At 68.2% G+C, this 48,368-nt stretch carries 37 protein-coding genes; 21 read left to right on the top strand and 16 right to left on the bottom strand.

Translation table 11 applies throughout. The features are described from left to right. Positions 1–102 precede the first annotated feature (102 nt). A complete protein-coding gene (locus MT490_RS14235; RefSeq protein ID WP_297388963.1) occupies positions 103–2,361 on the bottom strand; it encodes an NADP-dependent malic enzyme in 2,259 nt (752 codons plus the stop codon). 128 nt (positions 2,362–2,489) lie between these two features. Here MT490_RS14235 and mutS point away from each other — a divergent pair, with 128 nt between their 5' ends. Further along, positions 2,490–5,072 carry a DNA mismatch repair protein MutS gene (gene mutS, locus MT490_RS14230; RefSeq protein WP_297388968.1) on the top strand — a complete coding sequence of 861 codons (2,583 nt, stop codon included), beginning with the start codon at positions 2,490–2,492 and terminating at the stop codon, positions 5,070–5,072. Positions 5,073–5,224: 152 nt separating this feature from the next. Continuing rightward, positions 5,225–6,034 carry an ATP-binding protein gene (locus MT490_RS14225; protein WP_297388959.1) on the top strand — a complete coding sequence of 270 codons (810 nt, stop codon included), beginning with the start codon at positions 5,225–5,227 and terminating at the stop codon, positions 6,032–6,034. A 252-nt stretch (positions 6,035–6,286) separates the two neighbouring features. Here MT490_RS14225 and MT490_RS14220 read toward each other — a convergent pair whose 3' ends face one another. Further along, positions 6,287–8,065, bottom strand: a complete 1,779-nt coding sequence (locus MT490_RS14220; protein ID WP_297388958.1) for an ATP-binding cassette domain-containing protein — start codon at positions 8,063–8,065, stop codon at positions 6,287–6,289. Between the two features lie 74 nt (positions 8,066–8,139). Between MT490_RS14220 and MT490_RS14215 the strand changes: the two genes are divergently transcribed. The 3 genes from MT490_RS14215 (at position 8,140) to MT490_RS14205 (ending at position 10,645) form a co-directional block, all read left to right on the top strand. Further along, the gene (locus tag MT490_RS14215; protein WP_297388955.1) at positions 8,140–8,484 is read left to right on the top strand and encodes a hypothetical protein; all 345 of its coding nucleotides are present in this window, start codon (positions 8,140–8,142) and stop codon (positions 8,482–8,484) included. A 36-nt stretch (positions 8,485–8,520) separates the two neighbouring features. Continuing rightward, positions 8,521–9,189 carry a response regulator transcription factor gene (locus MT490_RS14210; protein WP_029937243.1) on the top strand — a complete coding sequence of 223 codons (669 nt, stop codon included), beginning with the start codon at positions 8,521–8,523 and terminating at the stop codon, positions 9,187–9,189. A gap of 106 nt (positions 9,190–9,295) precedes the next feature. Then, on the top strand, positions 9,296–10,645 hold the full coding sequence (locus MT490_RS14205) for a HAMP domain-containing sensor histidine kinase (RefSeq protein WP_297388965.1): 1,350 nt from the start codon (positions 9,296–9,298) through the stop codon (positions 10,643–10,645). Positions 10,646–10,831: 186 nt separating this feature from the next. Here the strand turns inward: MT490_RS14205 and MT490_RS14200 are convergent, their stop codons facing one another. Then, positions 10,832–11,341 carry a TetR/AcrR family transcriptional regulator gene (locus MT490_RS14200; protein WP_297388952.1) on the bottom strand — a complete coding sequence of 170 codons (510 nt, stop codon included), beginning with the start codon at positions 11,339–11,341 and terminating at the stop codon, positions 10,832–10,834. A gap of 58 nt (positions 11,342–11,399) precedes the next feature. On the opposite strand from MT490_RS14200, the gene MT490_RS14195 reads away from it, so the two are divergent. Beyond that, a complete protein-coding gene (locus MT490_RS14195) occupies positions 11,400–11,873 on the top strand; it encodes a DUF4188 domain-containing protein (RefSeq protein ID WP_297388949.1) in 474 nt (157 codons plus the stop codon). Position 11,874: 1 nt separating this feature from the next. On the opposite strand, the gene MT490_RS14190 is transcribed toward MT490_RS14195, so the two are convergent. Then, positions 11,875–12,864, bottom strand: a complete 990-nt coding sequence (locus tag MT490_RS14190) for an LLM class flavin-dependent oxidoreductase (protein ID WP_297388947.1) — start codon at positions 12,862–12,864, stop codon at positions 11,875–11,877. A gap of 297 nt (positions 12,865–13,161) precedes the next feature. Beyond that, positions 13,162–15,510, bottom strand: a complete 2,349-nt coding sequence (locus MT490_RS14185) for a S8 family peptidase (protein ID WP_297388944.1) — start codon at positions 15,508–15,510, stop codon at positions 13,162–13,164. Positions 15,511–15,662: 152 nt separating this feature from the next. Here MT490_RS14185 and MT490_RS14180 point away from each other — a divergent pair, with 152 nt between their 5' ends. The 5 genes from MT490_RS14180 to MT490_RS14160 all read left to right on the top strand — a co-directional run bounded on the left by MT490_RS14180 (position 15,663) and on the right by MT490_RS14160 (position 21,056). Next, a complete protein-coding gene (locus MT490_RS14180; RefSeq protein WP_297388941.1) occupies positions 15,663–16,331 on the top strand; it encodes a pyrimidine 5'-nucleotidase in 669 nt (222 codons plus the stop codon). Continuing rightward, positions 16,328–17,149 carry a 2,3,4,5-tetrahydropyridine-2,6-dicarboxylate N-succinyltransferase gene (dapD, locus tag MT490_RS14175; protein WP_297388939.1) on the top strand — a complete coding sequence of 274 codons (822 nt, stop codon included), beginning with the start codon at positions 16,328–16,330 and terminating at the stop codon, positions 17,147–17,149. The genes MT490_RS14180 and dapD overlap by 4 nt, the downstream gene beginning before the upstream one ends. Positions 17,150–17,386: 237 nt before the next feature. Continuing rightward, positions 17,387–19,090, top strand: a complete 1,704-nt coding sequence (locus MT490_RS14170; protein ID WP_297388936.1) for a hypothetical protein — start codon at positions 17,387–17,389, stop codon at positions 19,088–19,090. Between the two features lie 92 nt (positions 19,091–19,182). Further along, positions 19,183–19,950, top strand: a complete 768-nt coding sequence (locus MT490_RS14165) for a tryptophan 2,3-dioxygenase family protein (protein ID WP_297388934.1) — start codon at positions 19,183–19,185, stop codon at positions 19,948–19,950. Continuing rightward, positions 19,947–21,056 carry an aminotransferase class V-fold PLP-dependent enzyme gene (locus tag MT490_RS14160; RefSeq protein ID WP_297388932.1) on the top strand — a complete coding sequence of 370 codons (1,110 nt, stop codon included), beginning with the start codon at positions 19,947–19,949 and terminating at the stop codon, positions 21,054–21,056. The genes MT490_RS14165 and MT490_RS14160 overlap by 4 nt, the downstream gene beginning before the upstream one ends. 260 nt (positions 21,057–21,316) lie before the next feature. Here MT490_RS14160 and MT490_RS14155 read toward each other — a convergent pair whose 3' ends face one another. Further along, positions 21,317–21,754 (bottom strand): CoA-binding protein, encoded by a 438-nt coding sequence (locus MT490_RS14155; RefSeq protein ID WP_297388929.1) that lies wholly within the window; start codon positions 21,752–21,754, stop codon positions 21,317–21,319. Between the two features lie 5 nt (positions 21,755–21,759). Beyond that, a complete protein-coding gene (locus MT490_RS14150) occupies positions 21,760–22,725 on the bottom strand; it encodes an Mrp/NBP35 family ATP-binding protein (protein WP_297388926.1) in 966 nt (321 codons plus the stop codon). Between the two features lie 71 nt (positions 22,726–22,796). Here MT490_RS14150 and MT490_RS14145 point away from each other — a divergent pair, with 71 nt between their 5' ends. From MT490_RS14145 to MT490_RS14125, 5 genes are all read left to right on the top strand, one after another. Beyond that, positions 22,797–23,927 carry a protease modulator HflK gene (locus tag MT490_RS14145; RefSeq protein ID WP_297388924.1) on the top strand — a complete coding sequence of 377 codons (1,131 nt, stop codon included), beginning with the start codon at positions 22,797–22,799 and terminating at the stop codon, positions 23,925–23,927. After that, the gene (locus MT490_RS14140) at positions 23,924–24,781 is read left to right on the top strand and encodes a protease modulator HflC (protein WP_297388922.1); all 858 of its coding nucleotides are present in this window, start codon (positions 23,924–23,926) and stop codon (positions 24,779–24,781) included. Before MT490_RS14145 ends, MT490_RS14140 begins: the two co-directional genes overlap by 4 nt. Positions 24,782–24,875: 94 nt before the next feature. Continuing rightward, a complete protein-coding gene (locus tag MT490_RS14135; protein WP_297388919.1) occupies positions 24,876–26,381 on the top strand; it encodes a Do family serine endopeptidase in 1,506 nt (501 codons plus the stop codon). Between the two features lie 70 nt (positions 26,382–26,451). Further along, positions 26,452–28,068, top strand: a complete 1,617-nt coding sequence (locus MT490_RS14130) for a helicase HerA-like domain-containing protein (RefSeq protein ID WP_297388916.1) — start codon at positions 26,452–26,454, stop codon at positions 28,066–28,068. 62 nt (positions 28,069–28,130) lie between these two features. Then, complete coding sequence (locus MT490_RS14125) at positions 28,131–30,161, top strand: oligopeptide transporter, OPT family (RefSeq protein WP_297388912.1); 2,031 nt, start codon at positions 28,131–28,133, stop codon at positions 30,159–30,161. A gap of 168 nt (positions 30,162–30,329) precedes the next feature. On the opposite strand, the gene MT490_RS14120 is transcribed toward MT490_RS14125, so the two are convergent. The 3 genes from MT490_RS14120 to queF form a co-directional block, all read right to left on the bottom strand. Next, positions 30,330–31,616: a glycoside hydrolase family 130 protein gene (locus MT490_RS14120; RefSeq protein ID WP_297388910.1), complete on the bottom strand. Its 1,287-nt coding sequence runs from the start codon at positions 31,614–31,616 to the stop codon at positions 30,330–30,332. Positions 31,617–31,654: 38 nt separating this feature from the next. Continuing rightward, on the bottom strand, positions 31,655–33,928 hold the full coding sequence (locus tag MT490_RS14115) for a glycosyltransferase family 4 protein (RefSeq protein ID WP_297388906.1): 2,274 nt from the start codon (positions 33,926–33,928) through the stop codon (positions 31,655–31,657). Between the two features lie 138 nt (positions 33,929–34,066). Further along, positions 34,067–34,513, bottom strand: a complete 447-nt coding sequence (queF, locus tag MT490_RS14110) for a preQ(1) synthase (RefSeq protein ID WP_297388903.1) — start codon at positions 34,511–34,513, stop codon at positions 34,067–34,069. 52 nt (positions 34,514–34,565) lie between these two features. On the opposite strand from queF, the gene MT490_RS14105 reads away from it, so the two are divergent. From MT490_RS14105 to MT490_RS14095, 3 genes are read left to right on the top strand one after another with little or no spacing between them, the layout of a single operon-like run. Next, the gene (locus tag MT490_RS14105) at positions 34,566–35,399 is read left to right on the top strand and encodes a sulfurtransferase (RefSeq protein ID WP_297388900.1); all 834 of its coding nucleotides are present in this window, start codon (positions 34,566–34,568) and stop codon (positions 35,397–35,399) included. Beyond that, positions 35,396–36,580: a cystathionine beta-lyase gene (metC, locus tag MT490_RS14100; protein ID WP_297388897.1), complete on the top strand. Its 1,185-nt coding sequence runs from the start codon at positions 35,396–35,398 to the stop codon at positions 36,578–36,580. Before MT490_RS14105 ends, metC begins: the two co-directional genes overlap by 4 nt. Next, positions 36,580–37,851 carry a mechanosensitive ion channel domain-containing protein gene (locus tag MT490_RS14095; protein ID WP_297388895.1) on the top strand — a complete coding sequence of 424 codons (1,272 nt, stop codon included), beginning with the start codon at positions 36,580–36,582 and terminating at the stop codon, positions 37,849–37,851. Before metC ends, MT490_RS14095 begins: the two co-directional genes overlap by 1 nt. Positions 37,852–37,869: 18 nt before the next feature. On the opposite strand, the gene MT490_RS14090 is transcribed toward MT490_RS14095, so the two are convergent. After that, positions 37,870–38,361 (bottom strand): DUF3617 family protein, encoded by a 492-nt coding sequence (locus MT490_RS14090; protein ID WP_297388894.1) that lies wholly within the window; start codon positions 38,359–38,361, stop codon positions 37,870–37,872. 182 nt (positions 38,362–38,543) lie between these two features. Between MT490_RS14090 and MT490_RS14085 the strand changes: the two genes are divergently transcribed. Further along, positions 38,544–39,683 carry a GNAT family N-acetyltransferase gene (locus MT490_RS14085; RefSeq protein WP_297388891.1) on the top strand — a complete coding sequence of 380 codons (1,140 nt, stop codon included), beginning with the start codon at positions 38,544–38,546 and terminating at the stop codon, positions 39,681–39,683. Positions 39,684–39,900: 217 nt separating this feature from the next. On the opposite strand, the gene MT490_RS14080 is transcribed toward MT490_RS14085, so the two are convergent. From MT490_RS14080 to MT490_RS14065, 4 genes are all read right to left on the bottom strand, one after another. Further along, positions 39,901–41,592 (bottom strand): hypothetical protein, encoded by a 1,692-nt coding sequence (locus MT490_RS14080; protein ID WP_297388888.1) that lies wholly within the window; start codon positions 41,590–41,592, stop codon positions 39,901–39,903. Positions 41,593–41,636: 44 nt separating this feature from the next. Next, positions 41,637–43,382 (bottom strand): hypothetical protein, encoded by a 1,746-nt coding sequence (locus MT490_RS14075; protein WP_297388885.1) that lies wholly within the window; start codon positions 43,380–43,382, stop codon positions 41,637–41,639. Continuing rightward, positions 43,379–44,890, bottom strand: a complete 1,512-nt coding sequence (locus tag MT490_RS14070; protein WP_297388882.1) for an NAD(P)/FAD-dependent oxidoreductase — start codon at positions 44,888–44,890, stop codon at positions 43,379–43,381. Before MT490_RS14070 ends, MT490_RS14075 begins: the two co-directional genes overlap by 4 nt. Positions 44,891–44,976: 86 nt before the next feature. Then, complete coding sequence (locus MT490_RS14065) at positions 44,977–46,194, bottom strand: argininosuccinate synthase (RefSeq protein WP_297388878.1); 1,218 nt, start codon at positions 46,192–46,194, stop codon at positions 44,977–44,979. 96 nt (positions 46,195–46,290) lie between these two features. Between MT490_RS14065 and MT490_RS14060 the strand changes: the two genes are divergently transcribed. Further along, entirely contained in the window at positions 46,291–46,710 is a 420-nt protein-coding gene (locus MT490_RS14060) for a DUF1801 domain-containing protein (protein WP_297388876.1), read from the top strand. A 3-nt stretch (positions 46,711–46,713) separates the two neighbouring features. On the opposite strand, the gene MT490_RS14055 is transcribed toward MT490_RS14060, so the two are convergent. After that, positions 46,714–47,967, bottom strand: a complete 1,254-nt coding sequence (locus MT490_RS14055; RefSeq protein WP_297388873.1) for a cyclopropane-fatty-acyl-phospholipid synthase family protein — start codon at positions 47,965–47,967, stop codon at positions 46,714–46,716. Positions 47,968–48,368: the final 401 nt, after the last annotated feature.

The raw sequence follows: 48,368 nt of genomic DNA, 5'->3' as shown, positions 1-48,368 counted from the left end.
AATTGAGCGCAGTGGTTCCGCCCCCTCCGTCACGCTGCGCGTGCCACCTCCCCCTGGCGGGGGAGGATTGAAACGCCTCGCTCGCCTGAATGTCGATCCGACCTAGCGCGCGATGCCCCCCGCGGCGAGCACTGCCAGCGTCACCAGCTCGCTCGCGCTCGCGGTCATCGGCGCGATCTGGACCGGCTTCTCCATGCCGATCAGCATCGGCCCGATCGTCGAATCGCCGCCCAGCTCGCGCAGCAGCTTGGCCGAGATGTTGGCCGATTGGAGCCCCGGCATGATCAGCACGTTCGCCGGGCCCGAAAGCCGCGCGAACGGATATTTCGCCATCTGGCGCGGGTTGAGCGCGACGTCGGGCGACATCTCGCCTTCATATTCGAACTGGGTCTCGCGCTCGTCGAGCAGCTTGATCGCGCCGCGGACATTGTCGAGCCAGCGGCCTTCGGGATTGCCGAAGTTCGAATAGCTGAGGAACGCCACGCGCGGCTCGTGGCCCATGCGGCGCGCGACCTGCGCGGTGCCCTCGGCGATCGCGGCGAGCTCCTCGGCGTTCGGGCGCTCGTTGACCGTGGTGTCGGCGATGAACACCGTGTGCGACTGGCCGACCAGGACGTGGATGCCGAAGGCAGTGCGGCCTTCCTCATAGTCGATCACGCGCTTCACCTGGCGCATCGTCTCGGCATAGGTGCGCGTGACGCCGGTGATCATCGCATCGGCCTCGCCGAGCTGGAGCAGCAAAGCGCCGAAGATGTTGCGGTCGCGGTTGACGATCCGCTCGATGTCGCGGCGCAGATAGCCGCGGCGCTGGAGCCGCTGGTAGAGGAACTCGACCATCCTGGGCACCAGCGGCGAGTTGACGCTGTTGTGCAGCTCGAAATCCGCGGGGTTCGCGCCGAGCTTCTGGAGCCGTTCGTGCACCGATTCGCGGCCGACCAACACCGGCGTGCCGTATCCGCCTTCCTTGAACGCGATCGCCGCGCGCAGCACGACTTCCTCCTCGCCCTCGGCGAAGATCACGCGCTTGGGATTGGCGCGCGCGCCCTCATAGGCGAGCGTGAGCACCGAGGTGGTCGGGTTGAGCCGGGCGCGGAGTGACTGGCGATAGGCGGCGAAATCCTCGATCGGCTTGGTCGCGACTCCCGAATCCATCGCGGCGCGCGCGACGGCGGCGGGCACTTCCTCCATCAGCCGCGGGTCGAACGGCGCGGGGATGATGTATTCGGGACCGAAGCTGTGCTGGACGCCGTAGGCCGCGGCGACTTCCTCGGGCACCTGCTGGCGGGCGAGCTCGGCGAGCGAACGCGCCGCGGCGATCTTCATCGCGTCGTTGATCGTCGTCGCGTGCACGTCGAGCGCGCCGCGGAAGATGAACGGGAAGCCGAGCACGTTGTTGACCTGGTTCGGATAATCCGAGCGGCCGGTGGCGATGATCGCGTCGGGGCGCGCGGCCTTGGCGAGCGGCGGACTGATCTCGGGGTCCGGGTTGGCCATCGCGAAGACGATCGGATTGGGCGCCATCGTCTTGAGCAGTTCGGGCGACAGCGAATTGGCCGAGGCGAGCCCCACGAACACATCGGCGCCGTCCAGCGCGTCGGCGAGGGTGCGCTTCTCGGTGGCGACGGCATGCGCCGACTTCCACTGGTTCATATGCTCCTGCCGGCCCTGATAGATCACCCCGGTCAGGTCGAGCATCAGCAGATTGTCGTGCGGCAGCCCCATTGCCTTGATCAGTTCGGCGCAGGCGATCGCCGCGGCGCCGGCGCCGAGCATCACCACCTTGGTGGTCTTGAACTCGCGCCCGGTCAGGTGGAGCGCGTTGATCAGCCCGGCGGCGGCGATGATCGCGGTGCCGTGCTGGTCGTCGTGGAACACCGGGATGTTCATGCGTTCCCGAAGGGTCTGCTCGATCACGAAGCATTCGGGGGACTTGATGTCCTCGAGGTTGATCCCGCCGAAGCTCGGTTCCATCAGCTCGACTGCGTCGATGAAGCGGTCGACATCCTCGGTCTTCAGCTCGAGGTCGATCGAATCGACGTCGGCGAAGCGCTTGAACAGCACCGCCTTGCCTTCCATCACCGGCTTGGACGCCAGCGCGCCGAGATTGCCGAGGCCCAGGATCGCCGTGCCGTTCGAGATCACCGCGACCAGATTGCCCTTGGCGGTATAGTCATAGGCGAGCGCCGGATCCTCGGCGATCGCGCGCACCGGCACCGCAACACCGGGCGAATAGGCAAGCGCGAGGTCGCGCTGCGTCGCCATCGGCTTCGAGGCGATGATCTCGATTTTCCCCGGCCGGCCCTCGGAGTGATAGAGCAGCGCCTCGCGCTCCGAAAACTGGACCTTCGATTCCTCAGACATGTGCGTCGCTCTCCTGTCGGAGCCCCCTTTAGGGGCGACTTGTCCCCAAGAAAACCCGGCCCGGGAGTTGATCGTCGGAACCGTTCGGCTAACCCGGGCCGCGCATGTCCTCCACGGCCCCCACTCCGATGATGGCGCAGTATCTCGCCCTCAAGGTCGAGGCTGAGGACTGCCTGCTCTTCTATCGCATGGGCGACTTCTTCGAATTGTTCTTCGACGACGCCAGGATCGCCAGCGCCTGCCTCGACATCGCGCTCACCGCGCGCGGCGAGCATGACGGCGAGCGCATCCCGATGTGCGGCGTGCCCGCGCATGCGATGGACGGCTATCTCGCGCGGCTGATCAAGGCGGGGCACCGCGTCGCCATCGCCGAGCAGACCGAGACGCCCGAGCAGGCGAAGAAGCGCATGGGCTCGAAGGCTTTGGTCAACCGCGCGATCATCCGCGTGGTGACCGCGGGCACGCTGACCGAAGAGGCCTTGCTCGACAGCCGCAGCGCCAATTGGTGCGTCGCGATCGGCGAGGCGGCGACCGGGGTGGCGATCGCCTGTGCCGACATCTCGACGGGACGGTTCGAGGTCATCGAGACCGACGCCGACCGCGTCGGCGCCGAGATCGCCCGGCTCAACCCCGCCGAGACGATCGTCTGCGACGGCACCGCCTTCCCCGACCTCGGCACCGCGACGCGGCCCAAGGTGGATTTCGACAGCGCGGGCGGCGAGGCGCGGCTCAAGCGGCTGTTCGGCGTCGCAACGCTCGACGGCTTCGGCAGCTTCTCGCGCCCAGGCCTCGCCGCGGCGGGCGGGCTCGTCGCCTATCTCGAGCATACCGCCAAGGGCTCGCTCCCCTTCCTCCGCCCGCCGCGCCTCAGCCGCACCGACGCGGCGATGGCGATCGACGCCGCGACGCGCGAGAGCCTCGAGCTCACCGTCAGCCAGTCGGGCGCGCGGAAAGGCAGCCTGCTCGACGCGGTCGACCGCACCGTCACCGGCGCCGGCGCACGGCTGTTGGGACAGGACGTGGCCGCGCCGCTGATGGACCGCACAGGGATCGAGGCGCGGCTCGACTTGGTCCAGCGCTTCCACGACGATGCCGGGCTGCGCGACATGGTCCGCGGCGCGCTCAGGGCACTCCCCGATATCGGCCGCGCGCTCGGTCGGCTCGCGGCGGGGCGTGGCTCCCCGCGCGATCTCGGCCAGCTGCGCGACGGGCTCGACGGCGCGTGGCGGTTGGGCGAGCGGCTCGACGCGATCGGCACGCCGCCGCCCTTGCTCGCCGCCCTGGTGCCGCAATTGCGCGGGCACGGCGCGCTGATCGACCTGCTCGCCCGCGCGCTCGTCCCCGAACCGCCGATCGACACCTCGAACGGCGGCTATATCGCCGAGGGCTATGACGCCGCGCTCGACGATCTGCGCGACGCCGGCGCCGGCGGCCGCCGCGCGATCGCCGCGCTCGAGGCCGAATATCGCGCCCGCACCGGCATCTCCGCGCTCAAGATCCGCCACAACGGCGTGCTCGGCTATCATATCGAGGTGCCGGCGCGCGCCGCCGATCCGCTGATGAAGCCCGACAGCGGCTTCACGCATCGCCAGACGCTCGCCGGGGTGGTGCGCTTCAACGCCCCCGACCTCCACGACGTCGCATTGAAGGTCACCCAGGCCGGCGCGCATGCGCTCACCGCCGAGGCGGCGCATCTCGAGGAGCTGACCGGCAAGGCGCTCGAACGCCGCGAGACCATCGCCGCCACCGCCGACGCGCTCGCCCGGATCGACGTTTCCGCCGCGCTCGCCGAGCGCGCCGCCGAGGGCGGCTGGGCGCGCCCGGCTTTGGTCGACCATGCCTGTTTCGAGATCGAGGGCGGGCGCCACCCGGTAGTCGAGGACGCGGTCGCACGTGCCGGCGGACGCTTCGTCGCCAACGACTGCAAACTTTCGGAGGATTCGCGGCTCTGGCTGGTCACCGGACCGAACATGGGCGGCAAATCGACTTTCCTGCGCCAGAACGCGCTGATCGCGGTGCTCGCCCAGGCCGGCAGCTATGTCCCCGCGACACGCGCGACCCTGGGGCTGGTCGACCGGCTGTTCAGCCGCGTCGGCGCATCGGACAATCTCGCGCGCGGCCGCTCGACCTTCATGGTCGAGATGGTCGAGACTGCGGCGATCCTCGCCCAGGCGACTCCGCGCAGCTTCGTGATCCTCGACGAGGTCGGCCGCGGCACCTCGACCTATGACGGGCTCGCCATCGCCTGGGCGGTGGTCGAGGCGATCCACGAGGACAATCGCTGCCGCTGTCTGTTCGCGACGCATTATCACGAGCTCACCCGCCTCGCCGAGCGCTGCGACGCGCTGACGCTCCACAATGTCCGCGCGCGCGAATGGAAGGGCGAGCTCGTCCTGCTCCACGAAGTCGCCGAAGGCCCCGCCGACCGCAGCTACGGCCTCGCCGTCGCGCGCCTCGCCGGCCTGCCCCCGCTGACGATCAAGCGCGCCAAGGCGGTGCTCGACAAGCTCGAGGCGGGCCGTGCCAAGACCGGCGGGATCGCGGCGGGGCTCGACGATTTGCCGCTCTTCGCCGCCGCGGCCGAGCATGAAGAGGCGCAGGTCGATGCGCTGCGGGCGGAGCTCGAAGCGCTCGACGTGGATGCGCTCAGCCCGCGCGATGCGCTGGAGGCGCTCTACCGGCTGAAGGGGCTGGCGGCGGGCGGGGCATAGCTCTTCCCGTTCGTGCTGAGCTTGTCGAAGCACCGTTCTTCCTCAGTCCGCCGGGCACAGTAAGGACTGCCCTTCGACAAGCTCAGGGCGAACGGTAGGTGTAGGAACGGAGACGGCTCCACTCCGCCCGAATTTGCCCTATAGCCCCCGCGATGACCGACCCCATGACCCGCATCGCCGACGCGCTCGACCGGCTCGCGCCGCCGCCGGCACCGCCTGCCGATCCGCTCGCGCACCCCGCTTATGTCTGGCGCGGCCACAGCCTCGCCGCCGCGCGCGCCTTCGCGCCGCTGCCGCTGGAGATGCTGCGCGGAGTCGAGCCGCAGCGCGACGCGCTCGTCGCCAATCTGGAGCGGCTGGCGGGGGGCCATGCCGCGCAGGACGTATTGCTCTGGGGCGCGCGCGGAACCGGCAAGTCGGCCTTGGTCAAGAGCGCGGTCGCCGCGGTGCAGGCCAAAGGCGGCGAGCTGGCGCTCGTCGAAGCCGTCACCCAGCATCTCGACGCGCTGCCCGAATTGTTCGCGCTGCTCGCCGCCTCCGCGCGACCCTTCGTGATCTTCCTCGACGATCTCGGCTTCGACGCCGCGGGCGACGCGCGCGCGCTGCGCTCGCTGCTCGAGGGCGGCGCCGAGGCCCGCCCGCCCAACACACGGCTGATCGTCACCTCGAACCGCCGCCACCTGATCCCGCGCGACATCGCCGAGCAGGCGAGCGCGATCAATCCGCGCGATTCGGTCGACGACAGCCTCGCTCTCGCCGACCGCTTCGGGCTGAGCCTCGGCTTCCACGCGATCGACCAGGACACCTATGTCGACATCGTCCGCGGCTATGCCGAGGCGCACGGCCTGGATTTCGATCCGGCCGAGGCGATCAACTGGGCGACGCGGCGCGGCAGCCGATCGGGACGGGTCGCCTGGCAATATGTCGTCGATCTCGCGGGGCGCTCGGGCAAGTCTTTGTAGCGGTGATGCGGTCGCCGCAAACACGCCCCTCCCTGCTTGCAGGGAGGGATGATCGGGTCGGCCATGCCCCCGGCATGGCCTGAACAGCGCGGGGCGCTGTTCACCCGATCATGGGTGCGCGCGCGCGTCTGCGCGCCTAAAAGACTCGTCGCCCAGCCAAGAAGCGTCGGCCGAGGCATCGAGCCTCGCCCGTCGCTACCCACCCCTTGATCCCCTCCCTAAAAGGGAGGGGAAACTGTATGTCGATCCGATCTACCCCAGCGCCTCGACCTGCTCGGCAAGCTCGAGCCAGCGCATCTCGGCCTCGTCCTTCTCCTCGCGCAGCTTGCCGATGCCGTCGCTGAGCGTCGCGAACCTGGCCGGATCGCGCGCGTAGAGATCGGGATCGGCAAGCGCCGCCTCGTCCTTCGCGATCTGCGCCTCGATTTCCTCGATCCGCTTCGGCAGCAGGTCGTAGTCGCGCTGGTCCTTGTAGCTGAGCTTGGTCGCCTTCGCCTTGAGCGTCTCCGCCGCAACCGGCTTCGGCGCGGCCTTTTTCGGCTCCGCACGCGGCGTTCTCCGCGCCTCCCAATCGGCATAGCCGCCCGCGACGACATCGACCTTGCCGCTGCCGTCGAGCCCGAGCGTCACCGTCACGGTGCGGTCGAGGAAGTCGCGGTCGTGGCTGACGATCAGCACCGTGCCTTCGTAATCGGCGATGACTTCCTGGAGCAGGTCGAGCGTCTCGAGGTCGAGATCGTTGGTCGGCTCGTCGAGCACCAGCAGGTTCGACGGGCGCGCGAACTCGCGCGCGAGCAGCAGCCGCGAGCGCTCGCCGCCCGAGAGCGTGCCGATCTTCGCATCGGCCAGGCCCGGCTCGAACAGGAACTCCTTCAAATAGCCATGGATGTGCTTCTTGACCCCGAGCACGTCGATCCACTCGCCGCCCTGGGTGAGCACGTCGCGCACCGTCTTGGCCGGGTCCATCAGGCTGCGCTGCTGGTCGATGATTACTTCGTCGATCGTCTTGGCCAGCCGCACGCTGCCTTCGTCGGGCGCGAGCTCGCCGGTGAGCAGCTTGAGCAGGGTCGTCTTGCCCGCGCCGTTCTTGCCGACCACGCCGATCCGGTCGCCCTTGGTGACGCGCAGCGTCAGGTCCTTGATGATGGTCCGCTCGCCGAAGCGCTTGGTGACGTTCTTGGCGTCGATCACCACCTTGGTCTGCGCATCGTCGCTGCCGATCTGGAGCCTCGCGGCGCCCTGCGGCCCCATCATCGCGGCGCGCTCGGCGCGCATCTCCTTCAGTTTCGCGAGCCGGCCCTGGTTGCGCCGCCGCCGGCCGGTGACGCCGCGCAGGAGCCAATGCTCCTCGATCTTCAGCTTGGCATCGAGCCGCTGGGCGTTGCGCTCCTCCTCGGCATAGACGGTTTCCGTCCACGCCTCGAATCCGCCGAAGCCGATCTCGGCGCGGCGGATCGTCCCGCGATCGAGCCACAGCGTCTGCCGGGTCAGCCGGGTGAGGAAGGTGCGGTCGTGGCTGATCGCGATGAAGGCGCCATTGTAGCGGCTGAGCCAGCTCTCGAGCCAGTCGATCGCGGCGATGTCGAGATGATTGGTCGGCTCGTCCATCAGCAGCACGTCGGGATTCTGCGCGAGCGCGCGGGCGATCGCGGCGCGGCGGCGCTCGCCGCCCGAGGCGGTAGCGGCGTCGCGGCCCAGGTCGATGCCGAGCTGGCCGGCGATCGCCTCGGCTTCGTAGCGTTCGGGCGCGTCGTCGCCCGCGAGCACGAAATCGAGCAGGGTCGCGAAGCCCGCCACCTGCGGATCCTGTTCGAGCAGCACGACATGCGTGCCCGGCTGGATCGTGCGGCGGCCCTCGTCGCAATCGATGCGGCCGGCAATCAGCCGCAGCAAGGTCGACTTGCCCGCGCCGTTGCGCCCGATCAGCGCGAGGCGATCGCGCTCGCCGATATAGAGGTCGAGCCCGCGGAACAGCCAGCCGGAACCCTGGACCAGTCCGAGGCCCTCATATGCAAGTACAGGTGCAGCCATGGGCGGCCACCTAGGGGTCTCGCGCGGGCGCCGCAAGTTACACGGTGCTGACACGCGTGTTCAGGGGCTATTCAATGGCCGACCCCTATGCCATGCGGATGAAGATGCCGGCGAAACTCGTATTGTGCGCATGCGTGGCAGCGATGTCGTTGGTCGGCAGCGCCGACGCACGCGTGCTCGGCGAGGCCCAGGACAGCAACCAGGAAGCCGCCAGCCAGCGTCGGCTGAAGGGGCAGAATCTCCCCGTTCGCGAGATCGAGCGCCGTGTCGTCCCCCGCATGCCGGGGGCGCAATATCTCGGATTCGACTATGATCCCGCGACGGACATTTACACGCTCAAGTTCCTGCGCAATGGATCGGTGATCTGGGTGGATGCGGACGGGCGCACGGGCAACATCATTCGACGCACCGGCAATTGAGCGCGCATCGACGCGCAAGGGTACAGGGACTGAAGCATGCGACTATTGATCGTCGAGGACGAACCCAATCTCGGACAGCAGCTCCGCAACGCGCTCGAGGGCGCGGGCTATGCGGTCGACCTCGCCACCGATGGCGAGGAAGGGCATTTCCTCGGCTCGACCGAGCAATATGACGCGGTGATCCTCGATCTCGGCCTGCCCGAGATCGACGGGCTCACCGTGCTCGATCGCTGGCGCAAGGAAGGCAAGACCACGCCCGTCCTCGTGCTCACCGCGCGCGACAGCTGGTCCGACAAGGTCGCCGGGCTCGACGCCGGCGCCGACGATTATGTCGCCAAGCCCTTCCAGACCGAGGAGCTGATCGCACGCCTCCGCGCGCTGATCCGCCGCGCCTCGGGCAACGCCTCGGCCGAGCTGATCGCGGGCGACATCCGCCTCGACACCCGCAGCGGCAAGGTCACCAAAGCCGGCGAGCCGGTGAAGCTCACCGCGCAGGAATATAAACTGCTCAGCTACCTGCTCCACCACAAGGGCAAGGTCGTCAGCCGCACCGAGCTGATCGAGCATATCTACGACCAGGATTTCGATCGCGATTCGAACACGATCGAGGTCTTCGTGACGCGCATCCGCAAGAAGCTGGGCGCCGACGTGATCACCACCATCCGGGGCCTCGGCTACAGCCTCGAGGAACCCGCGGACGCCTGACATGGCCGAAGCCGGGGACAGCGTCCCGTCCCCCGTGAACGACGCAGGCCCCGAGCCGCAGCCACGGAACTATGCCCCGCGCGCGACCGGCTCGGTGAGCCGGCGCATGATCCTGATCGCGAGCGCGTGGATCATGATCCTGCTGCTGGGCGGCGGCGTCGCGCTCGATCGCGTGCTCACCACCGCGATCACGCGCAATTTCGACGAGCAGCTCGATTATCTGCTGACCTCGATGATCGTCTCGGCCGAGTTGGGGCCGGGCGGCGAGGTGGTGCTCAACCGCGAGCTCGCCGATCAGCGCTTCCTCGAGCCCGGCTCGGGCGCCTATTGGCAGATCAGCGGCGCCGGCTTCGAGCCGTTCCCCTCGCGTTCGCTCTGGGACCGCAAGCTTCGCGTCAACCAGCGCCACGACGATCGCGAGCTCCACATCTACGACAGCGACGAATTCGTCGACAAGACCCCGCGCCCCGATCGCGATCCCAACGATCCGAACAACCAGATGCTGCGGATCGCCGAGCGCGACCTGAAGCTGCCCGGCTCGCCGGTGCGCTGGAAGTTCCAGGTGGCGCAGAGCCGCGACGGACTCGACGCGCAGATCGCGACCTTGCGACGGACCCTGGTGCGCAGCTTCGTGCTGCTCGGCCTCGGGCTGATCGTGATGGTGGGCCTCCAGACCTGGTACGGCCTCCTGCCGCTCCGGAAGGTGCGCAAGGAGATCGCCCGGCTGCGCGCCGGCACGTCTCGGCGAATCGAGGACCGCATGCCGGCCGAGATCGCGCCGATGGTCGAGGAGTTGAACGCGCTGGTCGAGCATAACGACCGCCAGGCCGAGGAGGCGCGACGCCACGCCGGCAATCTCGCCCATGCGCTCAAGACCCCGCTCAGCGTGATCATGAACGCCGCGGCGGCGGGGCAGGACGACCTCGCCCCCACGGTGATCCGCGAGGCGCGGACGATGCGCCGCCAGATCGACCACCACCTCGCCCGTGCCCGCGCGGTCGGCCGCCGCGGCAGCGCGCACAGCCGCGCGGCGGTATGGCCGTCGGTCGAGGCGGTCGAGCGCGCCGTCGCCCGGCTCTATCCCGCGGTGCGGATCGATGTGGACGGCCAGAAGGACCTCGTCGCGCATATCGAGCGCCAGGACCTGGACGACCTGCTCGGCAACCTCGTCGAGAACGCCGCCAAATACGGCGGCGGCAGCGTGTTCGTCACGGCGCGGGTCGAGGCCGGATTCGTCGAGATCCTCGTCGAGGACGACGGCCGCGGCATTCCCGAGGCCGACCGCATCCGCATCTTCGACCGCGGCGTCCGGCTCGATTCGGGCAAGCCGGGGACCGGGCTCGGTCTGGCGATCGTCCGCGACGTGGCGGAGATCTACGACGGCACCGTCAGCCTGGAGGAGAGCGAGGACCTGGGCGGCCTGCTGGTGCGGCTGAGACTGCCGGCGGCGAGCTAGGACGGATCGACATTCAGGCGAGCGAGGACTTTCAATCCTCCCCCGCCAGGGGGAGGTGGCACGCGCAGCGTGACGGAGGGGGCGGAAGCACTGCACTCCATTGGAGAGGGTGCTACTTACCTCCCCCTCCGACGCCTTCGGCGCCACCTCCCCCTGGCGGGGGAGGATTTTGAATGTCGATCCGTCCTACACCGCCGCAGCGAGCAGCGTCACCACGCGCCGCTCGCCTTCGGCATCGAGCCCGGGCAGGCGCCCGTCGAGCGACAGCATCGCCATGCCGTGCACCGCCGCCCAGCTCAATATCGTCGCCGAATCCGGGTCGCGCGCGCCCAGGCTGGCCACGCGACCGGCGAGCGTCGCGAAGGCACCCGAATCGTCGCCGAGCGCCAGCCGGAAATCGCTAGCGAACATCAGCCGGAACAGCGCCGGCCGCGCCCGCGCGAAGGCGAGATAGGCAAGCCCCTGCTCGATCAGCGCGCCGCGCGGATCGGGATCCTCGTCGGCGGCCGTCAGCGTCCGGGCCAGCGCGGCGAAGCCTCGTTCCGCCACCGCCGACAGCAAGGCCGCCTTGTCGGCGAAGTGCCGGTACGGCGCCATCGCCGACACGCCCGCCGCGCGCGCCACGGCGCGCAGGCTGGGCTCCCCGCCTTGTTCCAGCATTTCCAGCGCAGCCTTGATCAGCACGTCACGCAGCATGTTTACACCGTAAGCAACCCAGGGTATGTTTACACAGTAAACAATGCGGAGAGATGCGATGCAAGCCATGGTGGAACGCCGGTCGGTCGACCTTTCAGGCTATCCGGACCTGGTGATGGTGCTGCTCGGGATGCGCATCCGCAGCGTGCGCGGGCTGTTTTCGACGCTGCGGGTCGGCCGCGGCCTGGCGGCGATCCAGCGCGATCCGCCCGAAGGGCTGCTCGGCCACGACAATTTCCTCTGGAGCCTGAACCATGTCGGTATCCGCCAATATTGGCGCGACCTCGAGAGCCTCGAGCGCTTCACCCGCAGCGAGCCGCATTCGCGCTGGTGGAAGAGCTTCCTGCGCGACAATGGCGGCGCCGGCTTCTGGCACGAGGCCTATTCGCGAAACGGGATCGAGGCCGTCTATCTCGACATGCGCCCCACCGGGCTGGCGCGCTTCGCCCCGGAGCGCGCGCCGGTCGGGCCGTTCATGAGCACGCGCGAACGGCTCGACCGGGACCGCGCGGCGGTACGGGTCGAGGCCTGATCTACAGGCCCCGCATCGCCTCGGCTGCGATCGCGAGGCTCTTCCTGCGCGCCTGATGGTCGAACATCGCGCTGGTGAGCATCAGCTCGTCCGCGCCGGTGCGCTCGATGAAGGCGGTAAGCTGCGCGCGCACCTTGTCGAGCCCGCCGATCGCGCTTGCCGAGAGCACCTGGTCGAGCATCGCATTGCCATGGCCCCCGAGGCCTTCGCGATAGCCGCGCACCGGCGGCGGCAGCTGGATGCCCTTGCCGGTGGCGCGGATCGCGACGAAGGCCTGTTGCTGCGAGCTAGCGAGATATTCGGCCTCATCATCACTGTCCGCCGCGAACACGTTGAAGCCGAGCATCAGATGCGGCTTGTCGAGCACCGCCGAGGGCCGGAAGTTGCGGCGATAGACCTGGACCGCCTCGTCGAGCAGCCCCGGCGCGAAATGTGAGGCGAAGGCATAAGGCAGCCCCAAGGCGGCCGCGAGCTGCGCGCCGAACAGGCTCGAGCCCAGGATCCACAGCCTGACGTCCGCGCCCGCGCCGGGCGTCGCGCGGATGCCGGCCTTGCCGTCGTCGGCGAAATAGCCCTGCAGCTCGAGCACGTCCTGCGGGAAGTCGCTGCCGTCGCCCCCCAGGCCGCGCCGTATCGCTGCCGCCACGCGCTGGTCCGATCCCGGCGCGCGGCCGAGCCCCAGATCGACGCGGCCGGGGAAGAGGGCGTCGAGCGTGCCGAACGCCTCGGCCACCTGAAGCGGCGAATGGTTGGGCAGCATGATCCCGCCCGCCCCTACCCGGATCGTCGAAGTCGCGGCGCCGACATGCGCGATCACCACCGCCGTCGCGGCGCTGGCGATCCCCTCCATGCCGTGATGCTCGGCGACCCAATAGCGGGTGAAGCCCAGCGTCTCGGCATGACGCGCGAGGTCCGCGGCATTGGCTAGCGCCTGCGCGGCGCTCCCGCCCTGGACGATGGGAACGAGGTCGAGCAGCGAATATGCGGTCATGGCCGGGGAGATGGGTGGCGCATGCCGCGCGCGCCACCCGAAGCTTTGCTTTCAGGCGGCGAAGAAGGTTGTGCTCCCAGGGCAACGGTTGGGGCTTAGGTTGTATCGACATTCAAATTCCCCCTCCCTTCAAGGGAGGGGCTAGGGGTGGGTTGGCATCGGCCGGGGCTCGATGCCCTGGCCGATGCCTTTTGCGGCACGATTGGCGAGTCTTTTAGGCGCGCAGACGCGCGCACCCACCCCCTGCCCCTCCCTGCAAGCAGGGAGGGGAGCCTTCAGACTGAATGTCGATACAACCTAGAACCCCAATGTCAGCCGCACCGCCCCGCCCTTGTCGCTCGGGAACGAGGCGTAGTTGCCGGGGTTGCGGCGCAGGAACAGGTTGCTGCTGATCGAGCCCCCGGCCAGCGGCCAGCTGTAGCGCAGCTCGTAATCGATCTCGCGGCCCTGGGGCGCGAGGTTGATGAAGCCATTGTCCCACGCGCTCACCGCCATCGCCGAATAATCCCAGTCGGCGGGCAGCGCGATGCCGATCCCGCCGCGCGCGACGCGGAGCGGCTGGGCGATGCGGAAGCCGAAGCTGTCGGCGGCGGCGAAAATGCCCCGCTTGCCGATGTCCGCCGCGAACGCGTTTGTCCGGATCAGGCCCCCGCCCTCCACGCCGCTCCGCAGCTTGGCGCGGGTCCAGCCCTGCCGCATCGAGCCGCCGAGCGACCAGCCGTCGCCCATCGCATAGCGCAGCCCCAGGTCGACGAAGTTGCTGTCCGCCCGCGCCGCGCCCAGCCCGCCGCTGAACCGCGCGCCGAGCACGGTGTCCTGCTCGCGCAACCGGGTCAGCGACAATCCGACGCGCAGGTCGCCGAAGCTCCAGTCGAGCCCGAGCGTGGTGCGCCAATAGCCCGAGCGCTGCGGGTCCCAGCGGAGCGCCGCGAACTGGGTGTCGCGCCGGCTGAGCACCTGGCCCCGTTCCTGCGCCAGGCTCACGCCCCATTTGCCCAGCGACTGGCGCACCGCGACCGAGCCGCTGACGTCGACGTCGAAGCCTGCGCTGTGCAGCGGATCGCGCGCGACGAGGAAGGCGGGTTCGTCGCGCCCCGCGAGCCGCGCGGTGAGCGTGTTGCCGCTCTCCGATGCGCCGATCGCGAACTGCGCCTTACTGCCGAGCTTGCCGCTCACCGTCGCGGCGAGCATCCGCGCCACGCCCGCGTCGCGGGTGCCGATGCCGAGCCGCTCGATCCGGATCGAATCGCGCGTCGGCACCAGCGAGACCGCGACGCTCAGGTCGCGCACGCCGGCCGAGAAACTTCGCTGGCGCGTCGCCATCAGCGCCGGCAGCCGCCGCGCCGGCCCCTGGCGGACGATCGTGCGCGCGAGCTCGGTGGCGAAGGCGCGGTCGAACGAGTCGAGCACCACCGCGCCGAGCGCGCCTTGCGTGGCGTCACCCATCGGCGCCGAGAGCGCGCCGTTGACGCCGCTCGAGACCACGCCGGTCGATCCGGCGAGCGACGTCGTGCCCACCGGCTGGAAGGCGCGGGTGAGATCGAGCACGCCGCGGCCGTAGATCGGGTCGACCCCCGCCGCGCCCGCGTCGCGCGCGGTCGCATAGAGCAGCTGGACGATCTGCGCGCCGGTCAGGTTGGGAAAGGCCTGGGCGAGCAGGGCCACCGCGCCCGCGATCTGCGGTGCCGAGAAGGAGGTGCCCGACCAGAGCAGGGGCGTGCCGGCCTGGTCCGGCGCGCGGACGCGCTCGCCGACCGCGGCGAGATAGGTGTTCGCGCCGGTGCCCGCGCGGTTGCTGAAGGTCGAGATCTGGTCGGCGGTGTTCACCGATCCGGCGATGATCACCAGCCCGCGTGCGCCGGCGCTCGACGCCGCGCCGCCGGCAAAGAGATCGGGGTTCACGCCCTGGGGCGTGTCGCCTTCATTGCCCGCCGAGATCACGATGACGATCCCCGCCGCGGTCGCGTCGCCGACCGCCTGGAGCAATCGCGCATTGGGCGGATCGCCGCCCAGGGAGATATTGACCACGCGCGCACCGCCCGCACGCGCCGCATCGAGCCCCGCGGCGATCGCATTGTCGCCAAAGCTGCAGCCGCTGTCGGGGTCATTGGGATCCTCGGTTGCGCAGCTGCCCGGCGTGTCGGCACGCGTGACGATCAACTGGCTGTCGAAGGCGACACCGTGCGTGCCCGCGTCGTTGCGCCGCCCGGCAATGGTGAAGGCCACCGCTGTGCCGTGGCCGCCCTCGTCGTCGATTGTGGGATTCCCCGCAACGGCGATCGAAGCGCCGCTGATCCGGCAGCTGCCCGTGCCGATTCCGCCCGAGCAATCGCCGAATTCGGCGCTCTGCAAGTCGATTCCGCTGTCGATCACACCGACGCGGATGCCGGCCCCGGTGCCGCCATTCTGGTACGCCGTGAGCGCGTTCATCGATACCGCGCCCACGGTCGCGCGATATTCGGCGGTGTCGTAGTTCACGCCTGGCGTAGGCGTGGGCGCTGGTACCGGGGTGGGCGTCGGCACGGGCGCCGGTGTCGGGGTCGGTACCGGCGCGGGGATCGGCGTGACTCCGCCGCCACCGCCGCCGCTTCCTCCACCACTGCACGCGGCGAGCGCCAGCAGGCCGCCCATCGCAGCGCTTCGCATCAATCGCGCATCGAATGCCGCACGCATCACACCTAACCCCTGTCGAATATGCCCGTTTATGCAGATATGTTTTTCAATATTTACCGTGACTTAACAAGATTGCTCCTTGCCGCCTTGCGGCGCCCGCATCCACTCCCTAGAGGCCCCGGACGATGCTTCCCGCGCTGTCCCACGTCCGTAACTGGATCTTCGACCTGGACAACACGCTCTATCCCGTGAGCGCGAACCTCTTTGCCATGATAGACGCTCGGATCGGCGAATATGTCCGAACGTTGCTGGATTGCGACGCCGAGGAGGCGCACCGCATCCAGAAGGGCTATTTCCACGCGCACGGCACCACGCTTTCGGGGCTGATGGCCGAGCACGGCACCGATCCGCACCATTATCTCGCCGATGTCCATAACGTCGACATGAGCGTGCTCGAAGTGAACGAGGCCCTGGTCGAGGCGCTCGCAAGGCTGCCCGGCCGCAAGCTTATCTTCACCAATGCAGATGCGCCCTATGCCGCGCGCGTGCTCGACAGGCTCGGCCTGGGCGAAACCTTCGAGGCGATCCACGACGTCCATGCGACCGCCTATCGCCCCAAGCCGGATCCGCTCGCCTATCGAGGCTTGTGCAACGCCTATGGCCTCGACCCGGCACACAGCCTGTTCGTCGATGACATGGCGCGCAACCTGCAACCCGCCAAGACGATCGGCATGACCACCGTGTGGATAGACAACGGCTCCGAGCAGGGGCCCGGCATGGACCGCGGCTTCATCGACTATACCGCCACCGATCTCGGAGCCTGGCTCCACAGCATCTTGGAGACATCCGAATGACCGACCTGCAGACCGTAATCGACGCCGCCTGGGAGGACCGGGCCGATCTCGGCTTCGCGACCGAAGGCGTCGTGCGCGAGGCCGTGGCCGAAGCGCTCAATCTGCTCGATCGCGGTGCCGCGCGCGTCGCCGAGCCGACCGCCGACGGCGGCTGGCAGGTCAACCAGTGGCTCAAGAAGGCGGTGCTGCTGAGCTTCCGGCTCAACGACAATGTCGTGATCGAGGGCCCGGGCGGCGCCAACTGGTTCGACAAGGTGCCGTCCAAGTTCGCCAATTGGGGCGAGACCGCGTTCCGCGAGGCGGGCTTTCGCGCGGTGCCCGGCAGCGTCGTCCGCCACGGCGCCTTCATCGGCAAGGGCGCGGTGCTGATGCCGAGCTTCGTCAATATCGGCGCCCATGTCGGCGAGGGCACGATGGTCGACACCTGGGCGACCGTCGGCAGCTGCGCGCAGATCGGCAGGAACGTCCACCTCTCCGGCGGCGTCGGCATCGGCGGGGTGCTCGAGCCGCTCCAGGCCGATCCGGTGATCATCGGCGACGGCGCCTTCATCGGGGCGCGCGCCGAGGTGGCCGAGGGCGTGCGCGTCGGCGAGGGCGCGGTGCTCTCGATGGGCGTCTATCTCGGCGCCTCGACCAAGATCATCGACCGCGCGACCGGCGAGGTCCATCGCGGGCACGTGCCGCCCTATTCGGTGGTGGTGCCCGGCAGCATCGGCGGCGGCGACGGCAAGCCCGCGCTCTATTGCGCGGTGATCGTGAAGACGGTGGACGCGCAGACGCGGTCGAAGACCGGGATCAACGAGCTGCTGCGGGATTGAACGCCCATACCGCAATATCAATCCGCGTGACTTGAAATAGTTACGCGGATTACCTTCAATAAATCCGAATTCGATGATTCAACCATCGACTATCGCCACCATATCACGCCATATATTTCTTGCATATTTACTGATGGCATAATAATAGGTTTGCAGCCTCAAACAGACAATCGGCGGATTTTAAGCCACCCTCGGATCGCACTGGATTCCATTGCTCTCTGCCAAGAGGGGGAACATATGCCCGATCTTAAGGACATCGCCGCCCGACGCGTTCAGGCCCATCAGATCAATCGGCTGCAATTCGAAGCCATCGATCGCGGCGACGTGATCATAAAGCCTTTCCTCAGGCCGTGCCGCATGAAGATCCTGATCGTAGCCGACGGCTATGACGGCGGCTTCGTCAACATCACCTTCGGGCGTCTCTATTTCAGCCTGTCGGCGCTTTGCGACCTGCTCGAGCACAGTCCGGACTGGTGGATCAAATATGATCTCACCAAGGTCCACCGCCAGACCGACCCGCTGGGCGCAGCCGATCGCAACGGCTTCCGCTTCACCGAGGCCGGCTTCGACATCAACCAGTACGACCAGATCTGGTTCTTCGGCGCGCGCTCGAACATCAACGACGGCGCCCGCCTGTCGGACGCCGAGCTGGCGATCGTCGCGCGCTGGATGGACGAACGCCAGGGCGGAGTGTTCGCGGTGGGCGACCATTATGATCTCGGCGCCTCGCTTTGCGGCCGCATTCCGCGCGTCTCCACCATGCGCAAATGGTCGGTCGCGCAGAATCCGCCGTCCAACGTGGGGCTCAACCGCCACGACACGCTGATCAAGGGGCATGACGGCTTCTACACCTTCAACGACGAATCCGACGACATCCCGATGACGACGCGGGTGCGCCGCTACCCCTTGTGGTCGTCGCTCATCTTCAAGCGCCGCTGGGCGCCACATCCCGTGCTGTGCGGGAAGAAGGGCGTGATCGACATCCTGCCCGATCATCCGCACGAGGGCGAAGTGATCGAACCCTCGGCACCCGCCGCGGTCTTCTCCTTCGGCAGCTATACCAACAAGCCCGAATATCCCGAGGTCGCGGGTCATCGCGAAATGCCGGACATCATCGCCTGGGCGCGTGTCCAGGGCGACCACACCGCCGTCAGCGACACCAACAAGGGCGCTGCCAACGCCAAGGAATTCGGCGCGGTCGGCGCCTATGACGGGCATCGCGCGAATGTCGGGCGCGTGGTCGTCGATTCGACCTGGCACCATTGGATGGACGTCAATCTGATCGGCCGCCCGCGGGGCCCGGCCGACGAGGTCGACCCCGTGCCGGACGACGATCCCAAGGCGTTCGGCTTCGAATATTCGGCCGAGGGCCGCGCCGCCTATGCGCGCATCAAGGAATATTTCCTCAATGTCGCCAAATGGCTCGGTGCACCGGCCAAGCAGGACTGCATGTTCATGCGCGCGACCTGGGGCATCGTCGTGCGCTACCCGCTTGCCGAACTGCTCGATCCGCGCCTGCCGCTATGGGAACTCGGCGGCTATGCCCGCGACGCGATCGGCCGCCGAGCCAGCCGGTGCACGGTCTATAGCTGGCTGCTGCCGCACTTCCCCGAATGGCGCGAGGTGCTGCCGATCGAGATCGAGCACATCCCGGACCCCGCGCTCGAACTCGCCGCACCCAATTGGGAAGCGTTCGAAACCTATGTGCTGGGCGGCATCACGCGCCAGATGCTCGAACTCGCTTATGCCACGAGCGAGAAGGAGAGCGAAATCAGCGAGAAGCGGGTCGCCGACGCCATGGCCAAGGGCATGGCGCTCGGTGCTGCCATCTTCGGGAAGGACCTCGAACGGTCGCGCGAAGCCAGCAGTCGCTATTTCGACATCGCCGCCCGCGGATCGCGCAAACGCATGTCGGCGACGACCTTCCTCGACGGCCGCTGAGGCACCGGCGCCCGGGGCGGCAACCTGCCGGGCGTCGGCCTGGCGCATTTTCCTCTGTTCGATCCGGCTCCGGTCTGGTTACGAGTGAAACCATGACCGGTTCCTCGATGACCTATGGGCGCTATCTCGCGCTCGACCAGCTTCTCACCGCGCAGCATCCGCTGTCGGACCGGCATGACGAATTGCTGTTCATCATCATCCACCAGACCAAGGAGCTCTGGCTCAAGCAGATGATCGCCGAGCTGCTGCCCGCCAAGGCACTGGTGCGCGAGGGGCGGCTGATCGAAGCGTATAAGGGCCTGGCGCGGGTGAGCCGAATCCAGGCGGTGATGACGTTGAGCTGGGACGTGCTCGCGACGATGACGCCGTCCGACTATACCCGCTTCCGCGAAGTGCTGGGCACCAGCTCGGGCTTCCAGTCGGACCAGTTCCGCGCGGTCGAGACCCTGCTCGGCGTGCGCGGCGGCGGCGTGCCCGGGCCGCTGACCACCGAATATGCCGAGCAGCCGAGCCTGTGGGACGACGCCAATGCGGCGCTCGCCGCGGCGGGTTTCGCGGTTCCCACCGAGGCGCTGGCGCGGAACTGGCCGGAGAAATACGAGCCCGACGACCGGGTCCGCGAGGCATGGGCCGAGGTCTATCGCGATCCGCACACGCATTGGGACCTCTACCAGCTCGCCGAGAAACTGGTCGATATCGACGACGCGCTCGCCACCTGGCGGCACAAGCACGTCCTCACCGTCAGCCGGGTGATCGGCGGCAAGAAGGGCACCGGCGGCACCGCGGGCGTGCCCTATCTCGAATCGACGCTGGTCAAGCGCGCTTTCCCGGAGCTGTGGTCGCTCCGCACCGATCTGTGAAATCGTACAAGCATCTGTTCCAGCGCGTGATCGCGGCGGCGCCCGAACGGCTCCACTTCGCCGCGCACTCGCACCATCTCTGGCCCGACGCCTCCTATGTCGGCCAGCTCGCCGCCTGGGAGGACGGGGTGCGCCTGGCCGACCGTAAATGGGAGCGGGTGATGGGCGAGATCTGGCCCGCCGCGCAGCACCATGTCGCCGCCGAATTGGGGCTGCCCGACTCTTCGACGATCGTCTTCGCGCCCAACACGCACGAACTGCTGCTCCGCATCGCCTCGGCGCTCCCGCAGCGCCCTCTGCGCATCCTGACCAGCGACGGCGAGTTCCACAGCTTCCGGCGGCAGAGCGCCCGCTGGGAGGAAGCGGGCACCGGGCAAGTGACGCGCGTGCCGCTCGCGTCGCTGGTCGAGACCGCGCGGTCGGGCGCGTACGACCTGATCTTCGTGAGCCAGGTCCAGTTCGGCACGGGGCATGTGTTCGACGGGATGGAAGAACTGGCGGCGCTGGCGCGGCCCGAAGGGCCGTGGGTGGTGATCGACGGCTATCACGGCTTCATGGCGATGGAGACCGATCTCTCCGCCGTTGCCGACCGGGTCTTCTATCTCGCCGGCGGGTACAAATATGCCATGGCGGGCGAAGGCTGCGCCTTCCTCCACGCACCGCCGGGCCATGGTCCGCGCCCCGAGATCACCGGCTGGTATGCCGAGTTCGACGACCTCTCGCTGCCGCCGGGCAGCATCGGCTACGCCCCCGACGCACGGCGCTTCCTCGGCGCGACCTTCGATCCTTCGGGCATCTACCGCTTCGTCGCGGTGCGCGACATGCTGCGGCAGGAGGGGCTGCGCACCGCGGATATCGCGGCGCATGCGGGTGCGCTGCGGGACGCGCTTCTGGCGGCGCTGCCGATCGAGGCGGAACTGCTCAACCCGGGATCGCCAGCGCGCTTCCTCGCGCTACGCTCGCCGCATGCGGCGCGGTGGAAGGCGCAGCTGGAAGCCGAGGACGTGATCGTCGATGTGCGCGGCGACGTATTGCGGATCGGGTTCGGGCTGTACCAGGACGCGCGCGATCTGGACGGGCTGGTGGCGGCGCTTCGGTCGCTTTGACCTGTTCGAGCACTCCTTTTTTTGTTCACGCAAAGGCGCGAAGATTTTGTTCGCGCAGAGGCGCAGAGAGCGCAGAGGGCTAGAAGCTCGCTCCCGCTGAAGCCCGCCGCGCCAGCGGCATAATCAACCGCATCGAGGATTCCTGCCGCTGCGCGGCGGGCGGGCATCTCTGCGTTCTCTGCGCCTCTGCGCGAAATTCCTTCCTTCGCGCCTTCGCGTGAATCGATCTTTCCGCCCGTCTCGTCAGACCAGAGGCGCGCTCAAAGCGCCCCGTCCACCCGCGCCACGCCCAGCCGCGGGATCTCGATCGCCGGGCACCGGTCCATCACCACCTTGAGCCCCGCCGCCTCGGCGCGCGCGGCGGCCTCCTCGTTGATCACGCCGAGCTGGAGCCAGACCGACTTGGCCCCCGCGGCGATCGCCTCGTCCACCGCCTCGCCCGCGGCGATCGGGCGGCGGAAGATGTCGACCATGTCGATGGGATCGCCGATCTGGGCGAGCTCGCGGAAGACGAACTCGCCGTGGATATGCTCGCCGGTGATCTGCGGATTGACCGGGATCACCCGGTAGCCGCGGCTCTGGAGATAGGCCATCACGCCGTAGCTCGGCCGGTCGGGCCGGTCCGACGCGCCGACCATCGCGATGGTGCGCGTCTCCTCGAGCAACTGGCGTATGTCTTCGTCGCGCGTCAGCGGCATGGGCGTCACCCTCCGTTTGCGGCGAGCCACTCGTCCAGCCGCGCCGCCAATGCGGCGAACGTCTCCGCCTGCGGCCCGTTCCCCGCGGCGGGCGGATCGCCGGCATCGGAGGCGGTGCGGATCGCCAGCTCGAGCGGCACGCGGCCGAGGAAAGGCAGCCCCAGGCGGCCCGCCGCAGCCTCGGCGCCGCCGCTTCCGAACGGGTCCGAGACCTCGCCGCAATGCGGGCACGCGTAGCCGGCCATGTTCTCGATCACCCCGACGATCGGCACGTTCACCTTGTGGAACAGGTCGATCGCGCGGGTCGCGTCGATCAACGCGAGGTCCTGCGGCGTCGAGACGATGATCGCGCCCGCGGGCTTGTGCTTCTGGACCATGGTCAGCTGCAGGTCGCCGGTGCCGGGCGGCAGATCGAGGAGCAGCACTTCCGCATCGCCCCAATCCGCATCGACCATCTGGCCGAGCGCGCCGCCCGCCATCGACCCGCGCCACGCGATCGCCTGCCCCTCGGGCACGAGCCCGCCCATCGAGAGCAGCGGCACGCCGAACTTGGTCCGCACCGGGATCAGGGTCTTCTCGCGCGCCTCCGGACGGATGCCGTCGACGCCGAGCAGCCGGGTCTGCGACGGGCCGTAGATGTCGGCGTCGACCAGCCCCACGCGCCTTCCGCGCCGGGCGAGCGCGATCGCGAGATTGGCGGCGACGGTGGACTTGCCCACCCCGCCCTTGCCGCTCGCCACCGCGATCAGCCGCCGCGTCCGCCGCTCGCTGGTGAGCAGGACGCGCACTTCGGTCACGCCCGGCGACGCCTCGGCGACCCGCCGGACATCGGTCTCGAGCTCCTCGCCCGCGGCCTTGCCCAGCCCGGTGACGTCGAGCACGATGCTCGCTCTGCCGCCCTCCATCCGCACCGTGGCGCGGCCTGCCGCGATCGGCGCGAGCGCCGCTTTCAAGCTGTCTGTATCGGTCATTACCGGCCAGATAGGCGCACAATCGGCGGCTGCCACTGTAAATCCGCGCCCGCGCACTTATAAAGGCAGGCATGGTGAACCAATCGGGCTGGCGTGGACTGGCCGGCATCTTCAAGAACGAGGCCCCCAAGAGTCCATGGGGCAGCGGCGGCGGAAGCGGCGGCAGCTCCGGTAATGGGGGCGGCGGTTCCGGCAATGGCGGCGGTGGCGGCGGCCCTCGCAACCCCTGGTCCTTCCCGCCCGACGGCAAGCGCCCCCGGCCCGGCGCCACGAGCCTGGACGAACTGCTGCGCCGCGCGCGCGGCGGCGGCGGCGGGGTCCCGGGGCTTCCCAGCGGAAGCCGGCTGTGGATGCTCGTCATCGGCGCGTTGCTGCTGGTCTGGGTGCTCTACACCAGCATCCATCCGATCGGCCCGCGCGAGCGCGGCGTGGTGACCACGCTCGGCTCCTATTCGACTACGCTGACCCCGGGCGTCCGCCTGACGCTCCCCGCGCCGCTCCAGCTCGTCGACGTCGTCGACGTCGCCAACATCCGCACCGACAATTTCCCGACCGGCGGCGAGAATCTGATGCTGACCGGCGACCAGAACATCGTCGACCTCGCTTATTCGGTGCGCTGGGACATCAGCAGCGCGGTCGACTACAAGTTCCAGATCGCCAAGCCCGAGGACACGGTGCGCGCGACGGCGGAGAGCGCGATGCGCGCCGTGGTCGCCACCACCACCCTCAACGAGGCGATCGGCCAGGGCCGCGCGCGGATCGAGGGCCAGGTGCAGACCAAGATCCAGGAGATCCTCGACCAATATCATTCGGGCATCCGTATCCAGGGCGTCGCGATCCAGAAGGCGGCGGCGCCGCAGGCAGTGGACGAGGACTTCAAGCAGGTCACCGCCGCGCAGCAGGAGGCCCAGGCGAACAAGAACAACGCCAACGCCTATGCCCAGCAGGTGCTCGCCCAGGCGCAGGGCGAGGCCGCCGAGTTCGACAAGATCTATGAACAGTACAAGCTCGCACCCGAAGTGACGCGTCGCCGCATGTATTACGAGACGATGGAACAGGTGCTTTCGCGCACCAACAAGACGATCGTCGAGGCGCCCGGCGTCTCGCCCTTCCTTCCGCTTCCCGCGCTGCGCGGAGGCGGCGGTACCCCGCCGGCCGATGCAACGGTCCGGGGCCAGGCGCAGGGAGGAGCAGCGCGATGACCGCCAGCTGGTTCCGTAGCCCGATCGGTATCGCGATCGGCCTGATTCTCCTGCTCGTGGTGCTCATGAGCACGGTAGCGATCGTTCCCGAGAACAAGCAGGTGGTGATCCTCCGGCTCGAGCAGCCGCGCGGGACGGTCAACGCCTATCGGCCGGGCGAGCAGTTCGGCCACACGCAGGCAGGGCCCATCTTCCGCATCCCGTTCATCGATCGGATCGTCTGGGTCGACAAGCGCGTGCTCGATATCGACCTGCCCAACCAGCAGGTGCTCTCGACCGACCAGCTCCGGCTCGAGGTCAACGCCTATGCGCGGTTCCGCGTGGTCGATCCGCTGCGCATGGTCGTCACCGTCGGCAGCGAGGAGCGCGTCCGCGACCAGCTCCAGCCGCTGTTCGGCTCGTCGCTGCGCAACGAGCTCGGCAAGCGTACTTCGGCGACCTTGCTCAGCCCCGAGCGCGGCGAGGTGATGGAGAACATCCAGGCGGCGCTCCAGCGGCTCGCCAGCCAGTACGGCGTCGAGATCGTCGACGTGCGCATCAAGCAGACCGAGCTGCCCAGCGGCTCGCCGCTCGACAGCGCGCTCAACCGCATGGCGACGGCGCGGCGACAGGAGGCCGCGACGATCAAGGCGCAGGGCCTGAAGGAAGCGCAGATCATCCGCGCCACCGCCCAGGCGCAGGCCGCGCAGGTCTATGCCGCGGCGTTCAACAAGGACCCAGCCTTCTACGACTTCTACCGCGCGATGCAGTCCTATCGCACCACCTTCCTCGCCCAGGGCGAAGGCAAGGGCGACACCGCCATCGTCCTCTCTCCGCAGAACAGCTATCTGCGCGAGTTCATGGGGCAACGATGAGGCTGCAGATTCGTTCATATTCAATCAGCGTTCAGCATCCGGACGCGAGAAACGCGTCCGAATAGTTGCTCATCCTTTGAAGGGATTCGTACCCGTGCGTTACGCCTACGCTCTTACCACTGCCCTTGCCCTGAGCGGCGCCGCCGCTGCCATGACGCTGAACCACGCCGGCGCGCAGACCGCGCAGAACGAGCCCGGCGCGATCCAGGCCGCCGCGCCGCGCGCCGGCGCGCCGATGAGCTTCGCCGACATGGTCGCCAAGCTCCAGCCGGCCGTCGTGAACATCTCGACCACGCAGCGCGTCCAGGTGAACACCAATCCGTTCGCGGGCACGCCGTTCGAAGGGCTCGTCCCGCAGGGCCAGGGCGGCGGCCAGCCGGTGACGCGCCAGGCCGAATCGCTCGGCTCGGGCTTCGTCATCTCGGCCGACGGCTATGTCGTCACCAACAACCATGTGATCTCCGCCGGCCAGCGCGGCGCGGTGGTCGAATCGATCACGGTCACCTTCCCCGATCGCCGCGAGTTCAAGGCGAAGCTGATCGGCCGCGACGTCCAGTCGGACCTCGCCGTGCTCAAGATCGAAGGCGCCAACCTGCCCTTCGTCCGCTTCGGCGATTCGCGCCAGGCGCGCGTCGGCGACTGGGTGGTCGCGATCGGCAATCCCTTCGGCCTCGGCGGCTCGGTCACCGCGGGCATCATCTCGGCGACGCACCGCGTCACCGGCCAGGGCGGCGCCTATGACCGCTTCCTCCAGACCGACGCCTCGATCAACCGCGGCAATTCGGGCGGCCCGATGTTCGATCTCCAGGGCAACGTGATCGGCATCAACTCGCAGATCCTGTCGCCCACCGGCGGCAATGTCGGCATCGGCTTCGCGATCCCCGCCGAACAGGCCAAGCCGATCGTCGACACCCTGATGAAGGGCAGCGCGATCACGCGCGGCTATCTGGGCATCCAGATGCAGGACCTGACCGCCGACCTCGCCGAATCGTTCGGCGTGGCGAAGGGCAACGGCACGATCGTCGCGCGCGTCGAGCCCGGCCAGGCCGCCGAGAAGGCGGGCATCCGCCAGGGCGACGTGATCGTCCGCGTCAACAACCAGGACGTCACCCCGGATCAGACGCTCAGCTATCTGGTCGCCAATGTGACGCCCGGCACGCGCATCCCGGTCGAGCTGGTCCGCGACGGCAAGAAGCAGACCGTCACCGTCACCGTTGGCACGCGCCCGCCCGAGGAACAGCTCGCGCAGCAGTTCGATCTCGAGGACAATGACAGCGGCCCGCAGGACGGCGAGACGATGGGCGCCGCGTCGCTCGGCATCGCGGTGACGCCGCTGACCCCGCAGATCGCCCGGTCGATCGGCGTGGACGCCACCGCGCAGGGCGTGGTGGTGCTCGGCGTCGACGCGAGCAGCGATGCCGCCGGCAAGGGCCTCACACGCGGCGACCTGATCACCACGGCCAACCGCACCCCGGTGCGCACCGCGGCGGATCTGGCGCGGATCGTGGGCCAGGCCAAGAGCGGCGGCGCCAAGCAGGTGCTGCTGTTCGTCCAGCGCCGCGGCCTCGGCCGTTACGTGTCGGTGCAGATTCCCGGCTGAACCATTGCCCTTCCGGGCTGACTAATGCCCGTCTCTCCCCTAGAACGGATTCTCTGAAAAGGAGTTCGGTATGGCGGGAGAGACGGGCATTTTCCTGGGCGCGGCCGGCGACGCCCGGCAGGAGCTGGTGCTCCGCCGCGCCAACCGCCACGGATTGATCGCGGGCGCGACCGGCACCGGCAAGACCGTGACGCTGCAGGTGCTCACCGAAGGCTTCTCGGTGGCCGGCGTCCCCGTCTTCGTGTCGGACGTGAAGGGCGATCTCTCGGGGCTGGGCATGGCCGGCTCGCCGACCGCGAAGACACACGACATCTTCGCCAAGCGCGCGCAGGAGATCGGCGACACCGAATGGCGCTACGGTGAGTTGCCGGTGCAGCTCTGGGATCTGTTCGGCGAGCAGGGCCATCCGATCCGCGCCACCGTCTCCGAGATGGGCCCCCTCCTCCTCGCGCGGCTGCTCGACCTCAACGAGACGCAGGAAGGCGTACTCAACGTCGCCTTCCACGTCGCCGACGAGGAGGGGTTGCTGCTGCTCGATCTCGACGACCTCCAGGCGATGCTCGCCCATTGCGCCGAGCGCGCGGGCGAGCTCTCGACTCAGTTCGGCAACGTCACCAAGGCGAGCGTCGGCACGATCCAGCGCCAGTTGCTCCAATTGCGTTCGCAGGGCGCGGAGAATTTCTTCGGCGAGCCCGCGCTCGACATCGGCGAGTTCATCCGCACCGACGATCGTGGAAGGGGCGTGGTCAATGTGCTCGCCGCGGACAAACTGATGGCGAGCCCGCGCCTCTATGGCAGCTTCCTGCTCTGGCTGCTCTCCGAGCTGTTCGAGACGCTTCCCGAGATCGGCGACCCCGACAAGCCCAAGCTCGTCTTCTTCTTCGACGAGGCGCATCTGCTGTTCGACGGCGCGCCCAAGGCGCTGCTCGAGAAGATCGAGCAGGTCGTGCGGCTGATCCGCTCGAAGGGCGTCGGCGTCTATTTCGTCACGCAGAACCCGGTCGACATCCCCGAGGACGTGGCCGGCCAGCTCGGCAACCGCGTCCAGCATGCCCTCCGCGCCTTCACGCCCAAGGACGCCAAGGCGGTGCGCTCCGCGGCGGAGACGTTCCGCGCCAATCCGGAGGTCGATGTCGCGACGGCGATCACCGAGCTGAAGGTCGGCGAGGCCTTGGTCTCAGTGCTCCAGGAGGACGGCGCGCCATCACCGGTCGAGCGCACGCTGATCCGCGCGCCGGGAACGCGGGTGGGGCCGCTCGCGCCCGACGAGCGTGCGATGCTGATCACCACCGATGCGGTCGGCGACAAGTACGACACACTGATTGATCGCGAATCCGCCGAGGAGATTCTCAAGGCGAAGGCCGAGGAAGCCGTCGCCGCTGCCGCCGAGGCGCAAGCCGAGAGCGAGGCCGACAAGGCCGCCGCGGCGCAGGCGAAGGAGCAGGCCCGGCTCGCCAAGGAGGCCGAGCGCACTCGCCTCGCCACCGAGCGCGCGCAGGCGACCGCGACTTCGCCCTGGGCCAAGATGGCGACGTCGGCCGCCCGGTCCGCCTCGTCCTCGATCGGCCGCCAGGTGGCGAACGAGATCGGCCGCGAGATATTCGGCGGGAGCAAGCGGCGCTCGTCCGGCGGGGGCCTGGGCGCGCAGCTGGTGCGCGGCATTCTGGGCGGGCTGTTCAGAGGCTGACAAGCGCGGCATAGTATCTCCCGATACCTTGGGAAGATCAGGACTTGGGGGGAGATCAGCACTTGGCGACAGACGCCGCGGCCCGCGCGCCGCTCGAACTCACGCTTCGCGGCGTATTGCTGGGCGGCGCGATCACGTTGCTGTTCACTGCGGCGAACGTCTATGCGGGCCTCAAGGTCGGGCTGACCTTCGCGACCTCGATCCCCGCCGCGGTCGTCTCGATGGCGATCCTGCGCTTCTTCCGCGGTGCCTCGATCCTCGAGAACAACATCGTCCAGACGATCGCGAGCGCGGCGGGCACGCTCGCCGCGATCGTCTTCGTGCTGCCCGGGCTGATCATGGTCGGCTGGTGGTCGGGCTTCCCCTATTGGACCACGGTGGCGGTGTGCATCACCGGCGGCGTGCTCGGCGTGATGTTCTCGGTGCCGCTGCGCCGCGCGCTGGTGACCGGGACCGACCTCCCCTATCCCGAGGGCGTCGCCGCGGCCGAAGTGCTCAAGGTCGGTTCGAGCAGCCGCGCGGGCGATGTCGAGAACGCCAGGGGCCTGCGCGTGCTGATCTTCGGCGCGCTCTTCTCGGGCGGCTTCGCCCTGCTCGGCAAGATGAAGCTGGTCGCCGAGGAGGCCGCCAAGAACTTCACGGTCGGCAGCACCGCATCGGGCTTCTCGACGAGCTGGTCGATGCTGCTGATCGGCGTCGGGCACCTCGTCGGCATCTCGGTCGGCGCGGCGATGTTCTTCGGGATGCTGATCTCCTGGACCACGCTCGTGCCCTATTTCGCTTCGGGCGGCGATCTTTCGGCGGGCGTCGACGCGCTGGTCGGCGGCACGTTCCGCGGGCAGGTGCGCTTCGTCGGCGCGGGCACGATCGGCGTCGCGGCGATCTGGTCGCTGCTCAAGATCATCGGCCCGATCATCTCGGGGCTGCGCTCGGCGCTCGCCGCCTCGCGCGCGCGCAAGGGCGGCGAGACGCTGGCGCTCACCGAACGCGACCTGCCGATCGGCATCGTCGCTTTGGTCTCGGTGCTCACCCTTGCCCCGATCGCATGGCTGCTCTGGGATTTCTCGACCGGCGGGCCGGTGCACGACTATCCGGTCGCGGTGATCGGCGGGTCTTTGCTCTACGTGCTCGTCGTCGGCGTGCTGATCGCCGCGATCTGCGGCTATATGGCCGGGCTGATCGGCGCGTCGAACTCGCCGGTCTCGGGCGTCGGCATCCTCGCGGTGCTCGGCGCGTCGCTGCTGCTGGTGCTGATCTTCGGGCATGAGGCGGACCCGACGCGCACCAATGCGCTGATCGCCTATGCCTTGTTCACCACCGCGATCGTCTTCTCGATCGCGACCATCTCCAACGACAATCTCCAGGACCTCAAGACCGGGCAGCTCGTCGGCGCGACGCCGTGGAAGCAGCAGGTGGCGCTGGTGATGGGCGTGGTGTTCGGATCGCTGGCGATTCCCCTGGTGCTCGATCTGCTCAAGGACACTTTGGGCTTCGTCGGCATGCCCGGCGCGGGCCCGAACGCGCTCTCCGCGCCGCAGGCCGCCCTGATCTCGTCGATCGCCAAGGGCGTGCTGGGCGGCGATATCGACTGGGGGCTGATCGGCCTCGGCGCCGCGATCGGCGCCGGCGTGATCCTGCTCGACGAGTTGCTGGGCAAGGCCGGCAAGATGCGCCTGCCGCCGCTCGCGGTGGGCATGGGCATCTACCTGCCGATGGCGCTCACCTTGCTGATCCCGGTCGGCGCGGCGATCGGCCATTTCTACGACCGCTGGGCGAAGCGCAGCGCCAACCCCGAATTCGCCGAGCGCATGGGCGTGCTGGCGGCGACCGGGCTGATCGTCGGCGAGAGCCTGTTCGGCGTGGCCTTTGCGGGGATCCTCGCCTGGGCCAACCGCAACTCGCCGATCCCGCCCAACGACGCGCCGCTCGCGCTCATGGGCGAGCATTTCGAGAGCGTGGCGATGTGGCTGGCGCCCTTGCTGTTCTTCGGGCTGATCGCGGTGGCCTATGCGATCACGCGGCGGATGGTGGCGAGCGTGCCGCCGACCTCGACGCCCGAACCGACGATCGACGACATCGCGAATTATCGGTGAGCAAATTCCCCTCCCTGAAAGGGAGGGGCAAGGGGTGGGTTTTGGAACGGTCGGGGCTCGATGCCCCGGCCGTTTCATTTTGCCGATCAGTATATGAGTCTTTTAAGGCGCGCAGACGCGCGCACCCACCCCCTGCCCCTCCCTGCAAGCAGGGAGGGGAGGAAAATCTCAGCACATCTGCTCGAGCAGCGCCTTGATCGGCGCGAAGGCGAAGGCGACCGAGCTGTCCGCCACGCCGTAGGGGATGAACAATTTGTCGCCGTGGCGGATCGCGCCGCAGGTGTAGACGACGTTGGGCACATAGCCCTCGCGGTCCTGGTCGGCCGCGGCGAGCAGGGGCTCCTTCGAGCGCGCAAGCACCTTCGACGGGTCCTTCTTGTCGAGCAGGGCCGCGCCGATCGAATATTTGCGCATCGCGCCGACGCCGTGGGTGAGCACCAGCCAGCCGTCGTCGACTTCGATCGGCGGCCCGCAATTGCCCATCTGGACGAGCTCCCACGGATATTGCGGCTTGATCAGCAGCTCGCCGCCTTCCCAATGGGTGATGTCGTCGGAGGTGTGGAGGAAGATGTTCTCGCCGTCCTGGCGGCCGAGCATCATGTAGCGTCCCTCGATCTTGCGCGGGAACAGCGCCATGCCCTTGTTGCGCGAGGCCCCGCCGGTCATCGGCACGAGATCGATCGCGCGCCAGTCGCGCGTGCGCAGCAGCTCGGACTGGATCACCGAGCCGTTATAGGCGGTGTAGGTGCCGATCCACTCCTCGCTGCCGTCGTCATGGTGGAAATGGCAGATGCGCAGGTCCTCAAGCCCGTTCGACTGCGCCTTGGTGATCGGGAAGATGACGGTGCCCGACAGCGTCGAATCGCGGTGGCGATAAACCGTCACCGGGCCCTCGGGCATCGTGTCCTCCTCCTCCTCGCGCGCATCGGCGGCGGTGGCGAAGGGCGGCTCGGGGGCGAGCGACAGCTCGTTCTTGTCGGTGATGATGCCTTCGCGGAACGACACCGACGAGATGTGCCCTTCCCCGACCGCGCGGAGCGACATGAGGATACGCAGCGCCCCCTTGGGCATGCCCGACTGGTCGTAATGCGGCACCGCACTCGGGTTCATCAGCGCGGCGGCGGCATAGCTGTATTCGTGGCAGAAATAGGCGCCAAGCAGCTGGCGCTTCTCGTCGCCGATGTTGCTGCCGTCGAGGTCGAGCATGTCCTCGATCTCGTCATAGCGGGTCATGAACACCCGGCGCGTCTGCCAGTGGCGCGCCTCGAAGTCCTTGAGCACGATCTCGAGCTGCGCGCTGGCCTCGCCGGGCGACATCGCCAGCACCTCCTGGACGATGCGCTCCGATCGGCTCGGCCCCGACCCGTTATGCGCCCAGGCGATGTGGAAGGGCCGAACCACCACGCGCGAGGGGTCGGCGCGAAGCCGAAGCGTGTGGTTGAACAATTCCTGCATTCGCCCCCCGTACCGTCCCTACAGCCAGCGCGCAGGGTTCACGCGACGGCGGTGCGGGGGGTGATTGCCATGTTTTCGGTGGGCATTGAAAGGGCGGAAATCGCACAATTCGCCAATTGGAGCGCCAGAATCGACTCGGCGCCCTGATTCCGGTTCAGCCCGTTGGGCATCAGCCCGTCGAAACAGCCGCCGTCCTGCGCAGTGGCGAGCGGCAATTCGAGGTCGTTCGCGCCGAGATACCATCGATAGGCGCGCATCGCCTCCTCGTGCCAGCGCGCGTCGCCGGTCACTTCATAGGCCGCGACGCACGCATCCACCGTCGCCTGCGCCTCGAGCGGCTGCTGGTCGAAGGGCAATGGCTCGGCATAGGGCCTGCCGAAGCTATCGGTGCCCACCGCGCGGAACCGGCCCTCGGGCGAGGTCTGCCGCCCGACGATCCAGTCGAGCGTCTCGAGCCCGACCTGGATGAAGTCGTGCCGGCCCAGCACCAGGCCGGCGCGCAGCAGCGCCTCGGGAAGCCGGGCATTGTCGTAGGCGAGCACGATCTCGAACCATTGCCATTCGGGCCGGCGCGCCTCGTCGAGCAACGCGATCAGCTCCTCGCCATAGCGCGTGAGGATCGTGCGCGAGAGCGCGTGCCCCGGATGCGCCTCGATCATCGCCGCGGCGCCGAGCATCGCGAAGGCATGCGCGCGCGGCGCCTGGAGCTCGAGCGCGATCGACGCGGTGTTGTCGAACAGCACCGAGGCCCAGTCGCGGTGCTTCTGCGCGCGGGCGTCGCGCGCGGTGACGCCGAGCGCCCAGATCGCGCGGCCGTTCGAATCCTCCGACCCCACATCCTCGCACCAGCTGCGATCGAAGTTCATGAAGTTGCGGAAGCGGCGCTGGTCGGGGTTCCAGGCATATTGGACGAACGCGCCGTAGATGCTCGTCCATTTGTCGCGCGCCGCCTCGTCGATCCCTTCGATCCGGCACATCAGGATCAGCGCGCGGGCATTGTCGTCGATGCAATAGCCGTGGCGGCGATCGGGGACCGAATAGATCGAATGCTGGAGCATACCCGTCGAATCGCTCATCCGCTCGACCGCGGCGATATCGGGCTCGAGGATCCCCAGCTCGACGGTCGCCCTGCCGAAGCGGCGCGGCCGGGCGGCGACGATCGCCCCCAGCTCCGCCATCGCGGTCTCGGCGAGGCGCGGCCAGATCATCGTGCGGCCGCGCGCATAAGCGCGCTGCGCCAGCGCCAGCCGCTCGTCGCGGTCCGTCAGCAGGCGATCGATCTCGCGCGCGAAGCCGGCGCTGTCGCCGAAATGGACGAGCACGCCATGATCGTCGGCGAGGATCTCGGTGGCATGCACATAGGGCGTCGAGATCACCGGCTTGCCGACGCCGACCGCGTAGGACAGCGTGCCCGACGTGATCTGCGCCGGGTTGGTATAGGGCGTCACATAGAGATCGGCGGCCTGGAGATAGTCGATCAGCGCGTCATGCTCGACGAAGGCGTCGATGAACGCGACATGGTCGGCGACGCCCTTTTCCTCGGCGAGCGCCTTCAGCCGGTCGCGATAGGCCTCGCCTTCGTGCGCCACCAGATTGGGATGCGTCGCGCCGAGCACGACGTAGAGCGCCTCGGGATGGCCGGCGGCGACCTGGGGCAGCGCCGCGATCATCGTCTCGATGCCCTTGTTGGGCGCGAGCAGGCCGAAGGTCAGCACGACTTCGCGGCCTTCCCAGCCGAAGGCCGGCTTGAGGCTGTCGGGATCGACGAAGGCGCGGTCCGGCACGCCGTGCGGGATCATCACGATGTTCCGCTCGTCGGCGCCGTGGACGCGCCTGAGGATGTCGCGGCCGCGCTCGGCCATCACGATGACTCGCGACGCGCGGCACAGCAGCGCCTCCATCACGCGGCGCTCGTCGGCGCTGGGCCGCTCGAGCACGGTGTGGAGCGTGGCGATCACCGGGATCGAGAGCCGATCGATCAGCGCGATCAGGAACTCGCCCGCCGGGCCGCCATAGATGCCATATTCGTGCTGGATCCACAGCGCCTGCGCACCGCTCGCCTCGATCGCGCGCGCGGCATCGAGATAGGCGGCGCGATCGTGTTGCGGGATCGCGCGGGTGACCGCGTCGGGATAGGCGTAGCGCCCCGGATGGTCGTCCATCGCATAGACGTCGACCCGAAGATCGGGATAGCGCTGCTGGAGCGCGTAATAGGTGTCGGTCGTGTAGGTGGCGAGGCCGCACTTGCGCGGAAGAAAGTTGCCGATGAGCGCGAGATGATCGATTTCCGGAGCGAACATGAGCGGCGCCATTCGACTTCCTTCGCTAGTGCAGCAATCTGACCCCTACAGACCCCTGTCCGCCTCCCAACTCTTGCAAAGGAATATGGTTTCATTCTTGTTGCATTGCAACATCAATGAATCCGACGAATCGTGCCGTAAATCTGAGGTTCAGCCTCGGCCGCGATAGCCGGGCACGTCCTGCGGCGGAATCCACACGCCCTGGGGCGGCTCTCCCGACTGCCAGAAGACGTCGATCGGGATGCCGCCGCGCGGATACCAATAGCCGCCGATTCGGAGCCATTCCGGCTTCATCTCGCCGAACAGCCGTTCGCCGATCCCCACGGTGCAATCCTCGTGGAAGGCGCCGTGGTTGCGGAAGCTGCCGAGGAACAGCTTCAGCGACTTGGATTCGACGATCGTCTCGCCCGGGACATAGTCGATCACCAGATGCGCGAAATCGGGCTGGCCGGTGATCGGGCAGAGCGACGTGAATTCGGGCGCGGCGAAGCGGATCATGTAGCGGCTGCCCGGGCGCGGATTGGGCACGTAGTCGAGCTCCGCTTCCTCGGGCGTCGCGGGGAGGGTGGAGGTCTTGCCGAGATGTTTAGCGTCCATCGCGGCCATGTAGGCGTTTGCGGAGCGCTTTGCATCCTTCTAGGACCATGGGATGGACGCACTCGTAACGACCGAATGGCTGGCAGGCGCATTGGGCGCCGAAGGCCTGGTGGTGCTCGACGCCACCTATACCTCCACCCTCCCAGGATCGGCGAAGCAGGACCCGAAGGCGGAATATGCCGCCGGGCATATCCCCGGCGCCCTGCTGCTCGATCTCGACACGCTCGTCGACGCGGACGACCCGCTCCCCTCGATGCTGCCGTCGCGCGACCTGTTCGAGGCGCGGATGGCGGCGCTCGGCATCACCGCGGAAAGCCGCGTCGTGCTCTACGACAACAGCCCGCACCATACGTCGTGCCGCGCCTGGTGGGTGCTCGGCCGCTTCGGCGTCGCGGCGGCTCTGCTCGACGGCGGGATCGCCAAGTGGAGGGCCGAGGGTCGCCCGCTGGAGCAGGCGACCCCCTCCCCCGCGCGCGGGGCCTTCGAGGCGGGCATGCCGGTGACCCAGGTGCGCAGCCTCGCCGAGATGCGGGCGACCGACGAGCAGATCGTCGACGCGCGCTCGGCGGCGCGCTTCACCGGCGAGGAAAGCGACCCGCGCAAGGAATGCGCACCCGGTCACATCCCCGGCTCGAAGAACATCCCCTATGGCCGCTTCTTCGAAGCCGACGGGACCTGGAAGCAGCCCGAGGCGATCCGCGCCACGTTCGAAGCAGCGGGTCTCGATCCCGACAAGCCGCTGGTGGCGACCTGCGGATCGGGCATCACCGCCTCGGTGATCGCCTTCGCCGCGCATCTGATCGGCCGCGACGTGCCCGTCTATGATGGCAGCTGGTCCGAATGGGGCGCACTTGCCGCCACGCCCAAGGCGCTGGGGCCGGCATGAGCGACGAGAAGGACGCGACCCGGGTGGTCCAGGCCGGGCGGCGCCCCGAATGGACGCAGGGCATCGTCAGTCCACCGGTGTGGCGCGCCTCGACGATCCTCTACGACTCGGTCGCCGAGCTGCGCGCGCGCGGCGCCGCGGACACGCACCACAAGCTCTTCTACGGACGCCGCGGCACCCCGACCCAATGGTCGCTCGCCGATGCGCTGACCGAGCTCGAGCCGGGCGCGGAGGCGACTCTGCTCTATCCGTCGGGCGTGGCGGCGGTCGCGGCCGCCCTGCTCGCGGTGCTCGAACCCGGCGACGAGCTGTTGCTGGCGGACAGCGTCTACGATCCGACGCGCAGCCTGGCGGGCGGGCTGCTCAAGCGCTTCGGGATCGCCACGACCTTCTACGATCCGTTGATCGGCGCGGGCATCGCCGACCTCTGCACCGATCGGACCAAGGCGATCTTCCTCGAGAGCCCGGGCAGCCTGACCTTCGAAGTGCAGGACATCCCCGCGATCGTCGCGGTCGCCAAGGCGCGCGGGATCACGACCCTGCTCGACAATACCTGGGCCACCCCGCTGCTGCTCCCGGCGATCGGCATGGGCGTCGACTATTCGATCCTCGCCTGCACCAAATATGTCGTCGGCCATTCGGACGTGATGCTGGGATCGGTGACCGCCGCCCAGGGGCAATATGACCGGCTGCGCGCCACCACCTACCAGCTCGGCCAGACCGCCAGCCCCGACGATGCCTGGCTGGGCGCGCGCGGGCTCAGGACGATGGCCGTACGGCTCGACCAGCATGGCCGCTCGGCGCTGAAGATCGCGGAGTGGCTCCGGACCCGGCCCGAAGTCGCGCGTGTGCTCCACCCCGCGCTTCCCGATTGCCCCGGGCACGAAGCGTTCGTCCGCGATTTCCGGGGCGCGTCAGGCCTCTTCTCGTTCGTGTTGCGCGGCGGATCGGACGCGGCGCGCGCGGCGCTGATCGACGGGCTGCGGCATTTCGGGATCGGCTATAGCTGGGGCGGGTTCGAGAGCCTGGCGATCCCGGTCGATCCCCAGCGCTTCCGCACCGTGACCCGATGGGAGGCCGAGGGGCCGGTGGTGCGGCTTCAGATCGGGCTCGAGGATGCCGACGACCTAATCGACGATCTCGAAGCCGGGCTCGCGCGCTTCGCCGGGGCGCGCGGCTGATGGAGCGGCTCGGCGCCTGGCTGGCGGGACACAACCTGCCGGGCACCGCCGAGCTCACCGAAGCCGCGATCGCCGCCGGATTGACGGGAATCGCGCTCGTCCTGGGCTGGCTGGCGGGCCGGCACATCGGCACGCGGATCGCCAAGGCCTGGGCCGAACATATCAACGGCAACGCCGCCAACTTCCATCTCCGCGTCTGCGCGATCGTGCGCTGGGGCAGCGCGGCGATCCTGCTCGCGCTCGCCGCGGTGAGCTGGCCATGGACGCAGCTCGCCGCCTTGGTCATCGGCCTGGGCGAGGGGCTTTCGGTGGCGATGCTCGTGGCCGCGGTGCTGCGCGGGCTCAACCTGCCGCGCTGGGCGGCATGGACGCTCGGCGCGCTCGCCTTCACCGCGATCCTGAGCCACGCGATCGGCGGCTTCTCGATGGTCGAGACCACGCTCGACCGCGTCGGCATCCAGGTGGGCCAGCGGCGCTTCTCGCTCTTCTCGGCGCTGACCTTCGGGATCACGATATTGCTGCTGTTCGCCGGCGTGCGGCTGGCCAACCGGGTGCTGGGCCATTCGATCCGCGGCGCCCGCGGCTTCGATCCCACCCAGAAGCTGCTGGTCGAAAAGCTCGCGAGCATCGCGGTGGTGGTGCTCGCCTTCTTCATCGGCGTCGATCTGCTCGAGATCGACCTCACCGCCTTCGCGGTCTTCTCGGGCGCGTTCGGCCTCGCGGTGGGCTTCGGGCTGCAGAAGACGATCGGCAATCTGATCGCGGGAATCATCCTGCTGATGGACCGATCGATCAAGCCGGGCGACGTGATCGTGGTCGGCGACAGCTTCGGCTGGGTCAACAAGATCGGCGTGCGCGCGGTCTCGGTGATCACGCGCGACGGCAAGGAGCATCTGATTCCGAACGAGAATCTGATGACGCAGGAAGTGGAGAACTGGTCGTACACCGACCGCAACGTCCGCGTCCGCATCCCGGTGACGGTCGCCTATGACTGCGACTTGAAGCTCGCCCAGGAGCTGATGCTCCGCGCCGCCGCCGAAAGCCCGCGCGTGCTCAACAACCCCAAGTCGAACGTGTGGCTGATGGCGTTCGGCCAGAACGGAGTCGAGCACGAGATCCTCGCCTGGATCAGCGATCCCGAGAGCGGCGTCGGCAACGTGAAGAGCGACGTGCTCAACCGGCTCTGGCTTCTCTTCAAGGAGCACGGCATCCAGATCCCGTATCCCGTCCGCGACGTGCGGGTCAGGGAATGGCCGACAGCGGAGCGCTGACGCTCCGCCCCGACCGCGTCAGCCTTCGTCCTTGTCCTTGTCCTTGCAGTCATCGGCGACGCGCGTCGCCTTGACCTTGAGACGAAGAGCCTGCGGCTTTCCATCCTGTTCGAAGTTCATGACGAAAGTGCCCTGATAGCTCGTTGAATCATAGGTGCCTTCGCTGACGAGCCGCGCGTTGGAAGGGCCGGCTGCCTCGATCTCATATCGACCGCCGGACATTCGGTTGCGCACGAAGCGCCATCCTTCTTGCAGGCTTTCGGCGGATGCGATCTCGCCTTTACCCAGCTGCTCGGCGGTGATGCATTCCTTGTCATGGTCCTCGACATCGCCCGTCTGCACCACGTCGTAGAGTCCCGGCTGGAGCTTGCCCGCGAAGCCGGTGCCTGCCGCGACCGACTCGCTCGCGGCGGCTTCGTTGGCGGGAGCATTTGCCTTGCCGCACGCACCGATCAGGAGCGCGAGCAGCAGGGGCGCCATCGGCGCCGGGCGGAAACGGTGAAGCGCCACGGTGAATTTTCCTTCGGGATCGGGATGAGAATGCGGCGGAGGCAATGGGTGCAAATCCGGCCTGTCTCCACGCGATTTGCGACGAAGACCGGCGTGACGAGCGACGAGGGGCGACTATTCGCCGTTGGGCGCGATTGCGGTGCCCCCTCCCCATTGTCCCGAACCTCGCCTATCTTGGCGCCGTGAGTTCGCAGCCGATTACCGCTCGCATCGCCGATGGCGTCGCCTCGATCCCCACGGCGGAGTGGGACGCCTGCGCCGGCAGCGGCAATCCGTTCGTCAGCCACGCCTTCCTGTCGATCCTCGAACGCTCGGGATCGGCGACGGCGCGCGCGGGCTGGCGGGCCCTGCCCATCATCGTCAACGGATGCGACGGGCGCGCCGCCGCGATCGCGCCGGCCTATGTGAAGGCGCACAGCCAGGGCGAATATGTGTTCGACCATGGCTGGGCCGATGCGTGGGAGCAGGCCGGCGGCAACTATTATCCCAAGCTGCAGGTGGCGGTGCCGTTCACCCCGGTGCCGGGGCCGCGACTGCTGCTCCGCGACCCGGCCGTCGCACCGTCGCTGATCGCCGCGATCGAGGCGGTGACCGACCAGAACCAACTGTCCTCGGCGCACGTCACCTTCGTCGACGAGGACCAGTTGCACTGGTTCGAGGCGGCGGGCTGGCTAATGCGCGCCGGGACGCAGTTCCACTGGCGGAACCATGGCTATGCCGGCTTCGAGGATTTCCTGGCGGCGCTCTCGAGCCGCAAGCGCAAGGCGATCCGCAAGGAGCGCGCCGCGGCGCTGGAGGGGCTGACCGTGCGGCACCTCGCCGGCGCCGAGATCACCGAAGCGCATTGGGACGCCTTCTGGACCTTCTACCAGGACACCGGCTCGCGCAAATGGGGTCGCCCCTATTTGACGCGCGAATTCTTCTCGATGCTCGGCGCCGAGATCGCGGACAAGGTGCTGCTGATCCTCGCCGAACGCGACGGCGTGGCCATTGCAGGCGCGCTCAACCTGATCGGCGAGGAGGCGCTCTACGGGCGCTATTGGGGGGCGACCGAGGAAGTGCCGTTCCTCCATTTCGAGCTCTGTTACTATCAGGCGATCGACGCGGCGATCGCGCGCGGACTGGCGCGGGTCGAGGCGGGCGCGCAGGGCGAGCACAAGCTCGCGCGCGGCTATGCCCCGGTGACGACCTGGTCGGCGCACTACATCCCCGACCCGGGCTTCCGCCGCGCGGTCGCGGATTTCCTGCGGCGCGAGCGCGAGGCGGTGACGCGCGAACAGGAATGGCTGGGCGAGATGATGCCGTTCCGGCGCGGGGGCTAGGCGGCATCGACATTCAGTTTGAAGGCCCCCCTCCCTGCTCGCAGGGAGGGGCAGGGGGTGGGTGCGCGCGTCTGCGCGCCCAAAGGACTCGTCAATCGTGCCGCAAGAGGCACCGGCCGGGGCATCGAGCCCCGGCCGGTGCCAACCCACCCCTAACCCCTCCCTTGAAGGGAGGGGGAATTTGAATGTCGATCCGACCTAGCGCCCCGCACCCGGTTCAGTGGCTAGCGTTGCCGAACGGCGATTCGGTGGCCTCGGGCTCGGGCAGGTTGCTGGTGAACTGGCGGCCGTCGCTCAGGATGATGTCGCGCTCCCATTTGGGCAGCGGCAGCTCGCCCGGGCGGATCACCGGCGCCGGGACATTGTGGTCGACGCGGTACAGGCCGCTGACTCCGTTGACATAGACGGGCACCAGCCCCTGCATGAACTTCGCCGGGAACTGCGGCGGGCGGATCATCCAGACATAGTCGAACGCGTCGCGCGGGAAGCGCGTCAGCGCCCAGGGCACCGGCCGCCACCATTCGCGCGGGCACTGGACGTCGGTGACGATCTGCGAGGGATCGTGCGCGAAGCGCTTGGCGGCGCCGTAGCGCACGGTGAGCAATTGCGCGCCGGGCATCGACCATTGATCGTTGGTGTAGGCGAGCTTGCGCTCGAGCGCGAGCGCGGGGACGTGCTGGAGGCGCGTCATCTTCCACTCGTTGTAGCAGGTCTCGCCGACGAAGCTGACGAGGCGCGCGCCCTCGGGCAGATGCTCGAGCGCCTTGAGCTCGCGATCATAGGACTTGTCGTAGAGGAGGAAGCTCCACGTCGTCGCCGCGATCCGCGCGGTGAAGAACGCCATGCCGAGCGCCGCCACCAATGCCGCGCCGCGCATCGACATGCCCGGCTTGGGGCGGATCGCGATGATGCCGATCGCCATGAGAAAGGGCACGAGCCGCATGTCGGCATAGGCCGATCCGAACACGATCCGCGGCAGCAGGATGTAGACCGCGAGCAGGAAGAGGAACGACAGCCCCAGATTGCGCGAATATTGGAGGTTGGGGTCGCGGATCGCCTTGAACAGCAGCAGGAACAGCACGCCGACCGAGGCGATGTCGAACAGCTGCCAGCGGTCGCGGAACACCTGGACCACCCACAGCACCTTGGCGCGCCAGTTGAACCAGTCGCCGGTCTGCCCGGTGACATGGCCGCCGCTCCGCCATGCCAGCATGAGCAGGACCGGGGGCGCGAGCACGAGGCACTGGATGCCCGCCTTGAACCAGGGGAGCAGCCACGAGCGCACGAAGCCCTGCCCGCGATGCGCGTCGTGGTGGCGGATCAGTTCGGCCGAGAAGGCGAGCACGCCGAGCACGCCCCAGCCGAAGGTATGCGTGATCCAGATCAGCACCGAGATCGGCAGGAACGCCAGGCTGCGGAACTGGAACTTGCCGAGCCGCGCCAGCCGCAGCCACCAGCCGAAGCCGAGCAGCGCCATCCCCATCGACAAGGCGAAGTTGACGAAGCCGAAATGGAACGGGAAGGCATAAGCGAGCGGCAAGGCGAACAGGGCCGTCGCGGGGATGCGGCCATGCACCTCGCGCGCGATCATCAGCAGCCCGGCGACGGTCATCGCCGGAATGGTGATGACGATCAGCTTGACCGCGAGCTCGAGCCCGAAAATCTTCGACAATGGGATGACCAGCAGGTCGACCCCGAGATTGCCCATCAGCGCCCAGTTGAAATTATACCAGTCGTGCAGGTGCGGATATTGGGCATAATCGAGCTGGACGCGGTAGCGCCCCATATGTCCCGGCAGATCGACCAGCGGCGGAATGTCCGGCCACAGCAAAGGCACGATCGCCATGAACGTGGCCAACGCCACGAACCATCGTGTCTGCCACCAATGCAGCCTTTCGCCCCTGTCCATCGCGCGGCTTTAGGGGAGCAGATGGGGGGGCCGCAAGCGCAGGCTTATCCGATGACCTTCCACACGCGCACCGGAGACCCCGGCATCGGCACCGGCTCGAGCCAGGCGAAGCGCTCCCCGCGCTCGAGCCGGGCCCAGAAGCCGTCGGGGCTCCTGGCGCGATAGAGCTCGGGCTCGTTGAGGCCCGGGCAGACGGCCACATAGGCGGCGCCATAGCGGCGCACGATCGCATGCGCCTGCTCGGGCCCGGCGATGAAGGCCGCGATCACGTCGTGCATCGCCGCCATGTTGCGATGATGGCCGCTCGCCACCGCGCGGTGGTGCGTCGTGGCGACGAGGTCGGGCGAGATGTCGAGCGGCGCGAAGATCATTCCGCGCGGCAGCGTCCCGACGGTGCGGGCGTCGCTGAAATCGGTGCAGGTGGGGCGTCCGGCGGTTTCGTAGCGCTGCTGCGCCGCCCGCATCGCCTGCGCCTTGGGCATGCCGAGCAACGCGACGGCGACCAGGCCGGGCGACACGGCGAGCAGCGCCCCCGCGGTCGCCAGCGTGCGTTCCAGCGGCGAAGGGATTGCCCGGGCGCGCGTGAGCATCGCGAAGAGCGCCCAGGCGGCGCCGGGAACCGCGAAGGCATTGGCCGTCGCCCCGGCGCGCATCACCAGCAGCGACAGGAGGAAGGCGGCGGCGAGCGCGGCAATGACGATCGCCCATTGGGCCCGCGTCTCGCCTTCGCTCCGGCGAAACGCCAGGACGGAGCCCGCCAGGCCGACCAGGGGGAGCCCGACGGTCATCGCCGCCCAGCTCGGAAACTGCTGCCAGACCGGAAGCCCCTCGGACACGTTCTCATACCATATCGCGCGCGTGAGCGGATCGAGCTGGGCGAACGGCCCGCCCACGCATTCGGGCGCGATGCCGAGGAGCACGCCGGCAGCCGCGGCTCCCGCAAGGCCGAGCGATGCCACGCGCACGAGGAGGGGGGCGGTCCCGAGGAGAGTCGCGAGCGTCGTGCCCGCGGCGGCGGTGAGGAGGACCAGGAGCCAGTCGGCGGTCACGGCGTCGCAGAGCGGCGCGGCATAGCCGATGCCGCGCGTGGCGACATGCAGCAGAAGCGCGCCGCCGGCCAATCCCCAGACCATGCCGAGCAATTGCGAGCGTCGCGCCGGATCCAGGGCCCAGGCCAAAGCGGCGATGCCGCAGAGCGCGGCCGCGACCGGCAGGCCCTCGAGCGAGATGGTGACGAGCGCGGCGAGGCAGATGCCCGCCAGCGCTCCGGTCCGCAGCGCCGGCTTGCCGGTCAGGAGATAGAGCGCGGCCAGCGCGAGGACGATCTGCCAGCCATGGTGATCGATGCGCATCGGGCGCAGCTGGTAGAGCAAGGGCACCGACAGGGGCGCGACGAGCACCGCGAGCCTGGCGCACTGGATGCCGGCCAGCCGGCGCGTGAGGCCGGCGACGAGGGCCAGCACCGCGAGCAACGTGAGCAGCGGCACGATCACCAGCGCGGCGCGCTCGGCCACTGCCTGGCCCAGCAGCGGCTGGGTGACCGCGATGACGGCGGCCAAGGGCAGGTCGACCAGGCGCGACCAGTGCAGGTCCCCCGCGAACAGGCGGTGCTGGCCGACGTCCCACCAGCTCTGGCCGCCGAGCCAATCGCGCACCTCGAGCAGCCGGAGCGCATCGTCGGGATCGGGGAATCCGAGCGCGTAGATGCTCACCCCGGTGGCGATCAGGAGGACGGCGGCCGCCAGGGCCCAGCCGGTGAGGACCGCCGGCCAGAGCCGGACCCCGTTCATGCTGCCTTGAGGCGGCCGGGGACGAGGCGTTCGGACGCGAGCGCGGCCTGTTCGCCCTCGGTGCCCGATTCGTGATATTCGGCGTCTTCGTTGACGTTCCAGATGTCGTAGACGCGCTCGCCCGCCTCGATGTTGCGGACGGTGAGCATCGCCGTCATCATCGCATGGTCCTGGTTGTTGTAGCGATGCATGCCGTTGCGGCCGACGAGGTGGAGCGTGGGATAAAGCTCCTCGAGCTCGCGGCGGAGCGCATCGACATTGTCGCGATAATGGTCATCATAGACCGGATAGGCCTTTTCCTGGCGGACTACCGCGCCGCCCACGACCGTCGCCGGATCGGCGAGGCCGAGCTGGGCGAGCTCGCGCGTGGCGAGCGCCACGAGGTCGGCATCCGAGGACGACCACAGCCCGTCGCCTTCGAAGCAGAAATATTCGAGGCCGACACAGGCCAGCTCGGCGTCGGGCACCATCTCGGGCGACCAGCTGCGGAAGTTCTGGACGCGGCCGACCTGCACGCCTTCCTCGTGGATGTAGATCCAATTGTCGGGGAACAGGTCTTCCGAGCGGATCATCAGCGCCACGGTGAGGAAGTCGCGATAGTGGAGGTCCATCGCCGCGGGGATCGTGGCGGGCAGCGGCTGGATGCGGCCCGCAAGCTCGCGCATCGGTGCCGACGAGATCACGTGCGCCGCGTTGATCGTGACCGTCTCGCCGCCATGCGTCGCCTGGACGTTCCAGCGCTGCGTGGCGCCGTCGAAGCGCATCGCCTTCAGCGCGTGGTCCATCAGCACGCGGTTGCCGCCCTCGAGCACGCGGTCGCGCGCGGCTTCCCACATCATGCCGGGGCCCTTGCGCGGATAGCGGAAGGTCTCGAGCAATGTCTTGGTGGCCATGCCGTCATTGGGCTTCTTGTTGAGCCCCAGCGAGCGCTTGAGCCCGTCGAGCACGGCGGCGCCCAGGCTCAGCCCCTTGATGCGCTGCGCCGCCCAGTCCGCGGACATCTCGTCGCACGGCATGCCCCACACCTTCTCGGTATAGGTCTTGAAGAAGATCGAATAGAGCTTGTGGCCGAACTGGTTGACCACCCAGTCCTCGAAGCTCTTCACGTCCTTCTTGGGGAAGAGCTTGGCCTTGGCGTAGCTCGCCATGCACAGGGTCGAGGTCCAGACGCCGAGATTGATCAGCGCCTCGAACGCGCGCAGCGGGTAGCTGTAGAACTTGCCGCCATAATAGATGCGGCTCATGCGCGGGCGTTCGATGAAGTCGTCGGGCAGGATCTCGTTCCAGAGATCGACCACTTCCTTCGACTTGGAGAAGAAGCGGTGGCCGCCGATGTCGAAGCGGAACCCTTCATGCTCGACGGTGCGGCTGATGCCGCCGACATAGACGGGGTCCTTTTCGATGACCGTCACCGAATAGCCCGACTTGGTGAGCAGATAGGCGGCGGTCAGTCCGGCAGGACCGGCGCCGATGATGGCGACATCAACGGCGTTGGCGGATTTCGGCATTGCTGGTCGTTTCCCCGTACGAGTGCGCGGGGATGCAATGCCGGACGAGGCGATAAAGTTAGGTTAACGCGGAGTGAAATCCGGCCTCAGCCGCCGCGGCGGCCGAGCAGTCGCAGCCGCAGCGCGTTGAGCTTGATGAAGCCCGCGGCGTCGCGCTGGTCGTACGCGCCCTGATCGTCCTCGAAGGTCACGACTTTCTCGCTGTACAGGCTGTGCGGCGACTTGCGGCCGGTGACGATCACGTTGCCCTTGTAGAGCTTGAGCCGGACCGTGCCGGTCACCTTCTCCTGGCTATGGTCGATCGCCGCCTGGAGCATCTCGCGCTCGGGGGCGAACCAGAAGCCGTTATAGATCAGCTCGGCATAGCGCGGCGCGAGCTCGTCCTTGAGGTGCGCGGCGCCGCGATCGAGCGTGATCTGCTCGATGCCCCGGTGGGCGAGATGATAGATGGTGCCGCCCGGCGTCTCGTACATGCCGCGCGACTTCATGCCGACGAAGCGATTCTCGACCAGATCGAGCCGGCCGATGCCGTGCTTGCGGCCGAGCTCGTTGAGCGCGGTCAGCAAGGTCGCGGGCGACATCGCCTCGCCGTTCAGCGCGACGCCGTCGCCGCGCTCGAAATCGATCGTGATGCTCTCGGGTGCGTCGGGCGCGTCCTCGGGATTGACCGTGCGCGAATAGACATAGTCGGGCACTTCCTCCCACGGATCCTCGAGCACCTTGCCCTCGGACGAGGTGTGGAGAAGGTTGGCGTCGGTCGAGAAGGGGGATTCGCCGCGCTTGTCCTTGGCGACCGGGATCTGGTGCGCCTCGGCGAATTCGATGAGCCGGGTGCGGCTGGTCAGATCCCATTCGCGCCACGGCGCGATCACCTTGATGTCGGGGTTGAGCGCGTAATAGCCGAGCTCGAACCGCACCTGGTCGTTGCCCTTGCCGGTCGCGCCGTGGCTGACCGCGTCGGCATTGACGAGCTTGGCGATCTCGATCTGGCGCTTGGCGATCAGCGGCCGCGCGATCGAGGTTCCGAGAAGGTACAGCCCCTCATAGAGCGCATTGGCGCGCATCATCGGGAAGACGAAGTCCTTGACGAACTCCTCGCGCAGATCGTCGATGAAGATATGCTCGGGCTTCACGCCCGCCATCTCGGCCTTGCGCCGCGCGGGCTCGAGCTCCTCGCCCTGGCCGAGATCGGCGGTGAAGGTCACCACCTCGCACTGATATTCCTGCTGGAGCCACTTCAGGATCACGCTCGTGTCCAGCCCGCCCGAATAGGCAAGGACGACGCGGTTGATCTTGTCGGACATGGGGCAGGCGACTCCAGATGCGCGGGAAACCGGGGGCGCTCTAGGGTCCCTGCACGCGCGGCGCAACCATGGTAAGACGCGTGCCGGAGAAGCAGGATGGCCGAAACCAAGACCAAGCCGACCCAGGTGAAGGTCGCCGACTTCATCGACGCCGCCCCGGACGCGGTGCGCCGCGAGGACGCGAAGACGCTCGTCGCATTGATGTCGCGCGTGACGGGAGAGGAGCCGGTGATGTGGGGGCCCTCGATCATCGGCTTCGGCAGCTATCATTATCGCTACGAGAGCGGGCACGAGGGCGACGCGTGCCGGCTGGGGTTCAGCCCGCGCAAGGCCGAGCTGGTGCTCTACGTGCTGACCGGCAGCCCCGAGCAGGAAGCCCCGCTCGCGCGACTCGGCAAGCATCGGACGGGCAAGGCCTGCCTCTACGTCAAGAAGCTCGCCGATGTGGACATGGCCGCGCTCGAGGAGATCGTCCGCGGGGCGCTCGCCTGGATGGACGCCCGCTATCCGCGCTGATCCTCAGGCGAAGAGCCGCTCGCCTGGCGTCATCGATTCGCGCAGCCCGCGCTCCGCCTCGCCCATGTAATCGCGCGTGATCGGCAGGCTGTCACGCGAACGCGAGAGCTGGAGTTGGTAGTTGACCAGCCCGCCATTGACGAAGGCGGCATAGGAGCCGGCGAGATAGAAGGTCCACATGCGGAAGAAGCGTTCGTCGTAGAGCGCGACGATCTCGTCCCGCGCGGCGACGGTCCGATCGTACCAGGCCTTGAGCGTATAGGCGTAATGGAGCCGCAGCACTTCGATGTCGGTCGGGAACATGCGCAGCCCCTCATAGCCGCGCACGATCTCCGACAGCGCCGGGATATAGCCGCCGGGGAAGATGTATTTGAGCGTGAAGGCGTCGGTGACGCCCGGCCCGCCCGCGCGGCCGATCGTGTGGAGCAGCATCACGCCCTCGGGCGTGAGCAGCTCGCGGACCTTGCGGAAGAAGGTGCGATATTGCGGCGTGCCGACATGCTCGAACATGCCGACCGAGACGATCCGGTCGAACTGCCCCTCGACCTTGCGATAGTCGATCAGCTCGAAGCGGACCTTGCGGTCGACGCCGAGCTGCGCGGCCCGCTCGCGCGCGACCTTGAGCTGCTCCTCGGACAGGGTGATGCCGAGCATCTCGGCGCCGGTCTTCTGGTGGAGGTAGAGCGCCATCCCGCCCCAGCCGCAGCCGATGTCGAGCACGCGCATCCCCGGCTCTATCGCCAATTTGGCGGCGATATGTGCCTTCTTGTCGAGCTGGGCCCGCTCGAGGCCGTTCGCCGGATCGGTGTAGTAAGCGCAGCTATATTGCCGGTCGGCGTCGAGGAAGAGATCGTAGAGCCGCCGCGACAGGTCGTAATGGTGCGCGACGTTGCGCTTCGAGCGGCGCGCCATGTTGTAGCGCCCGATGCGGTGCGCGATATTGTTGGCGAGGCGGGCGAGCGGCTTGGGATCGAGCGCGGCGGTCGCATCCTCCCAGCGATTGTTGCCCGTCATCAGCATGAGCAGGTCGCGAATGTCGCCCTGCTCGATCACGAGCCGCCCGTCCATGAAGGCTTCCGCGGCGCCCAAGGCCGGGTCGCGCAGGATCGCCGCGGCGACGCCGGGGCCGAACCGTATCGTGACGGGCGCGAGGGCCGGATCGGGCGTCCCGAAGCTGCGGCTGGTGCCGTCCGCATGGATCACATTGAGCTGCCCGCGCTTTACCGCGCGTGCGAAGAAGCGATCGATCAACGCCATAGACCGTCCTACACAACAGCCCCGCCCGGCATATTAAATTAGGATCGTAACGACTTTTCGCAATGCGGAAAAACGCGGCGCATCAAGGTCGCATGCCCACACCCACTCGTTCCTCTCCCTGTGGGAGAGGTAGCGAAGCTTGGCAGCTTGCTGCCTAGCGTAGCTTGGTGAGGGGTTCCCGTACTATCGAGAGCGCGGGTCCCCTCACCCAGCTCCGACTAAGGCCTTGCTTCACAAGACCTAAGTCTGCGCAACCCTCTCCCAATGGGAGAGGGGAACATGGACCTAGGGCGGATCGACATTCAAATTCCCCCTCCCTTTCAGGGAGGGGTTAGGGGTGGGTTGGCACCGGCTGGGGCTCGATGCCCCGGCCGGTGCCTTTTGCTGCACGATTGGCGAGT

Source organism: Sphingomonas sp. (genome assembly GCF_026460985.1).
Taxonomy (GTDB): domain Bacteria; phylum Pseudomonadota; class Alphaproteobacteria; order Sphingomonadales; family Sphingomonadaceae; genus Sphingomonas.
Note: the sequence above shows the minus strand (reverse complement) of the source record. Positions and strands in the feature narration are given on the sequence as shown.

Bases quoted from the DNA above. Each gene is read 5' to 3' on its own strand.
- MT490_RS14235 (WP_297388963.1), bottom strand. From the start codon at position 2,361: ATGTCTGAGGAATCGAAGGTCCAGTTTTCGGAGCGCGAGGCGCTGCTC.
- mutS (WP_297388968.1), top strand. From the start codon at position 2,490: ATGATGGCGCAGTATCTCGCCCTCAAGGTCGAGGCTGAGGACTGCCTG.
- MT490_RS14225 (WP_297388959.1), top strand. From the start codon at position 5,225: ATGACCGACCCCATGACCCGCATCGCCGACGCGCTCGACCGGCTCGCG.
- MT490_RS14220 (WP_297388958.1), bottom strand. From the start codon at position 8,065: ATGGCTGCACCTGTACTTGCATATGAGGGCCTCGGACTGGTCCAGGGT.
- MT490_RS14215 (WP_297388955.1), top strand. From the start codon at position 8,140: ATGGCCGACCCCTATGCCATGCGGATGAAGATGCCGGCGAAACTCGTA.
- MT490_RS14210 (WP_029937243.1), top strand. From the start codon at position 8,521: ATGCGACTATTGATCGTCGAGGACGAACCCAATCTCGGACAGCAGCTC.
- MT490_RS14205 (WP_297388965.1), top strand. From the start codon at position 9,296: ATGATCCTGATCGCGAGCGCGTGGATCATGATCCTGCTGCTGGGCGGC.
- MT490_RS14200 (WP_297388952.1), bottom strand. From the start codon at position 11,341: ATGCTGCGTGACGTGCTGATCAAGGCTGCGCTGGAAATGCTGGAACAA.
- MT490_RS14195 (WP_297388949.1), top strand. From the start codon at position 11,400: ATGCAAGCCATGGTGGAACGCCGGTCGGTCGACCTTTCAGGCTATCCG.
- MT490_RS14190 (WP_297388947.1), bottom strand. From the start codon at position 12,864: ATGACCGCATATTCGCTGCTCGACCTCGTTCCCATCGTCCAGGGCGGG.
- MT490_RS14185 (WP_297388944.1), bottom strand. From the start codon at position 15,510: ATGCGAAGCGCTGCGATGGGCGGCCTGCTGGCGCTCGCCGCGTGCAGT.
- MT490_RS14180 (WP_297388941.1), top strand. From the start codon at position 15,663: ATGCTTCCCGCGCTGTCCCACGTCCGTAACTGGATCTTCGACCTGGAC.
- dapD (WP_297388939.1), top strand. From the start codon at position 16,328: ATGACCGACCTGCAGACCGTAATCGACGCCGCCTGGGAGGACCGGGCC.
- MT490_RS14170 (WP_297388936.1), top strand. From the start codon at position 17,387: ATGCCCGATCTTAAGGACATCGCCGCCCGACGCGTTCAGGCCCATCAG.
- MT490_RS14165 (WP_297388934.1), top strand. From the start codon at position 19,183: ATGACCGGTTCCTCGATGACCTATGGGCGCTATCTCGCGCTCGACCAG.
- MT490_RS14155 (WP_297388929.1), bottom strand. From the start codon at position 21,754: ATGCCGCTGACGCGCGACGAAGACATACGCCAGTTGCTCGAGGAGACG.
- MT490_RS14150 (WP_297388926.1), bottom strand. From the start codon at position 22,725: ATGACCGATACAGACAGCTTGAAAGCGGCGCTCGCGCCGATCGCGGCA.
- MT490_RS14145 (WP_297388924.1), top strand. From the start codon at position 22,797: ATGGTGAACCAATCGGGCTGGCGTGGACTGGCCGGCATCTTCAAGAAC.
- MT490_RS14140 (WP_297388922.1), top strand. From the start codon at position 23,924: ATGACCGCCAGCTGGTTCCGTAGCCCGATCGGTATCGCGATCGGCCTG.
- MT490_RS14130 (WP_297388916.1), top strand. From the start codon at position 26,452: ATGGCGGGAGAGACGGGCATTTTCCTGGGCGCGGCCGGCGACGCCCGG.
- MT490_RS14120 (WP_297388910.1), bottom strand. From the start codon at position 31,616: ATGCAGGAATTGTTCAACCACACGCTTCGGCTTCGCGCCGACCCCTCG.
- MT490_RS14115 (WP_297388906.1), bottom strand. From the start codon at position 33,928: ATGGCGCCGCTCATGTTCGCTCCGGAAATCGATCATCTCGCGCTCATC.
- queF (WP_297388903.1), bottom strand. From the start codon at position 34,513: ATGGACGCTAAACATCTCGGCAAGACCTCCACCCTCCCCGCGACGCCC.
- MT490_RS14105 (WP_297388900.1), top strand. From the start codon at position 34,566: ATGGACGCACTCGTAACGACCGAATGGCTGGCAGGCGCATTGGGCGCC.
- metC (WP_297388897.1), top strand. From the start codon at position 35,396: ATGAGCGACGAGAAGGACGCGACCCGGGTGGTCCAGGCCGGGCGGCGC.
- MT490_RS14095 (WP_297388895.1), top strand. From the start codon at position 36,580: ATGGAGCGGCTCGGCGCCTGGCTGGCGGGACACAACCTGCCGGGCACC.
- MT490_RS14080 (WP_297388888.1), bottom strand. From the start codon at position 41,592: ATGGACAGGGGCGAAAGGCTGCATTGGTGGCAGACACGATGGTTCGTG.
- MT490_RS14075 (WP_297388885.1), bottom strand. From the start codon at position 43,382: ATGAACGGGGTCCGGCTCTGGCCGGCGGTCCTCACCGGCTGGGCCCTG.
- MT490_RS14070 (WP_297388882.1), bottom strand. From the start codon at position 44,890: ATGCCGAAATCCGCCAACGCCGTTGATGTCGCCATCATCGGCGCCGGT.
- MT490_RS14065 (WP_297388878.1), bottom strand. From the start codon at position 46,194: ATGTCCGACAAGATCAACCGCGTCGTCCTTGCCTATTCGGGCGGGCTG.
- MT490_RS14060 (WP_297388876.1), top strand. From the start codon at position 46,291: ATGGCCGAAACCAAGACCAAGCCGACCCAGGTGAAGGTCGCCGACTTC.
- MT490_RS14055 (WP_297388873.1), bottom strand. From the start codon at position 47,967: ATGGCGTTGATCGATCGCTTCTTCGCACGCGCGGTAAAGCGCGGGCAG.